Origin of the sequence: Marinobacter sp., from assembly GCF_041690455.1 — a bacterium.
Taxonomy (GTDB): domain Bacteria; phylum Pseudomonadota; class Gammaproteobacteria; order Pseudomonadales; family Oleiphilaceae; genus Marinobacter.
The window spans coordinates 1-50452 of record NZ_JAWLHI010000029.1 but is presented as its reverse complement, the minus strand read 5'-3'; the positions used below and the strand labels follow the sequence as shown (position 1 = coordinate 50452).

Genomic DNA, 50452 nt, shown 5'->3' with positions numbered 1-50452 from the left:
TTCGGAGAAGGTGATCTGATCCATGGTGGCAACGATCCTATGCGGTTGACGATAGCCGTATTATCGCTGATTTCGGAGACTTATTCAGAGTCTCCCTAGGATATCGGGGGCTTGCCACGGATCAGCTGCGCATAATCTGGAGTTATGGTGAACGGGGTAACTTGGGATAGGGAGCCAGGCCTCTCCCTGGCGCGTCACACCACTGGGCAGGTGTCGCGTTCGCCTGGCATCCCTGCCGGCCGGTGAGCGCAATCAAAGTGTTGGCTCAGAAGCAAAGCTAACCTAATTCGTGTTGATATTCAGGGCTTCGATCACAGAATAGCGTGGTTGGGGCCGCCTTCTTGTGGCCTTAGCGATGGTACTGAAGACATTTCCTTGGGTATTCATCAAGAACTCCGTCAAGTTGGCATCATTCAGGGTTTCCTAGATTCAAGGTAAGACTTTTCTTTCAGGCTATAAGGGGCAGCTATGGCACTGTGAGAGTATCCCGCTGGTATGGCCCAACACGCTGAGAGATGCCGTGGAAACCCGAATCACGCTGGTGCCAGTACAGGTCAACCGCTCACCCAGAAGTGTATCTGAAAGCGGCCCCTGGGCCCTGTTTCGGTTGTTGGGCAGAGCAGACATTACCGGGGTGAGCAGGAATGCGGTCGATGTGAGGTTCCGTGTCGACGATGGGGAAATGAAATACCGCCTGCATGCCGGCAGTAATACCAACCCCTTCACTCAACAGCTGCTGGCGGGGTATCGGATACCCCGAAGCCTGTATTGATCAGGCGGGGATGGACCAAGCCTTTGGCGTTACCGTTAAAGTCGGGGTCAGAAGAAGGCTTTCTTCAGACCCCAGGCTCAGCTCATCCCCAAGCTCGCGGCCAAAGCCGGGGTCTGATGAAAGCCTTCATCTGACCCCATCTTCACGCCCGTTCTCCGTCCCCTGACACCCGGAACAGGCAATAGCTCACCTGCCCGGCGGTTTTCTGCCGGTGCAGTTGCCAGCCTGCCGGCACCGCCGGCGTTGGCAGTTCGCTTTCGTGCTCGACATACACCCAGCCTCCGGGTTTTAGCCATTGCTGCGATTCCAGCAGCGGAAACAGTCGTTCCAGCCAGCCCTGGCGGAAGGGCGGGTCCATGAAAATGATGTCGAAGGGCGGGCGCTGGCGGTGGGCCAGGTAGGTTTCCACGCCCTGGCAGACAACGTCCCCCTTGTCCGATTTCAGCAGGCGCAGGTTGTCCCGCAGGGCCCGGGCCAGGGCCGGCGTGTGATCGACGAGCGTGGCGGCACCCGCGCCGCGGGAGAGGGCTTCCAGGCCGAGGGCGCCGGAGCCGGCGAACAGGTCCAGGCAGTCCGCGCCCGCAATGTGGTAGTTCAGCCAGTTGAACAGGGTTTCCCGGGTGCGGGCCGGGGTGGGGCGCACGCCGCCGGCATCGGGGAAGCGGAGTTTCCGGCTGCGCCAGTCGCCGCCGATGATTCGCAGCTCGCCGCTACCGCCCGGGGCGTCCGTTTTCCGGGGCTGTGGGCCGGATTTGTGACGGGCTGTTCTGCGTTGGGCCATGGGGCGCTCCGGGGTACTGGGCAAGATAAGTCGATGCGTCGTTATGGTACCGGAAAGCGGTGCCCCTTTGGATAATCCGGCGGCCCCTCACTTAACCCTGGCAGTCTGCTAGAATGTCGGCTTTGTTTTCGCCCGCCCATTTCCAGACAGATGGTAGAACTATGACGGCAGAGTGGATTTCAATCGGCCTTTTGGCCCTTCTTGTGCTCTTCTTTGTGGTGGATATTGCCGGTAACCGCAAGCGGGTACCCCGGCCGAAACCCGTTCCCCAGCGCAAGCCGGAGGTGGCCAGAGGGCCGGCCCCGGCCGAAGAGCCCGAGGCGAAAGAAACCCCCGAAGCCGAAGCACCGGCTGCACCGGAAGCCCCTGCCGAAGCACCTGCGGAAGAGAAGCCCGTCGAAGCGCCCGCTCCGGAAGCAGTGCCCGAGCCTGCGCCGGAACCCGAGCCCCAGGTCAGTGTGTTCGAGCGGATCAAACAGGGCCTTGGCAAGACCCGCGCCAGCCTGACCGGTGGCCTTTCGGACCTGTTCTCTGTCGGCAAGAAGATTGATGAAGATCTGCTCGAGGAAATCGAGACCACGCTGCTGATGGCCGATGTCGGTGTGACTGCCACCTCCGAAATCATCGATTCGCTGACCGACAAGCTCGAGCGCAACCAGCTCAAAGACGGCGAGGCCCTGCGCAAGGCATTGCGGGATGAGTTGCACGGCCTGCTGAAGGATGTCACCAGGCCCCTGGAGATCGATGCGGGCAAGAAGCCCTATGTGATTCTCATGGTCGGTGTGAACGGCGTGGGCAAAACCACCACCATCGGCAAGCTCACCAAGAAATTCCAGGCCGATGGCAAGTCGGTCATGCTGGCCGCCGGCGATACTTTCCGGGCGGCGGCTGTCGAGCAGCTGCAGGTCTGGGGCGAGCGCAATAACGTGCCGGTTGTGGCCCAGGAGACAGGTTCCGACAGCGCCTCGGTGATCTTCGATGCGATCCAGTCCGCCCAGTCCCGGGGCACGGATGTGGTCATTGCCGATACCGCCGGTCGTCTCCAGAACAAGGAAAACCTGATGAACGAGCTGGCCAAGGTCGTTCGGGTCATGAAGAAGCTGGACGAGTCCGCGCCCCACGAAGTGATGCTGGTGCTCGACGCCGGCACCGGCCAGAATGCCCTCAGCCAGGCCCAGGTGTTCCAGCAGGCGGTGGGTGTGTCCGGCATTACCCTGACGAAACTGGACGGCACCGCAAAAGGCGGTATCGTATTCGCCATTGCCCGTCAGCTGCAGCTGCCGATTCGCTTTATTGGCGTGGGCGAGCAGGCCGAAGACCTGCGCAGTTTCGATGCCGAGACCTTTGTCGACGCGCTGTTTGACTGAGGCCGCGTTCTACCCGGAGCAGTAGTCACCGATGATCGAGTTTCGCCAGGTCACCAAACGCTATGACAGCGACCACACGGCGCTGGCGCAGGTCAATTTCAGCCTGAACCGGGGTGAGCTGGCCTTTCTGACCGGCCACTCCGGGGCCGGCAAGAGTACCCTGCTCAAGCTGATCATGGTGATGGAACGCCCCAGTGCCGGGGAAGTGGTGGTCGGTGGCCAGCTGCTCAACCGTCTGCCGCGCCGGCAGATTCCCTACATACGTCGCCACATCGGCGTGGTGTTCCAGAATCATCAGTTACTGTTCGATCGCACCGTCTTTGACAACGTGGCCATGCCCCTTGAGGTGATGGGCGCATCGCCCCGGGATATCGGCCGGCGGGTGCGGGCCGCGCTGGACAAGGTGGGCCTGCTCAACAAGGAAAAGATGAACCCGATGCAGCTGTCCGGCGGTGAACAGCAACGGGTCGGCATTGCCCGGGCAGTGGTGAACAAACCGCCGGTGCTGCTGGCGGACGAGCCCACCGGTAACCTGGATCCGGAGCTTTCTGCCGATATCATGAATCTGTTTACCCGGTTCAGCCAGGTGGGCGTGACCGTGCTGATCGCCACCCACGACATCGGCCTGGTGAATGAAATGGACCGCCGGACCCTCACGCTTGACCACGGCCGCCTGATTGCCGGCGGCAGCTCGCCCCTGCAGGGTGCCCCGGGAGGTGTCAGTGGCCACTGACTCACGCCGGAAAGTCGATACTGCCCGTGGTGCCAACACGGGGCGTTCCCCCTGGAAGGAGCAGGTCCGGAGTTACTTCGATCACCACCGCAAGGTGGCCAGGGACAGTGCGCACCGTTTGTGGACGACACCGGTGGGGACCGGGATGACCTGGACGGTCATGGGGGTCGCCCTGGCGTTGCCGGTGGCATTGCTGCTGTTGCTGACCAGTTTGCAGGGCGTGAGTGCCGGCTGGGAGAGCAGTGCCCGGGTAACCGCCTATCTCCAGCTGGGCATACCGCTCGAGGACGCCCGGGGCCTGGTGGATGAGATCCGCACCGACAGCCGCATTTCAGACATTGAGCTGGTGGACCGGGAGCAGGCGCTGGCGGAATTCCGCGCCAACTCGGGCCTGGAAGATGCCCTGGACTATCTTGAAGAAAACCCCCTGCCGCACACCCTGCTGATCACCCCGGACGAACGAAGCCGCTCGGCCACCGGGGTGGAGGCACTGGTCACGTTTGTCCGGGGTCTGGAAGGGGTAGAGCGGGTTCAGGTTGACCTGGGCTGGTTGCAACGGCTCAATGCCATGACGGACCTGCTCGCCCGTGCGGTCTGGGCGCTGGCGATCCTGCTGGCAGCGGCAGTGATCCTGGTCATCGGTAACACGGTGAGGCTGGCGATCGAGAGCCGCCGGGATGAAATCCTGGTGGCCAAGCTGGTCGGCGGCACCGACGCCTTTGTTCGCCGGCCGTTTCTCTATACCGGTGCCTGGTATGGTCTGGGTGGGGGAGTTGTCGCCTGGATTTTGCTGCAGCTGTCCCTGTGGTGGCTCAGCGGTCCGATCGAGCGGCTGGCCGGCCTGTACCGGAGTGACTTTACCCTGGTCGGTCTTGGTCTTGATGGGATACTGGCGTTGATTATTGTGGCAATGCTGCTAGGCTGGCTTGGCGCATGGGTTGCGGTGAAGCGTCATCTGGATGACATAGAACCCGGCGATATTGCCGGTGGGTGATCCGGGTCGCGGGAATACCGTATTGAAAACACGGCTTGCGCTGGCGTAGCTTGAGGATCAGCGAAAGCAACAGTGAATTTTCCAGGTAGTTGATTTAGAACGTTTTACTGGATAATTCGGGAACTTATCAAGTTCTTGGCGGTCTAAGTTTTAGTTGTTATATTTAACGGTCGTCAGGTTCGGAGGTAACTGAATGGGTACGAGTTTACAACTGGTTGACAGACTGGTTCCGGGTGCCAATCTCGAGTCTTATATTCAGGCTGCGAGTCGCATCCCAGTGCTCTCAGCGGACGAGGAAAAGGAGCTGGCGGAACGGCTCCATTATGAAGGCGACGTGGAAGCCGCCCGTCAGCTTGTACTCTCTCATCTTCGTTTTGTGATTCACATTGCCCGCAGCTATTCCGGCTATGGGCTGGCCCAGGCCGACCTGATCCAGGAAGGCAATGTCGGGCTGATGAAGGCCGTCAAGCGCTTCAACCCGGAATACGGGGTGCGCCTGGTTTCCTTCGCGGTGCACTGGATCAAGGCCGAGATTCACGAGTTCATTCTGCGTAACTGGCGGATCGTGAAGGTGGCCACCACCAAGGCCCAGCGCAAGCTGTTCTTCAATCTGCGTAGCCAGAAGAAGAAGCTGGCGTGGCTTAGCCATGATGAGCTTCAGGCGGTGGCGGAAGACCTGGGTGTGGAACCGCGGGTTGTCCGTGAAATGGAGGGCCGGCTGGCTTCCCATGACACGGCATTTGATGGTCCGATGGACGATGATGATGACAACGCCTATCAGGCGCCGGCGTACTACCTGGAAGATCGCCGCAGTGATCCGGCCACCCAGCTGGAGAATGCGGACTGGTCCGAGGATTCCAATGGCCGCCTGATGCAGGCGCTGGAAAGCCTGGATGAGCGTAGTCAGGATATCTTGCGGGAACGCTGGTTGTCCGAGAGCAAGTCTACGCTGCATGAGTTGGCGGACAAGTATGGGGTTTCTGCGGAGCGGATCCGTCAGCTTGAGAAGAACGCCATGAAGAAGATCAAAGTGAAGATGGCTGAAGCGGCCTGATCGGGTTCCGCCAAGCGATTGAGAAAACGCCACCACCGTTCGCGGTTGGTGGCGTTTTTGTTTGTATAATGGCTGGCATTGGCGGGCTGCAAAAGTCATTTGGGAGGGGCTTTCCAGAACACGCTGTGAATACGTCCCTGTACGCTCGGCTCCGCCATCCATGGCTCCGCACGGTTCTGGAAAGCCCCTCCCAAATGCCTTTCGCGACATAGCTGTGAGTACAAGAAATGACAAATCAACATCCTCGAATTGCTTTCCTCGGCATCGGCCTGATGGGTGCCCCTATGACGCGGAACCTGCTGGATGCAGGTTTCCCAATGACCCTGTGGAACCGGACCGCCAGTAAGTGTGAGCCATTCGCCGGGGAGGCGACGATTGCGGAAACGCCGGCCGACGCGGTTCGCGAGGCGGACATTGTGATCACTATGCTGGAGAACGGTGACGTAGTTGAGGACGTGCTGGTCGTGCAGGGGGCGATGGAGGCCCTGAAGCCAGGTGTGCTGGTGATTGACATGAGTTCGGTCCAGCCCTCTCTGGCTCGTCGTCATGCGGAGCTGGCGCGGGAGCAGGGCGCCGGTTACGTGGATGCGCCGGTTTCCGGTGGTACCGTGGGGGCGGCCGAGGCGCGGTTGAGTATCATGGCTGGCGGGTCTGAGGCGGATATTGATCGGGCGCGGCCGGTGTTTGAGGCCATGGGCAAGTGCACCCGTATCGGCCCGGTCGGTGCCGGGCAACTGGCCAAGCTGGCGAATCAGGCGATTGTGGGGATCACCATCGGAGCGGTGTCCGAGGCGCTGTTGCTGGCGGCGAAGGGTGGGGCTGATCCGGCGGCGGTTCGGGAGGCGCTGATGGGTGGCTTTGCCGGTAGCCGGATTCTGGAGCTGCATGGGCAGCGGATGATTGATCGGGATTTTGCGCCGGGTGCGCCGTCGAGGATTCAGCTCAAGGATCTGCGCATGATTCTGGATGAGGCGCGGGCGGAAGGGTTGACGCTGCCGCTGTCCCAGCAGGTGCATAATGAGTATCTGTCCCTGGTGGCCAATGGCCACAGTGATGTTGACCACAGCGGCCTACTGCTGGAACTGGAACACCTGAACGGAACCCTGATGGGTTCTCTTGGCCGAGGCCCCAAGGAGTAATTGCTATGCCCCGTTTTTCTGCGAATCTGTCGATGCTGTTTAACGAAGTGGATTTCATGGAGCGTTTTGCCAGGGCCCGGGAGGCTGGTTTTGAGGGTGTGGAGTATCTGTTTCCCTATGCCTGGCCGGCGCAGGACATTGCCCGGGAACTGGAGGTCAACAACCTGACCCAGGTGTTGTTCAATCTGCCGCCGGGAGACTGGGATGCCGGTGAGCGGGGCATTGCCTGCCTGCCGGACCGGGTGGATGAATTCCGGGTAGGTGTCGACCGGGCGATCGAATATGCCCGGGAGCTGGGTTGCCGACAGGTGAATTGCCTGGCGGGGCTCAAGCCGGCGGATCTCGACGAAGAAGCGGCGTGGAAGACCCTGGTTGCCAATGTCCGCTACTCGGCTGAACGGCTGGATGCCGAGGGGATCACGTTGTGTCTGGAGGCCATCAATTCCCGGGTGGATATGCCCGGGTTCTTCCTGGACACCTCGGGCAAGGTGCTGGCCCTGATCGAGGAAGTGGAGATGGACAACGTGCGCCTTCAGTACGATCTTTACCATATGCAGATCATGGAGGGTGACCTGATCCGGACCATGGAGTGCCTGTTGCCCTGGATTGGCCACATCCAGTTCGCCGACAATCCGGGGCGAAACGAGCCTGGCACCGGAGAGATTAACTTTTCGAATGTTTTCGCGGCCATTGATCGGCTGGACTACGATGGCTGGGTAGGTGCGGAGTACCGGCCTTCCGGTAACACGGAGGCGTCGCTGGCGTGGTTCTCGGGGCAGTCGTGACCGTCGCCTTAGGCGACACCCTCTTACAAGATCGTAACTGGCCGGCTTTCGGACTTCTCCGTAACCTTACAGTTAATGTTATCCGCTATCAGGAGGGGAACCGGTGAAAGCACTGGTAATCGAAGACGATAAGGACGTAGCCAATTACCTGGTAAAGGGACTGAAAGAATCCGATTTCGTTGTGGATCATGCCGCTGACGGTAAGGAAGGCATGATGATGGCGGCCAGTGAAGATTACGACATCATGATCGTCGACCGGATGCTGCCGGGGATGGACGGGCTGTCCATCATCAAGACCGTCCGTGCCACTGGCAACCAGACTCCGGTGCTCATTCTCAGCGCCCTGGGGGATGTGGACGACCGCGTTGAAGGTTTGCGTGGAGGTGGCGATGACTACCTGACCAAGCCGTTCTCGTTTACCGAACTGCTGGCCCGGATCGAGTCCCTGATCCGTCGGCATCGCCAGGCTGCGGAGACCGAGACGGTACTTCGGGTCGCGGATCTGGAAATGGATCTGCTCGCCCGCACCGTCAAACGTGCCGGCAAGAATATTGACGTGCAGCCGCGGGAATTCCGGTTGCTGGAATACCTGATGCGTAATGCCGGGCAGGTGGTGACCCGGACCATGCTGCTCGAGAAAGTCTGGGACTATCATTTCGACCCCCAGACCAACGTGATCGACGTTCACATCAGCCGCCTGCGCGCCAAGATCGACAAGGAATTCGATACACCCTTGCTGCAAACCATCCGGGGTGCAGGATACATGCTGCGTGAAACTGCTTAGTCAGCTAAGAACCTCTACTTTCCAGCTCGCCCTGCTGTACATGGTGGTTTTTGCCACCTCGGTATTTCTGTTACTGGCCTTCATCTACTGGCGTACAGCGGGCTTCATGACTGCCCAGACCGACCAGACCATTGAGGCGGAAATCGCCGGTCTGGCGGAGCAGTACCGGGGCCGGGGTGTGAATGGCCTGATCACCATCATCCGGGAGCGGGTTGCCCGGGACCCCAACGCCAAATCCATCTATCTGCTGACTACCGACGACTTCCTCAAGCTGGCCGGCAACATTGAGGCCTGGCCGGAAGGCAGCCGTTCGGAAAGCGGCTGGATCAATTTCACCCTGAACGAATCCGTCGGCTGGACTGGACCGGAGCGGCTTGCCCGCGCCCGGATTTTCGAGGTCCAGGGCGGGTTGCGCCTGCTGGTCGGCCGGGATGTTGATGAACTCACCAACCTCAAGCGGGTGATCGAAACCGCCATCAACTGGGGCATGGGCATCACCCTGGCTCTGGCCCTGCTCGGCGGTTTCCTGATGAGTCGCAGCACCACCCGGCGGATCGAGGTGATCAATAATACCTCCCGGCGGATCATGAACGGCCACCTGTCCCTGCGCATACCCACCCGGGGTACTGACGACGACTTTGACCAGCTGGCGGAAAACCTCAACCAGATGCTGGACCGGATCGTGTACCTGATGGAAGGCATCCGTCACGTCTCCGACAGCATTGCCCATGACCTTCGGACGCCACTCACGCGGCTTCGTAACCAGCTGGAAAACACCCTGATCACTGTGAATGACGACGAGGCGAGGGAGCATGTCGGCCAGGCGGTTGCCGAGGCGGACCAGCTGCTGGCTACCTTCAACGCCCTGCTACGGATTGCCCGTCTGGAAACCCGGGGCAATGCTGCGGACATGAAAGCGGTCTCCCTGGACGAACTGGTGTCCGATGCCTGCGAACTCTACGAAGCGCTGGCGGAAGACAAGGAGCAGAACTTCGAGCAGTCCCTTGCCAAGGGCGTGATGATCGAAGGGGATCGGGACCTGCTGTTCCAGATGGTCAGTAACCTGATTGATAACGCCATCAAGTACACGCCAGAGAAAGGCCGGATCGGTATTGTGGTGAGACTTGAAGGCAATGAGGCTATCTTCGAGGTCCAGGACAGCGGTATCGGTATTCCCGATGATGAAAAGGATCAGGTTTTCCAGCGGTTCTACCGGGTCGGCAAGAGCCGGTCACTGCCCGGTAACGGTCTGGGCCTGAGCCTGGTCAGCGCGGTGGCAGAAATCCACCAGGGGCGGATTGTTCTGAGTGATACCTACCCGGGAGAGGAATCACCGGGGCTGACCGTAACGGTTCGGATGCCGGCGTTCACCGCCGCCCGGAAACGGATCAAGGCGACCCAGGCAGAATCGGGGGAAGCTGCCGGTGCCGAAACCAAGACACCGGCAGAAACGTCAGGCCACTGATTACTGGCTGGCGCGGAACCGGTTGAAACGGTCACGGACCGGGCCGATCACTGTATCCGCCCGGCTCTCAACGTTATGCGCCAGGTGCTCGAACTGGGAGCGCCGGCGGTCCACCTTCGCCTGAATGCTGTCCCACTCGCCTTCCCAGTGCTTCTGTTCGGCGAACAGGAAAGCGGCCAGGTTGTGGCGATTGATCTTGCTGGTCACGCCCAGCTGGTCGAGCCGGTAACCCAGCGTGTCGACGCCATTGAGCGCCAGCTGCATGAGTCTTTGTGTGTTCATGGTCGGATCTCCGTCAGTATCCAATCGATCGAAAATGCTATTACCCGAACGCTAACGCCGTTGCTCTAGGCTGTGCAACCTAATTTCGATCCGGTCAAAGCCTGTCAAAAAGGTAATTCGCTGGCCACAGCGGGGTAATGTGATCTATGGAGAATGGGTATTGTAGACAGGAAGGAGCGGTAGCAACCGCTTGCTTCTCCCTCCAGCACAGCGCTAGCCTTAACCCCGTTCTTACGGGGTTTTTTTATGGCCGCTTCCCGGGCCAGTGCAACACAGGAATCACACCCAAATGAATCAGGCATCCGGTAACGGCGGTGCCCGGCCGCGTTATATCACGCCAGAGGGCGAGCAGGCGCTCCGCAAAGAGCTGCAATACCTGTGGAAGGAGAAGCGCCCGCAGGTGACCCAGGCCGTGCGCGAGGCCGCTGCCCTCGGCGATCGTTCGGAAAACGCCGAGTATATCTATGGCAAGAAGCAGTTGCGGGAAATCGACCGGCGGGTCCGTTTTCTCAGCAAGCGCCTGGAGGAAGTCACGGTTGTGGATCGGCTTCCGGAGCAGCGGGACAAGGTCTTCTTCGGCGCCTGGGTGACCATCGAGGATGAGGATGGCAAGGAGCAGACCTTCCGGCTGGTGGGGGCCGACGAGTTCGATCTCAACAAGGGCTATCTCAGCATCAACTCGCCCATGGCCCGTGCGTTGATTGGTAAATGTCTTGATGACGAGGTCATCGTCAGGACTCCGGAGGGTGAAACCTCATGGTTTATCACACAGATACGCTATAACTTGACCCCTTAAGTTTTATCGACTCCTTACCGGTGATACTCTTCGCTTCAAGACTTGTCCTCGAACCTTGAGACTCGGGCGTGCAGGAATAACCATTAAGAATGAGAAGGAGAGCCCCGGGAGTGCTCAGGGTAGTTATCTTCGCTTTGTTGCTTGCTGCTCACGACGTCCTTGCGCAGGCAGAGGTCAGTTCAGAAGCTGAAATCAAGGCGGCGTATCTATACAACTTCACTCGCTTTGTCGAGTGGAAGACGCCACCTGAAACGTCGAACCTTTCCCTTTGTGTACTTGATGACAAAGAGGTTTGGGACGCTATTCAGCCAATTCGTGGTCGCAGTGCGCAGGGACGCACCATTTCCCTCTCTTTAATTGATCAGATCGAGCAGTCTGATGCCTGCCAGGTTATGTTCGTAAACTCTTCGGCTCCTCGTGAACTGTCTGAAATTGCGGAACGCGCTATCAGCAAGGGCATCCTGACCGTCAGCGACATGAAGGGGTTTATTGATAGCGGTGGTGTCATTGGTTACGTCAAGCAGGGCAACGTCATCAAATTCGAGATCAATCTAAAGGCTGCCAAGGATGCCGGGCTGCTGATAAATTCCCGCTTGCTTGAACTTGCCGTGAGGGTGCTCCGATGACCACTTTGAATTACTGGCGGTCTCTGCCTCTCAAGGCCAAGCTGTTACTTCTGACTCTGTCCGTTAGCTGCCTTGGAATCTTTCTTGTATGTGTAAGTCTGGTAGTCGTCGAACATCAGGTATACAAGAAGCAGCTCGAATCTGAACTCAACACAGTCGCAAGTATTCTGGCGGAGCAGTCGGCGGCGGCGGTGCTCTTTAGGGATCGCAACCAACTGAGCAGTATCATTGCCAGCCTCGACCAGATCGGAACCATTGAGCAGGTGTGCATCTATGATGCCGACGGAGGTGTGTTAAGTGCCTTTGAGGACGAAGCAGAAGAGGTCTGTCCGTCCCTGTCTGCTGCGCCGGCTGACGGATTTTCTGAAGATTATTACTCCATGATGCGGCCGATTCTCATCGAAGGGGAGGCTGTCGGTTTTTTCTTTCTGAAATCCCGGCTCGAAGTTCTGCGTCAACATATCCGCACATTCATTTTCTTTGTGCTGGTTATTTCAATAACGATTATTTCCATTCTTGTGATGATCGCGTTCAGACTGCAGCGTCTGGTTTCACAACCGATTCAGGAGCTTTCTGACGCAGTTGAAACCATCGGCCGGGAAGAGGATTACTCTGTCCGGGTCAGGGTCTCGGGCGATGATGAGCTGGGCCGGCTGGGCATGGCTTTCAATGACATGATCAGTACAATTCAGCAACAGAATCAGCGCATTACCCGTAGCAAGTATGAGTTGGAGCGTGTTGTTGAAACCCGCACATCGCAATTACGCCTTGCAAACAGCGAGCTGGAGGCCTTCAGTTATTCCGTGTCCCATGACTTGAGGCAACCGCTGCGTGCAATTGAGGGATTTGGTCTGGCGCTGGAAGAAGACTGCGCCGATCAGTTGGACGCTACCGGCAAGGATTACCTGCAACGGATACGAGCGGCCACGACGCGGATGGGAAGTCTGATCGACGGTTTGTTGATACTTTCCCGTGTAAGCCGGAAACAGCTCGATGTTGATGTTATCGATCTTTCGACAATGCTCAAGGAGATTGTTGAAGAGCTGAAGGGAGTTGACGAAACAAAGCGCTCGCTTGTCGAGATCGAGGACGGTATCTACGTGGCTGGTGATGAGAGGTTACTTCGTGTGGCTTTCCAGAACCTGCTCCAGAACGCCTGGAAATATTCCTCGCGGCAGCCAGAGCGTCAAATCCGAGTCTCCGCTGAGCGCCAATCCGACACAGTTACCATCCAGATCGATGACAATGGTGTAGGCTTTGATATGAAATACTCGGATAAACTGTTTGTTTCCTTCAATCGCTTGCATTCACCGAGCGATTTCCCCGGGTCCGGTCTTGGGCTTGCAACGGTTTACCGTATCGTCAATCGCCATGCAGGAAGCGTTCGCGCGCAATCTGAAGTAAATAAAGGCGCCTCTTTTTTCGTAGAATTGCCGAGAAGTACAAGCAATCCAGGGCTCCAGTCGAAGCATTGATGGACGGCAAGGAAGGATGCGCAAGAGCCGTCACACTTGTCTTCAATGGGTTAAGAAAGCGGATTTATATTGAATGGATAGAAGATCGATCGTGTTGGTGGAGGATAACCCGGATGATCAGTTTCTTGCGGTGAGAGCACTCTCAGGAATTGTAAATAAAACCGCGATTCACGTGTTGCACGATGGACAGGAAGCATTGGATTGTTTGCTTGGTTCTGACAGCGGCCCCCCCACAATTGATCTCGACTCGATTGCAGTCATCCTCCTGGATATCAAGCTGCCCAAAATCAATGGCCTGGAAGTGCTCAAGGCGCTACGGTCATCAACCAATGCCCGGTGGATACCAGTCGTCATGATAACGTCGACAGATGAACCACATGAACTTGCCGACGCATACCGCTTCGGGGCAAGCAGCTACCTTACCAAACCGATCAATTACGGAGAGTTCAAGGAGCACATGGAAGTGTTGGCAAACTATTGGTTGAACGTCAATTCACTTCCCTCAGTCGAGTCAGGTGAATGCCATGAGTGAGACGATGTTGAAAGCAGTAACGAACCCGTCGCTTCGGATCCTCCTGGTGGAGGATAGCGAGGACGATGCAGTGCTCCTGATGCGAGCATTACGCATAGGGGGCCTTGAGGCGGAATACCGGGTGGTGGATAGCGAGGCCTCGATACAGGAGGCTCTTCAGGAAAGTATCTGGGACATCGTTATTACAGACCACGTGTTACCCGGGTTTACTTCGTTTTCCGTTCTTCAGCTTGCAAGGCAGGCCTGCCCTGACTTGCCCGTTATTATCGTCTCCGGCCTGATTGGCGAAGAGGAGGCAGTGCGGGCAATGAAGGGCGGCGCCCAGGATTACATCATGAAAGGGAACACCGCCCGGTTGATCCCCGCAATCCAGAGAGAATTGCAGGAAGCCCAGGTCCGCAGGGAGAAACATAGTGCCGAGTCGACACTCGAGCATCTGGCGTATCACGACAGTCTCACCGGACTGGTAAACCGGCGGGAGTTCGAGCGCCGGCTGTCACTAACAATTGATGAGACGCGCAATACCGGGGAAAACCATATCCTGCTCTTTCTTGATCTCGACCAGTTCAAAGTGGTGAACGATACTTGCGGGCACTTTGCTGGCGATGAGCTGCTGAAACAGCTTTCAGCCCGTATGAAACGGATCGTCCGGGTGGATGACATCTTTGCCAGGCTTGGAGGCGATGAGTTTGGCATTCTGCTGCGCGGTTGTGATGTTTTTCATGCCAGAGAGATTGCTGAAAAACTCTGCGAGGAGGTGCGGGAATACCGGTTTATCTGGGAGAAAAAAATCTTTTCGATTTCACTCAGCATCGGCATGGCCCAGATAAGCCCCCAAACCCGGTCGTCAGGCGAGGCACTGAGTCAGGCTGATCTCGCCTGTTATACGGCCAAGGACCGGGGGCGTGACAATGTCCAGCTTTTCCAGGCCAGCGATCAGGACATGCGCCGCAGACAAAGCGACATGGATTGGTTCGGGCGTTTGCAGGAGGCGCTTCGGTCAGACGTAAACCATTTCGTTCTGTATTACCAGCAAATGCAGGCTCTTTCCGGGAGTAGCAGCGGCAGTTTCCACACAGAATTTCTGGTGCGCCTGAAGTACGATGGCGATCTGGTACCACCGGGTGCATTCATCCCGGGCGCCGAGCGCTTCGGTCTGATGCCCAGGATTGATCGGCGCGTGATTGAGCTGGCCTTTGGTGCCGTCAGAGCCAGTAACTTCAGTCAGGAAAATGGTAATACGTATTTTATTAACCTTTCGGGCAGCTCCCTGAGCGATGCAGGGCTCTATCGTTATATCCGCGACAAGGCCCTGGAGTATGGCATCATGCCGTCCAGTATCTGTTTCGAGATCACGGAAACCACAGCCATCTCCAACCTCAACGAGACTATCGGTTTTATCGATAAACTGCGCGCCGATGGATTCAAGTTCGCCCTGGATGATTTTGGCTCGGGAATGAGCTCCTTTTCCTATCTGAAGGCATTGCCCATCGATTACCTGAAAATCGACGGTGGTTTTGTCCGAAACATGCTGGAAGATCCGGTTGACCACGGGATTGTTGATGCCTGTAACCGGATTGCCCACGCAGCCGGCTTGCAGACGATCGCCGAGTTTGTGGAAAACGACGCTATCAAGGATGCCCTGACAGACCTGGGCATCGATTATGCTCAAGGTTATGGCATCAGGAAGCCTATGCCGCTGCCACTTGTTGAACGCTGACTAAAGCCGTCGAATAAGGAACCTGTAGCAGTGGTATTCAAATGCGGTGATCTAATCCTTGAGTATCTGGAGAAGTTGGAAGTCGAATACGTTTTCGGTGTTCCGGGGGGAAGTATAGAGCCATTCTATAACGCCCTGGCGAGAAGCCGCCGACGAGGGGCTATTCGTCCGGTGACTGCCCGGCACGAGACAGGCGCGGCCTTTATGGCGGATGGTTATGCCCGCGCTTCCGGAAGACTTGGGGTAGTATGTTCCACAGCAGGCCCGGGGGCCACCAACCTGATCACGGGCGTCGCTGCGGCTTATGCCGACAACGTGCCGGTACTGGTAATCACTGCACAAACTGCCTTGAAGCGCTTTGGCCAGGGATCGCTACAGGAGAGCTCCTGTACAAGTATCGACACTCTGCGCATGCTGGCTGAGTGCACCCGGTACAACTCGCTCGTCTCTCACCCCGATCAGCTCGAACCGAAACTCCTTCAGGCGATCAGCCTCGCATTCGGACCGCGGCCGGGCCCGGTGCACCTGTCAATTCCCAACGATGTGATGAGACATCCTTTGACCCGGGAAGGGACGCCCTGCACGATGAATCCTGTGATTGCACAGGTAGGGGCGCCGCCTGAAACGGCGCTGCGGGAAGCCCTCACGTTGGTCCGTGACGCCCGGAATGTGACCGTAGTGCTTGGTGAGAGGGCGCAAGCGTCTGTGAAGGATTGGGTGAGGTTGGCTGAATACAGAGGTTGGAATCTGGTGACCACTCCCCGTGCCAAAGGGTTGATCAACAGTTACCACCCACTGAACAAGGGGGTCTTCGGTTTCGCTGGTCATGAAAGCGCGACCCGGGTGTTGAGCGCTGAGTGCGCCGAACGGGTTGTGCTGGTCGGCAGTGGCTTGGATGAAGTGACGACAGCAGGCTGGAATCCCGATGGCGTGATGAACGATAGACTCATTCACGTTTCCGATCATCCTGATCATTTGTACCGCTCGGCATTCGCAGCCTCTACCTTGCTGGGGGATCCGGGAGTCGTCGCAAGACGTTTGCTGGAATCCATGAAAGAGGAAGCGCAATGCCGTCAGAGCGTTTCCGTTAGCGCTGAGGAACTCCCTGCATTTATTGAGCCCGAGCTTCGTACTGGTTGTTTGACCCGGCAGGGGTGTGTGAAACCCCAAGCGCTGATGACGCACTTGTCTGATATTTGTCCGGACAATGCTCATGTTCTGTTTGATAGTGGAAACAGTTATCTCTGGGGCATACATCACTGGAACACCGGTGCACGGGATAACACCAGGGTTCATGGGCAACCCTTTTATATCGGCATCGGTTTTTCCTCCATGGGATGGGCCATTGGCGCTTCCATAGGCGTAGCGGAGGCGGTCCGAGGCGCGCCGGTGATCTGCTTCACAGGCGATGGCAGTTACCTGATGGCGGGGCAGGAGCTGACCACCGCGTTGCAGGAGAATCTCAATGTGCTGATGGTTGTGCTCAATGATTCGGCCCTGGGTATGGTTCGACACGGCCAGGCACTCGGGGGAGGAGAAGCAATCGCGAATGAGTTGCCCGTCATCGACTATGCTGCAATGGTCACGGCAATGGGGATTGAGTCCTATCGCATTGCGTCAATGGAGTCGCTGTTGGAACTGGATATCAAGAGCATCCTGGGGCGCCCGGGGCCATGTTTGCTGGATATAGCGATTGATCCAGACGAGATTCCGCCAATGGGGTCACGCATCAAAGTGCTCACGGGCGCAAACTGATACAGGTGATTGATGAGTTCTGAATATAAATATCACTCGAAATTCTGGCTGGAGGAGCCTGAGCCAGATAATCCGTTTGCAGCGAAGTCCTGCTACTGCCAGGGCTACGATGTATATGGTCAGATCCTGAAAAACGCAGGATGGTTCGAGTACCTTCTGGTGATGTTTCGCGGTGAAAGACCCTCGACTTCGTGTACCCGGCTTCTGGAAACGCTCGCCATTGCGTTGGCCAATCCTGGTCCGCGTGAAGCCAGTGTCCGCGCGGCGATGAACGCAGGAGTAGCGGGAACCAATCACAGTTCTGCGCTGATGGCCGCACTGGCGGTCGGTGCAGGCCAGTATGGTGGTGCACAGGAGGTGGTTGAGTGTGTGAACGCCTGGAAGTCGTGCGGGACGGATTTTGATAGCTGGGTGCGAGCGCTTACCGATCCTGAAAAACGGGAACACGCGGACATCTGGCTTCCGATGGAGCATGCGCCGGGATTCGATCCGAACGGAGATGTCACTCCCACTCCGGTCAGACAGGTCTTGAATCAGCTTTCGGAGCTAGGTCCGGGCGACGGGGCACTCCGTTGGCTCAAAGAACACCGGGAAGATCTCGAGCGCCTTGTCGGATATCCCCTGGCAATGAGTGGTGTCGCTGCCGCCGCCTTAGTGGACCTCAGGCTCAATGCCGATCAGGCAAGTATGCTGTACCTCATTCTGCGCCTGCCCGGAGCCGCCGCCCACGCGATAGAGCAGGGCGAGATGGGCTGGAAAAAGTTCCCGTATTACGGCCCCGGTGTCGAGTTGGAACCTTCCGCTGATAGCCGGCCCGATGCGAGTTCAGAGGCTGGAGGTTGTCGTGACGCATAAACGTTTGCTTGAAACTGAAACCCGTTGGCTTACCCGGGTGGGTAAAGCGTTTCTTTCCGATCGCGTCGTTCTCCATGGTGAGGATCTGCACCGCGATCTAGGTGATCGGGACTGGATACGGCTATATCTGCACGCAATACTGGGGCGGGATCCCGGAGCTGACATTGCGGGCCTATTGGGCTCGTACTGGGTCTCAACCGCTTATCCGGATCCATCAATCTGGCCCAATCATGTTGCAGCACTGGCAGGGAGTGCCCGTTCGACAGCGTCATTGTCACTGATGGCCGGGTTAAGCGTCTCTGAGGCTTCGATATATGGACGGAGGCCAGAGGTGCGGGCACTGGATTTTTTCTATCGTGCGGGACAATTCTGCGATAGTGGGGGCCTGCTTGAGGACTTCGTTGAGCGTGAGAAAGCCTCAGGACGCAATCTTTACGGGTATGGACGACCCTTGGCGAAAACTGATGAGCGCATCCCGTTCATGATGGAAAAAGCCCGGGAGTATGGTTTTTCAGACGGGCGCTATCTGCGAATGTCTTTTGATGTGCACGCGTACCTCAATGACCGCTACGGCTTCTCAATGAACGTTGCTGCGTTACACGCCGGTCTGGCGGCCGATATCGGGCTTACCTGTCAGCAGTACCAGCTGTTTCTGACGCCCTGTTTCGTGACAGGTATGGTGCCGTGTTACCAGGATGCGGTATCGCGGCCTGAGGGAAGTTTTTTCCCGGTCAGATGCGAGAATGTGGTTTATGAGGGGCCGGCGAAGCGTGATTGGGGCAATGGGGACGAGAGCCTGGGCTAGAATTGGTAACGAGCCTCGCCGATGATCTGCCGCCCGGCCAACGGGAAGTCGCCGGGGACGGCGGGGCTGGGGTCAGCAAAAGGACTTGGGGAGCGCGCGTCCTCGTCTAGCAGATTCCTTACCGTCAGTGAGATATCAAGCCCCCGCCAGAGGTGATCCCCCAGAATAGTGACGTCGACGGAAGTGTAATCGTCGACCGGATCACGGTCGTCACCTTCCTGGCGATATTGCTCGCCAACCCAATTGACTTGTGTGTTGACCTGCCAGTCTTCGGTGGCATCCCATTCAATTCGGGCATACACCTGATGTTCAGGCGCATCGCCGATCCGATTGTCGGTGCGACGTTCTTCAGAATGCTGGTATGCATAATTACTGACCACGGAAAGATCTTTGGTAATGATCTTTCTCAGCTCAAACTCCCCGCCATATCCACGGCGTTCTCCGGAATTCTCATAGCGCGTAGCCACAGGGCCCTCGGTCGGTTGGGCGTTAATCAGATCCTTAATCCGGTAATAGAACAGGTTAACCCCATAGGAAAAATCTGAGTCCACAGCATGAGACAGCCCTATTTCATAGGTGTCGATGGATTCTGGTTCCAGGTCTGGATTGCCTTCGGTGACGGGGTTATTGGACACATACAGCTCGTTCAGTGATGGCGCTCTGAAAGCGCGACCATAAAGGAACTTGGTCGTGATCTTGTCGCTGGTTGCCCATATGAGCGCCGCACGAGGGTTTATCGTGTTGCCAAAGTCAGTGAAGTGGTCAAAGCGAAATCCGCTTACCAGTTGCCAGTTCTGTCTGAATTGCCATTCGTCCTGAATGAAAGCGTAGTAGTTACGTCTGCTTTCCTTTGGCATCCAGACCTGGTCGGGATCTGAGGACACATCGACCACGGAATCCTTGGGTGTGAAGTCGTCATTGTAATTTTTACGTTCAGTCACTTCCTCGAGGCTGGCCCATAAGGCGCCAATTCCCGAGAGAATGCGGTGGTTCCCGGTGGGGTTATAGGTGGAGTTGATCTCAGCACGCCATTGCCGCTCATCGTATCCGGGATTGCCAATGAGTCCGGAGGGGAAAGCGCCGTCAAAGGCGCCGGGTGGAAACAGGTAAATATCCCCTTCCGGCTCCTGGGTTACGTTGAAATAGCTGAGTCTGGCCGCGATGTCGAGCCCGTCAGCCACGTCGAGCCAGTTGTAGGTGAAGTCGCTGTTGATGCGCTGGGAGGCGAAACGACCACGTGGATCCAGCGCCTGAGCGACACCGGGCCCCGTGCCGATGTTTGATCGGTCCTGCAGTCCCGCACGGAATGTCCATTGTTCTGCGTTGGCTTCAACCCGGGCCTCAATCTGATCTACGGAAGTGTTCACCGGACCGGGAGCAAGGGAAGCTGAGGTGCCGAACTGTTGGTCAAACTGTGTTTGGGCGTCTTCCTCAATGGTTCTATCCCAGCCGTCCGTTGCCTGGTATTCCAGTGAGAGGCTCAGATCAACTTCGTTAAGTTGCCCAGCTGTCTCGACCCATCCACCTGCGGTATCAAACTCTCCGGCGCGAATGCCCATCTCGGTTGCATCGATGTCACCAGCGTTTTTGGTGATGATATTGATTACGCCAGCGTAGGCATCTGCACCATACAAGGCTGACCCGGGGCCCCGAATCACCTCGATACGACGGATAGCCTTGACCGGCATGCCTCCCCAAGCATTCCCCCGATTGCCGAACATCGCTGTTGTTACGGGTATCCCGTTAACAAGCATAAGAGCCTGTGGGTTAAAACTGGAAGTGATGCCACGGAAGATGTATTTCGGCGAATAAGCCTGGTCCGAATAGTTAACGTGCAACCCCGGAACGGTCTCGAGCACCTGGTCGAGATCGTTTGCTCCCATGGCCCGGATCTCCTCCTCACTGATAACAGAGGTGATGGCGGCCGCTTTGTCCAGAGGCGTTTCCGTGCCCGAGGCAATGGAAACAACGCGGATTTGGCTTAGCTGTTCGAGTGAGAGGTCCCAAAGATCATTAGCCGGAGACGGCGATTCCGCATGCACAGGTGCCACCGCAAAAGGCATCAGAATGGGCCAGACCTTTCGAGCGAAATTACGTGCAAACCGGAATTGAATGAGGTCTCTCATTAATGCGCCCCATCGAGGGGGATTTGTGTTTTTGCTGCGCCTGGATGCAATTGGTTAAGGTCCTTACCGAAGCCTGAAATCTCGTCTAGTTTACGATTTTCCCTTATAAAAATGCAGTCTAGTTTGGGAAAGTCGTTGGACAAGAACTGAAATAAGGTTTATTTCTTGAGCTTTGTAAGCGCGTCACAAAAATGACACCTGAGCGGCGGTTAACATGATGGTTGTGAGAGTTGACTGGAAATTGTCATCAAGGACTTGGGCAGGGACAATCAGATGAAATGGATTAGCGGCCTGATGATCTTGGGTTGGTTGGCTTTCGGCACCCAATGGGCATTAGCGGAATCGGACGGGGCCGAAGGTTTTCAATATGAAGAACGTTCCACTATTGAAACCATCGCTCTGCGTTCAATCGAGGAGGACGCCCTGGCCAACACGGTTGTCGAAGGGGGATTGGCGGCGCCTGCCGAGGGTGTGGCAGTCAAGCCCCGGTCCGACGATGACTTCTATCTGGACCCGCTGTCCCTTCAGCCCCGGGATGAACGGACCGATCTGGGGCGCTCGGAAATTCCGGTGGATATCCGGTTCAGTAACCCCAAGTCCGTACCGGGCCAGACCCACAGCAATAACTACGTGATCCGGCCACCGGCAAATCGAACCTACGATACCCTCAACACCAACCTGATTGGCCGCTGAGGTGCGATTGATCAGGCGGCGGCGACACCGCTCAGTTCGGACTTGCCGAGCACCTTCTCATAGAAGAATGCCAGTGCCTGCCTGGCCTGGTTGAGACGCGCCCGGGACACCCGCATGCCCTCGCTGAGATAGCTCAGAAACTGTTGTTGATCCTCGCTTTCCAGGGCCTCGGGGTCCTTGGAATCGTGGAACAGCACGAAACGGGTAATCCAGTGCAGGTAGGTTTGTTCTGCGCGTTGGTTGAGCTGTTGCTCCCGGATGGCAGCGGTCAGACGACGGACGAGGTCCGGCTGGGATTGCTCCAGTGCCTGGGTGATTGTCATGGGTAAAACTCTTCCGCTTGGGATCGTTGTTGTTATGTTGGACGCATCTTATGACAATCTTTTGAACGTCGCAAAATTTTCCTTTTACGGTTTGTAAGCACCTTGTGACGGCCTGGAATGCAGACAGCCCGGACCGTTTTTCCTCAGATCACGTACATGGCGAGGTTGTCAGCCACGCAGGCGGGTTTGTCCTCACCGCGGATTTCGATGGTGGTATGGTAGGTCGCCAGCACTCGTCTGTCGTCAACCCGCGTCAGCTCCTTCAGTTCCACCTTGCTGCGGATTTCCGCCCCCGCCTTAACCGCCGCCGGGAACCTCAGCTTGTCCAGGCCATAGTTGATCGTGGCGGAGGTGCCGGCGACCTTCAGGGTCTGGCTGTTGAGCATGGGGATCAGGGACGCGGTGAGGTAGCCGTGAGCCACCGGGCTTTTCCAGGGCGACTCACGCTTCGCCCGTTCGACATCCACGTGGATCCACTGGTGATCGCCGGTGGCATCGGCAAACGCATTGATCATGTCCTGGCTGATGGTGGTCCAGGGGCTATGGCCGATAACCACGCCTTTGTAGTTCTCCAGGTCGTTGATCGCGATTGAAACCATGGGGTTCTCCTGACAGTCAGTTGGCGAAGGGATCACACGCCGTAGCCGGGGTTCTTGCTGTCCAGCAGGCGCACCAGTGCCGGCCAGGTCAGCTTGGCAGCCATTCCCAGGGACTGGGACTGTTCCGCGGTGGTCCGGATTGCCTGGTCCGAGGGCAGATGGACCGGACCGCAGCTTTGGGCCTTGACCTGGATCTCGCAGGCCTTCATCAGGAAATACAGGTAGGTGAAGGTCTCGGGGACATCCTTGCCGGCGGTCAGTACGCCGTGGTTGCGCAGGAGCATCATCGATTTGTCGCCCAGGTCCCGGATCAGGCGCTCCCGTTCATCCAGGTTCAGGGCAACACCCTCGTATTCGTGATAACTCAGGTGCTCCAGGCACAGCATGGCGGTCTGGCTCAACGGCAGCAGTCCGTCCCGGTGGGCCGAGACGGCGACGCCATCGGCGGCGTGCAGGTGCATGACGGCCCCGGCATCCTCCCGCCCCATGTGGACGGCGCTGTGAATGGTGAACCCCGCCGGATTGACGCGGCTGATACTGCCGGACTCCACCACCTCGCCATTCTGATCGACTTTCACCAGTGAGGAGGCAGTGATTTCGTGGAACAGCAGGCCGTAAGGGTTGATCAGGAAATGGTGTTCGGGGCCGGGTACCCTTGCGGACAGGTGGGTAAAGACCAGGTCATCCCAGCCAAACAGGGCAACCAGCCGATAGGCGGCCGCCAGCTCCGTTCTTACCTTCCATTCGGCTTTTTTCAGATCTGCGGTGTCCTGGGGTGCGGTGTCTGTTGTCATGGTTATCACCTCTGCAAGAGGACAGGAGCCACGCAGGCCGCTGCCCGGAAACAAAAAAGGGGATGGCTGTTGGGCCACCCCCGAAAAGGCCTCCGACTGGAAGAGAGAGGCCCCAGGCTCACTGAAGAAGGGGGTTAGCTGGCCTGTAACAGGGTGGCGTAACGCTCCAGATGGAAATCGTCATCGCCGAGCTGGTGGTTGATCATGATCAGGCGTTTGGCGTAATGGGCGAAGTTGTATTCCCAGGTCATGCCGATACCACCGTGGGACTGGATGCCCTGCTCGGAAATGAACTGGCCACTGCGACCGATCACGTTCTTGGCTGCGGCCAGAATCCGGCGCCGCTCGTCGCTCTGGGATTCATCGGCCACGCTGGCAGCCAGGATGGCCATGGAGCGGGCCTGTTCCAGTTCCGACATCATGTCCACCATGCGGTGCTGCAGAACCTGAAACCGGCCAATGGGCACACCGAACTGCTTGCGCTGCTTCAGGTACTCCAGGGTCAAATCACAGGCCACTTCCATCACGCCTACAGCCTCGCCACACAGGGCAGCGATAGCGCGACCGGCCTGGTACTCGATAACACCGGCGGCCTGGCCTTCCTCCCCCAACAGCGCGTCCGCGCCAACAGTGACACTGTTCAGGAACAGGTCGCATCCCTTGGCGCCATCGATGGTCGGGTAGGTGCGTCGTTCGAGGCCTTCGGCATCTGCTGGGACCAGGAACAGGCTGATTCCGTCGGCATCCCGGCTGTCACCGGATGTGCGGGCGGAGACCACCAGTACATCCGCGCAGTGCCCTCCGATAACCACCGCCTTGCGACCGTTCAGGACATAGCCGTCACCGGATTGTTCGGCACGGGTTTCCACATCGTTCAGGTCATAGAAGCTCTGGGGCTCCTGCAAACCCACGGCCGCCCGGGTTTCGCCGCTGGCGATACCGCCCAGCCACTGCTCTTTCTGCTGGTCATTGCCGGCCTGGCTGATCAGCCCGCCGCCCAGAACGACTGATTGCAGGTAGGGTTCGATGCACAGGCCACGACCCAGTTCGGTCATCACACTCTGTACTTCCACGCCGCTGCCGCCAAAGCCGCCCAGCTCCTCGGGGAAGGGCACGGCGGTGAGGCCCAGCTCACCCAGCTGCTTCCAGAAATCCTCACTGAAGCCCAGTTCGGATTCGCTGTACTCCAGGCGTTTTTCAAAACTGTACTCACCGCGTACCAGGCGGGCCACGGTGTCCTGCAACATCTGCTGCTCTTCGTTGAGTCGGAAATCCATGGTCGCCTCCTTAAAGCCCGAGAATCATTTTCGACACGATGTTCTTCTGGATCTCGTTGGATCCGCCGAAAATCGACAGCTTGCGGTTGTTGAAGTACTGGGCGGCCAACGGAGCGGCATTCTTGTCCGAGAGGAAGTCGCCGTTGTAGTCCAGGTCCAGTTCTTCTTCCACGAACGGGATCGCGTAGGGGCCGATGGCCCGGCGGGCCAGATCATTGATGGCCTGACGGATCTCGGTACCGCGCACCTTGAGCATGGAGCTCTCCGCCCCGGGCATACCGCCGCCCTCGACCGAGGCAACGATACGCAGGTTGCTGATTGCCGCTGCCATCAGGTCAATTTCCACCTGGGCAATGCGTTGGCTGAAGGCGGTATCCTCGATCAGAGGCTTGCCGTTCTTCAGGCGGCGGGAGGCCAGCTCCTTGAGGTGCTGAAGGGCCGCCTTGGACAGACCGATACCGGCAAGACCGGTACGCTCGTAGGTGAGCAGATACTTGGCGTAGGTCCAGCCCTTGTCTTCCTCTCCCACCAGGTTTTCCGCCGGCACTTTCACGTCCTCGAAGAAAACCTCGTTCACTTCGTGCTCGCCATCGAGGGTAATGATCGGCCGCACGGTGATGCCCGGCGTGTTCATGTCGATCAGCAGGAAGGAAATACCCTCCTGGGCTTTTACCTCGGTATTGGTGCGCACCAGACAGAAAATCATGTTGGCGTGCTGACCGAGGGTGGTCCAGGTCTTCTGGCCGTTGACGATGTAATGGTCACCCTCGCGTACGGCGCGTGTTTTCAGGGACGCCAGGTCAGAGCCGGCGCCGGGCTCGGAGTAACCCTGGCACCACCAGTCCTCACCGCTGAGGATGCGGGGCAGATACTTCTGTTTCTGCTCTTCGGTGCCGAACTTGATGATCACCGGCGCCACCATGTTGACGCCGAAGGGAATGGAGCGAGGTACCCCATACCGGCAGGATTCTTCATCCCAGATGTGCTTCTGAACCGGGGTCCATTTCACACCGCCGTATTCTTCCGGCCAGTGAGTGGCGTACCAGCCCTGTTCGCTCAGGATTTTCTGCCAGCGCTGATGGTCCTCTTTGGACAGCCGCCGGAAACCTTTCACCTTGGCGGCGATATCCGCCGGCAACTTCTCATCCAGGAACGCGCGGACTTCGTCACGGAAGGCCAGTTCCTCGGCCGTGTAGTTCATGTTCATGGGATAGCCTCTTTTGCATTACAGCGAAAATATATACCGCATAGCAGAATTACTCAATGATCCTGCAATTTCCGGGGCTGTGTCAATGATAAGTGAAATACGAAAACACTCAGCGAAAGATTAATTTCATAAAAATCAGTTTCGCTCCTTGTTGATGTAGAGACGTTTGTCTATATTGTCTCACTCGGAAGCCGGTACTGCTAAGCGGAATAATAAAGCACAACAAGATCGCTCTGCGAAACTATGTTTGAGTTCTGCTGGTATGGCCCGGCACCGGAAAGACCAACAACAACGACATCAACCGATTCCGATACGAGGTCAAGAGATGACAACAACAACACGCTTCAACGCCCGTCCACTTGCCCGCGCCGTCGCCCTGGCCGGTGCCCCCCTGATGCTGTTGGGCGCAGCGACCGCAACCGCCCAGGACAACAGCGAGCTGCAGGAGCTGCGAGACCGTGTGCAGCAGCTGGAAGAAAAGCTCGCCGGTGCGGTATCAACGGCGCCGGAGTTGCAGGAGGACAACACCTATCTGCTGCGGGACGGTGACGGCATCAAGATCGGGGACACCACAATTTCCTTCGGCGGTTTTATCAAGGCGGACGCCATCTTCGGGTCCGATGGTGACGGCAGTCTCAACGGCTATTCCATTGGCCTGCCCCGGACCTTCGCCAAAGCCGCCGCCAACGGTAGCAGTGACTGGAAGACCGGCTTCAGCGCCCGGGAATCCCGGATCAGTATCGGGACCAGTACCGGAGACGTCTTCGGACACGACCTGACCACCTACATCGAGATGGACTTCAACCAGGACCTGAACGACGGGTTCAGCGAAACCGGCAATGAAATCGTCTCCAACAGTTACGCGCCGCGCCTGCGCCAGGCCTATGGTTCATGGAATGGTTGGGATTTCGGGCAGACCTACACCACCTTCACCGACCTGGCTGCCATGCCGGAAATACTGAACCAGGGTAAGCAGGCGGCTTTTATCTACGCGACCCAGCCCATGCTGCGTTACAACATGGCTGTGCCGGGCGGCAAGCTGATGGTGGCGCTGGAAAATCCGGAAGACGGTTACTACGGCAATTCCTATGATGATCAGTCCTATCCGGACCTGACGGCCCGTTACCAGATCCGTGGCAGATTCGGCTTCTATTCCATTGCCGGCATGGTTCGCAGCTTCGAGGACGACGCCGCGGACAAGACCGAGACCTCCGGCGCGGTGTCACTCAGCGCACGCATCCCCACCATCGGTCGTGACGATCTGCGCCTTCAATACAGTTATGGCGCCCTGGGGCGTTATATGGGACTGCTGACCTACCCGGATGTGGACCTGGGTGCCCTGGCGGCAGGTGAGGTAGAACCGCTGAAAACCTATGGCGCCACGGCGGCGTATCGTCATTTCTGGTCTTCGGACTGGCGTTCGTCCGTGACGGTCTCGCACACCGAGATCGTGGATGACCTGGAGTTCTCCCCTGCGGGTACGCTCAGTTACTTTGATTCCTCCACCTCCGTCCACGCCAACCTGTTGTGGTCTGCCCACAAGAACCTGACGCTCGGGCTGGAATACGCCTACTGGGACTTCGGCCAGATCGCCTCGGACAGCAGTGAGCACTACGAGCAGGTCATGGCCTCGGCCAAGCTGAGCTTCTGATCCCACAACGGACCTTTTTTGAGTTGTAGCCTGTCTCAGGTGCAGTGCTCTTCCTTAGCCCCGGCGGCTTCCCCGCACCGGGGCTTTTTTGTGCCGGGATCAGAGCAGGGCGGTAATGCCCAGGGTGACGGTATTGCGGTCGTATTCGTAGCGGGCGATGTTGCTTTCGTTGTGGACGCCCCGCCAGCCGGCTGCGATCGAGAAGGTGTCGTTGATCCGGTAGTCGGCATTCATGCTGAGCGACAGGCGCTGGTCCACACGGTTGATGATCCAGGTGCCTTCGGGCACCTGCAGGCGGTGGGCCTTGCGGTAAAAGTTGTAGCGGTAGCTGAGCACGCCGCCGATTTCCAGAGCCTGAACCGGGTAATAGCTGGTACTGATCTCCAGGGTTTGCCCCAGGGGAGATACACTGAAGTACTCCCGCTCTGTTGCCAGATTCCGGCGGTCATCGTAATCCAGGTAATACCGCAGCCCGCCGCCCCAGTCGCCGAGGCGCGCCCGGTAACGGGCATCCAGTCGGTAGTGCCGGCCGTCATAGGCATCGTAACGGGAAGCGGCCGATACCTGTTCCGCCCGGGCGGACAGCGAACACCGCGCTCGCTCTGCCCCGAGGGCGCAGGCTGACGTGGTCAGTCCGGTGGTGATTCTGCCTCTTTCTTCCCGGGACTTGTCACCGTACCAGAGCTTGTCGCCACCTAAACCGGCGTGCAGACGGTAGTCATCCAGCCGATACTCCCATTTGGCATCCAGGCGTAGCAGGTGGGAGTTGAAGTCATCCTCGGTATCGTATTCCCGGGTGTAGGCCTGACCCTGCAGCCTGAGACCCTGTTGGCCCTGCCGATAGACATAGCCGGATGCTGCGGCCACCGATTCCAGGAAACTGTCTTCGATGGCGCGGGATGCTTCGTCAGGAAACAGCCCGATGTTGTCTTCATAGCCAGCCGCCAGTGATACAAGAGCCTGCCAGGGGAGTGGGGGCGCGCGTTCGCCCAAGCGTTCCAGCTGGGCCGTCGCCAGGTGGGTCAGGTTGTTTGCATCTCCGGCGTCAACCACTTCCCGGAATGCTGCCCGGGCACCGGCTTCGTTTTCCCGGGCAAGGGCAATCAGGCCCAGGTTGTAAAACGCCAGAGTCCTCTGACGGGTTTCGGTCAGCTGCCGGAACATGCGCTCGGCGCTCTCGAAATCACCGGTCTTGTAATAAATGACGCCCAGGTTGTAGGTCAGGGCGCGGGAATTCATGCCGAGGTCGGCGGCGGATTCAAGGAGGGTTCGTGCTTGTTCGAGGTTGCCGGCCTTGAAGGCGACAATTCCGGCCCGCAACTGGTTGGCCGCTTCCCCATTGGCATCAGCCTTCAATGCCGGAGACAGCGTGATCGACCATGCAATAAACAGAAGGTTTGCGGAGCGAAGCAGCAAGCAGAGTATCCTTGAAGCTGGAACGGAAACCGGCGTATCAAGGACAAGCTTAACTCATGAAGGAGCAGAAAATCAGGTATTAGTTGGCCGTCCCGCTATCGAGCAGGTCGTTACCCTTGTCGAGTAGTTCGTCTCCGGTGTCCAGCAGATCCTCACCTGGCTTGAGCAGATCCAGGTCGGGATCAAGCAGGTCCGTCTCTGGCAGTTCTGTCTCGAGCAGGTCGGGTTCTTCTTCGCCGGGAAATTCGAGTTCAAGGGCATCCCGGGTTTCCCTCGACTCGGAGGCGAGTGTTTCTTCCAGGTCCCTGGTCTCATCCCTGATTTCGGTGATATCCAGCTCATCGACCGATTCGGGCAGTTCCATTTCCTGAACGAATGATGAATCGAGTGTGTCCTCGTCCTCGACCATTCTCATGGTGACTTCAAAGTCCGTTTCCGCGGCTGCCAATGCGGGTACGAGGGCGAGTCCCAGGGCCATGCCCATGGCCGCCACCAGCCGTGGCAATAATAATGCTGACCTCATGACGATGGCTCCAGTGTCGTGCCAATGTCGGTACGGAAGGTTTTGCGTTTGCGGCCATCATCCAGATGGGCTACCAGGGTGCCTGCACCAGGGAACAGAATGTTCAGGGGCAGGGCGAGCAGGTTATCCCCGGGCTTCAGGTTCACCTTCCAGCTTACGCGATGGCGACCGGGAAAGGGCGCCAGCTCCATGTTTGGGGGCAGTTCCAGGGTCAGAGTGACGTTGTCCACTGCCTCCGTGGAGGTGAATGCGAGCCGGACGGTCTTCTGATCTCCCGCAGCAGCAACCTCCTGCACGGTGGTTGTGCTCGTCTCTGCTATCGGCTTCGCCGGCTGTTGCGGCCCGGAAAATTCGCTGCCGATGAAGATCCCTACGACCAGGGCCGCCGCTACGGCCCCTCCCCAGACGGGTATTGTCCAGGAGCGTTTCGCCGATGGCTGTTCGCCTCGCTTCGCAGCCGCCAGCATTCGCGCCTCGAATCCCTGGTCCGGTTCGGGCGCCCGTTCCCGGGCCACTTCTTCCATCATCAGTGTGGCCGAAGACAGGGCCCTGGCACAGGCTCCGCAGCGATCGGCGTGCCGGCGCATCTCCAGCTCCACCGGCTCGGAGAGCTCGCCGGCCGCCATCGCATCCACGTCTTGCAGAAAATGTTTGCAGTTCATCGCATCTACCTCACTTGAGTCCACGGACTTGCTGCTCAAAAGGTTCCAGCTCTTCCTGCAATTTTGTGCGGAGCAGGGCGCGGGTCCGATGAAGCCGTGATTTGATGGTGCCGATGGGCACGTCGAGTACCTCTGCAATGTCTTCCTGACGCCAGCCATCGGCGTCATGGAGCAATAAAAGGGTTCGCTGGTCGGGATGAAGCTCTCCGAGCAGCCGTTTCAGGGTTTGGCTCCGGATATCGCCTTCCACCTTGGCCAGCGGGTCTGGCTCGCTACCGACCCGGGTCTCCAGAAACGGCGTTTGCTCGTCATGGAGATCCAGGGCGCTGGTGTTGATCTCCCGTCCCGCTGGTCGTTTACGGATTGTATCGACGAAATGCCGGTAAAGCACCCGGTGTAGCCAGGGTCGAAGGTGGTCGACGGATTCCAGCTCGTCCAACCGCGGATAGAGTTTGACCACCACGTCCTGGACCAGGTCCTCGGCATCGTGCTCACGGCCGGTTAACCGGTAGGCAAAGGTGAACATCGTCTTCAGGTGGGGCTGAACCAGACGATCGAAACGTTTCGATTTTGATTGGCGAAATGGAAGTAAGGCCAAGCGGGTACCCCTGAAAACACCCTGCACCTGTTCGGTGCTGCGTGAGTTTTATGGTTTTTGTCGCATTTTTTAATGGTACCAGCGCGCTTCCGGCTGGGGTATGTCCGTTTGTAAAAAATTGAATATAAATTTTCTTCTTAAATATCAGGTTTTTGTGATTATTTTTGACTGAAATGACAAAAAAGTGCTCCTGGTTTTGGAACCTTTGCAATTAGACCTCCGTCGAGGGCAGCTAAAGGCGAGGGACCGTCGAACTACAAAAAACCAGAGGTAACGAAACATGTTGATTCGCACCGTATGCCTTGCTGCGCTGTCGGCTACGACACTGGGTTTGTCCGGTTGTCTCGATGGAAGCAGCCAGACAAGCAAGAACGCCAATCCCGATTACAACATCACCAGCAATCTGATAGAACGTGGCGTTCACCCGTTATTCGATCCACTGGAAACCGAGTTCCCCATCCCGAGCGATGCCCTGTTTTATCTGAGTGAGGTGGATGACGGCACCATGCTCAATGGCACCGATCCCGCCAACCCGGTCACCACCGGCATCGGCTTCCTCGATGGCAGCTCAGTGCTGGCGCCCGTCGATATCAAGATCAGCGCCAGCCTCGATAGCCAGCAGATCCTGGATGCCCGGGACTTTGTCGAGGTGGACGGGGAAGTGGTTCCGAACCCGGATCAGAACGTGTTTTTCTTCCCGGTTGAATACGCCAGCGGCGACACCATCGAAGCCCTGGATATCGAAGTTGCCGGACTGACACCGGCCATCCGCTACCGCCAGGCACTCAGGCTCCGGGAGCAGGGCAATACCGCCGAAGCCGATGCTATCTTCAGCGATCTGCTACGGGAAAAGCTCCGGGTCGAGTTGCTGGACATTGATGGGGGGCAGAACAACCTGGTGCGGGTCCTGCCACTGGAGCCGCTGGCGGAAAAGACCCAGTACGTTCTGGCGCTTACCAACGATATTGTTGATGCTGAGGGTGAGGCTCTGGTTGGTTCACCCACTTTCCAGAGCGTTGCCGATCCCGAGCGCACACTGTCCAATGCGGCCTTCCAGCCGTTCCGCGATGCCATGCTGCCGGCGCGTCAGCTCGCCGCAGACTACTTTGACTTCAAGCGCGAGGTTGCTGCATCGGCGGGCTTTGCCCAGAGCTTTGCGGACGTCACCTACTCGACCACCATCACTACTACCGCAGTGGATGACGTTCTGCTCGCCAATGCGGCACCGATCACCTATTACCGGTCCGTTCTGTCGGTCGCCCAACGCCAGCAGGCCCTGAACAGGCTGCTGGACGGTTTCTATAACCTCAGTGACCAGGTGCTGGGCGAGGGTGCTACGTCCGAGGAGGAAGCACTCAACAGCCAGATCTACCAGACACTGACGGACCCCGGTTTCCGCCTTTACGATGAAGAGCTGGCCACGCTTCTGACCGAGGCCCGGGATAATGGCATGACTGTGCTCTTCACAGACCTGGTTTCGGATGACCTGGAGGATCGCCAGTTGGCCTATACGGCGCAGGCAGCGACAGCGCAGGCCACGGATATGAGCGTGGATGTGGAGCCGGATGCCCAGGCCCTTGCCTCGACGGCCGAAACCCTGGTTGATACGCCCAAGCCCCGGAATGTGCGGGTATTCAGTCAGCGAGATGGTGGCGATGTGAATCCGGCGCTGGCCCAGGAAATCCAGGGCACGCCTCTGAATGTCCATGTCTACGAGGGTGAAATCACTCTGCCGTATTTCCAGACTGTGCCCGAGGACGGTAATGGTTCAGTGCTGACCTCCGAAAGCTGGTTGCCGGCTGATTTTTCCGGTAATGACAGCCTTAACGATGCGCCCTCGGACCGGATCACCTATCGCTTCCCGTTTGCTGGCAAGAACGCGGATACGACAGTACCTATCGTGATCACTGCGCCGGACACCAACAATGCAACGTTCCTGACGTTGAGCGGTGGTGTTCCTGCAAATGGCTACCCGGTCATCATCTACCAGCATGCGGTGACCACGGACCGCTCTGCCACCCTGCCACTGGCAACGGCGGCGGGCCTGCTGTGCGCAGATCCCGGCAACAGCCATGACTGTTTTGTCACCATCGGTATCGATCAGCCACTGCACGGGATCTTTGGTGAAGGCTTCGTTGGCCTCAACCCGATCAGCGAGCAAGCCGGCGCGTCCCCCGAGGCTACCGAGCGTCACTTCGGCTTCGCGGCCGATGCAGATTTGAATCCGGTACCCGCCGATCAGCTGGAAGCGCCGGAATCCGGCAGCCTGTTCCTGAACTTCGCCAACTACGCGAATACCCGGGACAACATGCGCCAGGGCGCCCTGGACCTGCTTAACGTGAATGCATCGTTGCAGGCGATCGAAGATGCCATTGCCGCCTGCGACGCCTGTCCCCAGGGCCTCAACCTGGATCCGGATCGTGTCTATTTCCTGAGCCATTCCCTGAGTGGCATGGGTGGCGCAGCCTTCCCCCACGTCAATAACGCCGCCATCGAAGCAGGCAACGAAAATCTCAATCCGATCCTGGCCGCCAACCTGTTCAATACCGGTGGCAGCTTCGGGCGCCTGGTAGAGAACTCCCAATCGGTGGCTCCGCGAGTGCTGCCGGGACTTGATGCCGCCTCGGATGGTCTGCTCTCCCAGGGCCGTACGGAACTCAATATCTACTTCAATGTGTTCCAGGGGCTGCTCGACTCGGCGGATCCGGTCGCTTTCGCGCCGCTCTATAAGGAAGTGCCGATCCTGCTGACCGAGATTGCGGGCGTTCCGGATGACCCCGATCGCCCGACGGATAACACTGTGCCCAATGCGGCCGATGATGTGCTGTATCCGCTGGGACCATTGTCCACCACGATTCCCGAAACAGGCTTCGTGATCGACGGTGAAAACATGCCGCTGGCGGGGACCGATCCCCTGGCGGCGGCCATGGGTGCGGAATCCACGCCCCTGCAGACCGACGGTCTTCCGCTAATCACCCGCTATCTGGAAGGCTCCCATGGCAACCCGATTTCCGCGGGTCAGAAAGAGGCCGATCCCTTCTCCTCCCGGGCAGTCTTCGACGAAATGACGGCCCAGATGCTGCAGCTGTTCACCGACGGAACGGTGTCCGTGGTCAACCCCTGCGTGGTCCAGGATGCCGACACCAGTGGTACCGATTGTACCGCCAGCGGTGGCAACACCGACGCCGGTGACACCCCCAACAGTGGTGGTGGCGGTGGAGACGGAGGCGGTGATGGCGGCCTCCTCGATGGAGGGCTCGGGCTGTGACCTGATTCCATCAGCGGGCACCCCTCCGGGTGGTGCCCGGAATTCCCAAGGATATCGATAAAAACATGGCGTTAGCCTCGCCAGACGGGGAGGCTTTGCCTGAAACTTGCGGAGTAACACGCAATGAAAACAACAAAACCGACCCTGAATACGCCCCTGCGGCTCGCGCTGGCCGTCCAACTCGCTGGCCTCTCAATGACCGCGTCGGCGTTCGACTTCAGCATCTACGAAATTGATGCCTCGTTCAGCACGACGCTCACGGCGGGTATGGCCTACCGCCTGGAGGATCAGGACAAGGACCTGATCTCCCAGGGCAACCTCGGACCGGAATTTGCGTTCAGCAACATCGGTGCCTCCTCGAACAATTTTGATGACGGCAACCTCAATTTCGAAAAGGGCGAGCCGTACTCCCAGATCCTGCGGGGCCGCTCGGAGCTGTTCCTGGACTACGTGCCGGACAGCGATACCCTGACCAGGGTCGGCGCCCTCGTCCGTGGCACCTACTACTACGACTACGAGCTCAAGGACAACCCCCGGGCGGTGGATCCGGTCGGCCAGCGCCGGGAGCTCAATGAGGAGGCCCTGGATAACGCCGCCGGGGCCGACCTGTTGGATGCCTACGTGTTCACCGACTGGTATTTCGGGGATACCCCGGTGTCCGTCCGTTATGGTCGCCAGGTGGTGAACTGGGGCGAGAGCACCTTCATTCTCGGAGGCATTAACGCCGTCAATCCCATTGATGTCCCCGCGTTCCGAGCCCCGGGCGCCGAGCTGAAGGACGTGCTTCTGCCGGTGGAAATGCTCTACAGCTCGGTCGGCATTACGCCGGAGGTCACCCTGGAGGCGTTCGTGCAGACCGACTGGGAGCCGTTTCGCATTGATGATTGCGGTACTTTCTTCTCCACGGCGGATGTGGCGGCGGATGGTTGCGGCCCGGTGTTGCTGGCCGGCCAGGTGCCGGATTCACAGGCCTTTGAAGAAGGCTTTATCTCGCCGCGCATCGGTGACAAGGAGCCAGGAGACACCGACCAATATGGTATGGCTGCCCGTTGGTATATGACAGATCTGGGCGCCGAGTTGGGCCTGTTTTACACCCGTTACAACAGTCGGCTGCCCTACATCAGCGGTGTGGTGAATAACCCCGCTGATGCCGACGAAACCCAGATGCGGGATCCCACCCTTCCGGATGCACGTTTCCCCAGTTACTTCATCGAGTACCCGCAGGACATCGAGCTGTACGGGATCAGTGTCAACACCACGCTTCCCACCGGAACCTCGCTCGGGGCGGAGTACAGCTACCGGCCAAACATGCCGATCCAGTGGAACACTTTCGAGCTGATATACGGGGGGGTACAACAGCGCGGCCCGGACGGCCAGGTGATCAGCAAGCTTGAGCAGCGTGAGATCGACAAGGACTACAACTACGCGGGCAAACCCGTGGACGGTTACGACCGGTTCGGCGTGTCCCAAGCGCAGGCGACCTTTATCCACTTCATTGACCGTGTGATGGGCGCCGCCCGCTTCATCATCGTTGGCGAAGTCGGCGCGACTTACGTCCACGACCTTCCGGGCAAGTCCGAGGCCCGTTATGGCCGATCCGGTATCTGGGGGGTTGGTCCCGTACCTCTGGAAGGTGAGAGCTTCACTGGAGATTTCTGCAGCCAGGGCACCGATGACGTTCCGCGCCTGAACATCAATCCCACCAACTGCGGCGGTGACGGCTTCACCACCAGCTTCTCCTGGGGCTACCGGACCCTGTTTGTCTGGGATTATCCGAGTGCCTTTGCCGGGGTCAACCTGCGCCCGAAGCTGTTCCTGACCCACGATGTCAAAGGCTACGCGCCGGACCCGGGTGGCAACTTCAAGGAAGGCAACAAGTCCGTGGGCCTCGGCCTCGATGCCACCTATCAGAACTCCTACAAGGCATCCCTGAGTTACACCACCTACTTCGGCGGCGATTACAACGAGATCAATGACCGGGATTTCGTTGCCGCTTCCGTTTCCTATTCCTTCTGAATCAACACGTGACCTTAAAGGTGAGCACCATGAAGACTACAAGAACCCTGATCTACGGAGCTGTAACCGCAGCGATGATGGTCTCCGCCAACGCGGGGGCCGCAGAGGCCGCCAAACTGGGTGACACCCTGACCCCGATCGGTGCCGAAAAGGCCGGCAATGGCGACGAGATCCCTGCCTGGACGGGAGGGCTGACCGAAGCGCCGGCCGGCTACAAGGGCGATGGACGCTATGTTGACCCCTTCCCGGGCGACCAGGAGCTGTTCCGGATCGACCAGAGCAACGTGGATCAGTACAGCGATAACCTGACCCCGGGCCAGGTCGCCATGATCAGGAAGTACGACGACTACTTCATGCCGGTATACGAAACCCGGCGGACAGCGACCTATCCGGAATCCATCCAGCAGAAGAGCAAGGCAAACGCCACCACGGTGGAGCTGGTGGAGAGTGGCAATGGCCTTCAGAACTATCAGACCGCCATTCCGTTCCCGATTCCGGAAAACGGGCTTGAGGCGATCTTCAACCACATCACCCGGTATCGGGGTGGCTCGTTCACCCGCAACGTGGCCCAGGTGACGCCCCAGCCCAATGGCGATTTCAGCCCGGTGAAGTTCACCGAGTCCTTCACCGAACGGGTAGCGCTGGAAGACTATGATCCCGCGGAAGATCCCAACGTGATGTTCTACTTCAAGCAGACCATCACCGCGCCTTCACGCCTGGCTGGTAACGTGCTGCTGGTGCACGAGACCATCAACCAGGTCAAGGAGCCACGCCGGGCCTGGCTGTACAACTCCGGGCAGCGTCGCGTGCGCCGGGCGCCCAATGTGGCCTATGACGGTCCGGGTACGGCCGCCGATGGCCAGCGTACCTCGGATAACCTGGATCTCTACAACGGCGCTCCGGACAAGTACAACTGGGAGCTGGTGGGCAAGAAGGAGCTGTATATCCCGTACAACTCCTACCGGATGGCCAGCGCCGATCTGAGCTACACCGACATCATCAAGCCGGGCCATGTGGACCAGGGCCTGGCCCGCTATGAACTGCACCGGGTCTGGCATGTCCGCGCCACCCTCAAGGACGGCGAGCGTCATATCTATCAGGTCCGGGATTTCTACATCGACGAGGATACCTGGCAGGTCGCGGTGGTCGATCACTATGACGGCAAGGGCAATCTCTGGCGGGTGGCCGAAGCCCATGCCATGCAGATCTACGACGCGAAGATCCCGGCCTATGCCTTCGAAACCCTGTACGACCTGCTCTCTGGCCGGTACCTGGTGATGGGGCTGACGAACGAGGAAGACAATCCCTACGAGTACGGCACCGAACGCAGCTCCCGGGAATACACGCCGGCTGCGCTCCGGCGCGCGGGTGTCCGCTAAAAGCGGGCGATGGGATGAGACCCACCTCTCCGGCCAGGCGCCGGGGAGGTCTTATGGAGGCTTTTCAGGTGATTGATATTCTGACCCGGATAGGATTGCTCGAGATCGATAACCGCCTCGTGTACCGCAGTGGCAAATGGTACGTCCGGACCCGAGAGATCCCCGAGCGCGGACCCTATGATACCCGTCTCGAGGCTGTAGAAGGTCTGTATCGCCATGTGGCGATCTGTAGCGGCAGGCTGAGTCATTGCGACCATACCGAAGCCGCCGCGTTCATGGAGCACTCCGTCCAGAAGTGCTGCCAGCCGGCCTGCGACCTGTGCGCCGACCTGCTGGCAGTATTGCCGGTGGAGACCGCGATTCAGCTGAACGCCTGAATCCCGGTCTGGCCCCGGCCAAGAATCAGGGCGTGTACATCGTGGGTGCCCTCGTAGGTATTCACCGCCTCCAGGTTCATGACGTGGCGGATCACGTGGTACTCGTCGGCAATACCATTGCCGCCATGCATGTCCCGGGCAACCCGGGCGATGTCCAGGGCCTTGCCGCAGTTGTTGCGCTTGAGCAGTGACACCGCATCCGGAGTGGCAATGCCGGCGTCCATCATGCGACCCAGCTGAAGCACTGATTGCAGGCCGATGGTGATCTCGGTCTGCATATCCACCAGCTTTTTCTGGATCAGCTGGTTGGCGGCCAGGGGCTTGCCGAACTGCTTGCGCTCGAGGGTGTAGTTGCGGGCGGCGTGCCAGCAGAATTCCGCCGCGCCCAGGGCGCCCCAGCTGATCCCGAAGCGGGCCTTGTTCAGACAGCTCAGCGGTCCTTTCAGGCCTTCCACTTCCAGACGGTTTTCCTCGGGTACGAACACCTCATCCATGAAGATGGAGCCGGTGTCGGAAGCCCGCAGGGAGAACTTGCCCTGGATTTTCGGGGTGTCCAGTCCCTTGGCACCTTCCCGTTCGATGACAAAGCCGTTCACCTTGCCGTCCAGCTTGGCCCAGACCACGCAGATGTCGGCAATGGGTGAGTTGGTGATCCAGGTCTTGGAACCACTCAACAGATAACCGCCGTCGACTTTTTTCGCACGGGTTTCCATGCCACCGGGATCGGAACCATGGTTGGGTTCGGTCAGGCCGAAGCAGCCCACGTATTCCCCGGACGCCAGCTTGGGCAGGATGCGCTGCTTCAGTGCTTTCTTGCCGTAGGAGAAGATCGGGTACATGACCAGGGAAGACTGCACACTCAGGGCTGAACGGTAGGCGGAATCCACGCGCTCCACTTCCCGGGCGATCAGGCCGTAGCAGACATGGTTCAGGCCCGGACCGCCATACTCCTCCGGCAGGGTGGCGCCGAGCATGCCCAGTTCGCCCATCTGGTTGAAGATGTTGCGGTCGAATTTCTCGTGCCGGTTGGCTTCGATGATGCCCGGCATCAGCTGCTGGTCACAGAAACTGCGGATGCTGTCGCGGACCTGACGCTCGGTCTCGTCCAGTTGTGCGTCGAAATTCAGCAGGTCATTCCAGGGTGCGGAAGCCATACGTATTCTCCTGCAGGCAATGAGCGGGAAGCCCGATCATGAGATTTCCCGGCGTTGTGTGTTAATATAGTTTCGTTTAGCGAAACACAGTTTTGTAAATGAATGGCAAAAGACTAATCCGGGTATTATGGAAATGCAAGCAGTGATCAAGCGTCGCTGGTCGGGGCGGCTATGAACACGAATCTGCAATGGCTGGTATCGCTGGCGGTGCTGACCGAACTGGTCGCCATCTGCTTTGGCAACCGCGAGTTGAGCGCGTTTGCCGGTGGCATCTTTGTGGCTGCCTTCCTGATCGGAGCGGGGCGTCTTCAGGGCTATGCCCGCATGCTGCTGTTACTGTCTCTTGCGGTACTGGGAGGACTCGCCGGCTATGGTGCGCTGGGGACGGATCAGCTGATGAAAGCGGCGTCGGATGCGGCGTTCTATTCGGCGTTCCTCGGCAGCCTGGGCATGATGCAGTGTCTGGTGCGCCGATTCGAGGTATTGCGCCGGATCCACGATGTGCTGCTCGGCGGCCGGCCAGGCTGGCTGTATCCGAAATACGCCCTGGTCAGCTGCGGCATCGCCTCGGTGCTGAGTTTCGGCATGATGAGCCTGCTCTGTGGCACGCTCTCGGAGACCCTGCGTGAGCGCGGTATTACCGGTGAATCACGATTGCAGTGGTTGCGCAGCGTATTGATCAGCGCCCTCCGGGGTTTTGCCCTGGTGCCTTTGGTGGCGCCGACCAGTGTGGCGGTGGCCATTCTCACTCGCGAGTTGCCCCAGCTGAGCTGGTCGCTGTTGTTACCATTCGGAGTGATTGCCGCGCTGCTACTGGTGGCCGTTGGCTGGGTGCTGGAGCAGCGCCGGTTCCGCAGGGTCAGCAGTGAACGAATGGCCCTCGAGGGTTGGCCGGCGGGCACCGGGCGTTTGCTGGTGCTCATTCTGGTGGTGTTTGCGGTGATGGCGGCCCTGGTGGCGAGCACCGGGCTCAAGGTGTCGGTGGCGGCCATGCTGACGGTGCCTTCCGTGACCCTGCTTTACATGTTTGGGCAGGAGCGGAGGTTGGTGCCGGTTCTGCGGGAGGGAGCGGAGCAGGTATGGACCATGAATAATGAGATGGCCATATTTGCCGCCTCGGCCATTCTCGGGGTAGCCCTGTCAGGAGTGATTCCCGCCGATGCGCTTGCCGGCCTGCTTCAGAGCGGGAGTGGTGTTTTCCTGCTGGCGGTGCTGGGGATGCTGATGATGCCCATGTTTTCCATGATCGGGGTCATTCCGATCACGGTGCTGAGTGTTCAGGCCGGATTGCTGCCGGAACTGGTGGCTGGCGGGATGAATCCGTTGCCGGTTGCCGTGGCCCTGGTGATCGGCTTTTCCCTGGCCATGATGCTCTCGCCCTTTGGTCCCTCGGTGATGCTGCTTTCCCGGTTTGGCCAGGTATCCCGGTGGGTGGTGGCATTTCGCTGGAACGGGCGGTTCGTGTTGATCGCCATCCCCCTGCTGCTGGTGCTGACGGCCCTGGTGGCCTGGCTGGCACCGACCGTGGAATGATCGGTGCCAGCTGCCGGGTCAGTAACCTCGGCTGGTATCGACGATGCCGGTAATGGGCCGGCCCCGGGCGTGATCCCGGATCTTGCCGGTGATCTGTTCCAGGGTGGCATCCCGCAGTGTTCTGGCGGAGATGTGCGGGGTGATGGTGATTTCACTGCGTTGCCAGAACGGATGCCCCTCGGGCAGCGGCTCCTTGCGGAACACATCCAGTGAGGCCCGCAAAAGTTTGCCCTCGTCCAGGGCTTTCAGCAGGTCGTCCTCGACCAGGTGTTCGCCCCGGCCGACGTTGATCAGCACCGCGCTGGGCTGCAACTGGCTCATCAGTTCATAGTCGATGATGTCCCGGGTTTCATCGGTCAGGGGCAGGGTGTTGACCAGAACCCGGGTGGATTTCAGGAATTCGCCGAGTTGTTCTGGACCGGCATAGGTCCGCACACCATCAAGCGCGTGCTCGCTCCGGGCCCAGCCATTCACCCGGTAATCCAGATCCGCCAGGGTGCGCGCCACCCGCTTGCCGATATGCCCGAGCCCCATGACACCCACGGGCCACTCGCTGCGCTTGATCGGGCGATGAATCTTCCAGATGCCCTGGCGCTGCTGCTCCCGGTAGGTTTCCATCCCACGGCTCGCTTCCAGCAACTGGTGCAGCACGTATTCGGCCATCTGCACCGACATGCCGGCGTCTTCCAGGCGCACCACAGTCAGGTCTTCGGGCAGGTTGGGCACTTTCAGCAACCCGTCGATACCGGCACCGAGGTTGAACACTGCCTTGAGCTTCTTCTCCCGCTTGAACAGTCTCGCCGGTGGCTGCCAGACGATGGCGTAGTCGGCGTCGATCGCCGGACCGTCGGGATCCCAGACGTGAACCTCCGCCTCCGGCAACAGCTCCTTGATGGGAACTGTCCAGCGTTCCGGCGTGGGGTCACCTGCGACAAATAGAACCTTCATTTCGCCTCCGGGGTCGTAACTGGCAATTTACACTGCTATTTTGTTTTGCAATGCAGAATAAGATATCGAGAAAATCGGGTAAAGGCGGTATCTGGTATCGCCCTGCGATTTTTGTTTTGAAACATTACCTGAGAGTGTTTCATATTTGGCACGGGTTTTGAAAAGACTTTCTGGTACTTGATTTGCTCAGCGATTAAAATGGCGCATCTTTAGTCATTCATCAGATTGATACCCCGGACACCGGAGCAGGCGACGTGGTTGGAGGACGCCCCACTATGGCAAGAACAAAACAAAATTCACCGGAACTGAGAGTGGCATCCGGTGACGGTGAGCCGGTCAAGCCGGAAAAGGACCGCAAGTTTGTCGAGGCCCTGTCCCGGGGCCTGGATGTGCTCCGCGCGTTCAGCCAGGGTTCGGTCATCCTCGGCAACCAGGATATTGCCCGCATCACCGGACTGCCCAAGCCGACCGTGTCCCGGATGACGTACACCCTCACCAAGCTTGGTTACCTGAGCTACAACACCCAGCTGGAGAAATACCAGCTCAGCTCCGGGGTGTTGGCGCTGGGTTATGCCTACGTCTCGAATCTCAAGGTGCGCCAGCTGGCCAAGCCTTACATGGACGAGTTTGCCCGCCAGACCAACATGTCCGTGGGCCTGACCTGCCGCGACCGCCTGCACATGATCTACGTGGAAAACCGGCTGCCTCCGGAAGCGTCCCTGCTCCGCATGGAGATCGGCCTGAAACTGCCCATGGCCACCACCTCCGCAGGTCGCGCCTACTACTGCGCCATCAGCGACAAGGCCCGCACCATGATCGACGAGGCCATGGCTGACAAGTACGGCGATGCCTGGCCGGAGAAGAAAGAAGGCCTGGAGCAGGCCATGAAGGACTACAAGGAGCACGGCTTCTGCCTGTCCCTGGGAGAGTGGGACCGCAACATCAACTCCGCGGGCGTGCCCATCCACCTGCAGGATGGCACCATCATGGCCCTGACCTGTGCGGCGCCCTCCTACCTGGTATCTGCTGAAAAGCTCCGTGGCTCCATTGCCCACCAGCTGGCGATGCTGGCGGGTGATATCGAATCACTGGGCGTTTGATTACTGACTGCGAGGGCACGAAGGGAGGCGGCGAGTAGGTCCTTCCGAAACCTTGCGGAGCCAGGGATGGCGGAGCAGAGCGTACATGGACGTATTCACAGCGTGTTTCGGAAGGACCTACTCGTTGCCTCCCGACGAACTCCGAATCAAAGAACCGCAGAGGAAATTCTGCGGTTTTTTTGTGTCTGTAGTTTAATGGACGGTTGAAACCGTCCGGAAACTTGTATTAAATCGTACGCATGTTTCGCTAGTTAAAATATCATTTCAATTAAGGCGAGGAGAAATTATGTCTGAGGTCGTAAGCTATAACCGGGAAGGCAATATCGGCGTTATTACCGTGAACTATCCGCCGGTCAATGCCCTCGGCCACGCTGTTCGCTCGGGTCTGCTTGCAGCCCTGGAGCAAGGCCAGAAGGACACAGACGCCAAGGTACTGCTGTTGGTGTGCGAAGGGCGCACCTTTATTGCCGGCGCCGATATCCGGGAATTCGGCAAGCCGATGCAGGACCCGACACTTCCCACAGTCGTGAATACCTACGAGAACAGTGACAAGCCCCTGGTTGCCGCGATTCATGGCACTGCTCTGGGTGGCGGCCTGGAAACCGCGTTGAGCTGCCATTACCGGGTGGCCCTGAGCAGCGCCAAGGTGGGCCTGCCGGAAGTGAAGCTCGGCCTGCTGCCGGGTGCTGGCGGTACCCAGCGGCTGCCTCGTCTGACCGGTGCCCAGAAGGCTCTGGAAATGATTACCACCGGTGAGTTCGTCGGTGCCAGGGACGCTCTGGCGCTGGGTATTGTCGATGCCGTGGAGGATGGCGACGACATCCGTGCCGTGGGTCTGGCCTTTGCCCGGAAGATTGCGGATGAAGGCAAGCCGGTACGCCGGGTGCGTGACATCACCGACAAGATCGAGGCCGAGAAAGGCAGTGATGTCTTTGACCAGTTCCGGGAAGGCCTGAAGAAACGTGCGCGTGGTCTGTTCTCCCCGTTCAAGTGTGTCGATGCCGTGGAAGCCGCGTTCAACCTGCCGTTCGAGGAAGGCATGAAGCGCGAGCGGGAACTGTTTATGGAGTGTATGGAGTCGCCCCAGCGCGCGGGCCTGATCCATTCGTTCTTTGGTGAGCGTGAAGTTTCCAAGGTCAAGGGTCTGCCCAAGGACACCCCGGTCCATGATGTGAAGAGTGTAGGCATCATCGGCGCCGGCACCATGGGTGGCGGTATCGCCATGAACTTCGCCAACGTGGGCATTCCGGTCACCATCGTCGAGGTGAAGCAGGAAGCGCTGGACAAGGGCCTGGCCATCATCCGCCGCAACTACGAGAACTCCGCGAAGAAAGGCAAGCTCACCCAGGAGCAGGTGGAGCAGCGCATGGCGCTGATCACCCCGAGCCTGACCTACGACGATTTCCGGGATGTTGACCTGGTGATCGAGGCCGTGTTCGAGAACATGGCCATCAAGAAGGAAATCTTTGCCAAGCTGGATGAGGTCTGCAAGCCCGGCGCCATCCTGGCTTCCAACACCTCCACCCTGGACATCGACGAGATCGCTTCTGCCACCAAGCGTCCGGAAGACGTGGTGGGCATGCACTTCTTCAGCCCGGCCAACGTCATGAAGCTGCTGGAGAACGTGCGTGGCAGCAAGACCTCCGATGAAGTGAAGGCCACGGTCATGGCGGTCGCCAAGAAGATCAAGAAAGTGGGTGTCATGGTCGGCAACTGCTACGGCTTTGTCGGTAACCGGATGCTGCACAAGCGCGGTACCGAGGCCATGTCCCTGGTGGATGAGGGCGCCACGCCGCAGCAGGTGGACAAGGTTCTGACTGACCTGGGCTTCCCCATGGGGCAGTTCGCCATGTCCGATCTGGCGGGTATCGACGTGGGTTACCGCATCCGTGAAGAGCGCCGCAAGGCCGGCGAGGACATCCCGGCCAGCTGGATGGACAAGCTCGCCGAACAGGGCCGTCTTGGCCAGAAGACCCAGGCGGGTGTCTACAAATACGAGGAAGGCAGCCGCAAGCCGATTCCGGATCCCGAAGTGGAGCGGCTGATCGAGGAGTTCCGCAAGGAGCAGGGCATTACCCCGCGTGAAATCACCGACCAGGAAATCCTTGAGCGCTGCATGTACGTGATGATCAACGAAGGCGCCAAGATCCTGGAAGAGGGCATCGCCGACCGTCCCATCGACATCGACATTGTCTGGATCTACGGCTACGGCTTCCCGGCCTACCGCGGTGGCCCCATGTTCTGGGCCGACGAGGAAGGTCTGGACACCATCCTTGCTGCCGTCAAGAAGTACCAGGACACCGTTGGCGGTGAGCAGTGGCAGCCGTCGGCATTGCTGGAGAAGCTGGTCAGCGAAGGCAAGGCGTTCGGCGATCTTTGATCTGAGAGTGGGGTGGGCTCCAAGACAGGGTCAGAAGAAAGCTTTCTTCTGACCCCAGGCTCACGCTCACTCCCTAAAACGGGGTCAGATGAAAGCGTTCATCTGACCCCACCTTCACCATTTTCAACCCAAACTCCGGGGTCAGAAGAAGATTTTCTTCTGACCCCACCTTAACCGGAGCAGAATCATGTCCGAAGCAGTCATCGTTTCCACCGCCCGCACCGGCCTTGGTAAATCCTACCGGGGCTCCCTGAACAACACCCACAGCGTGGACATGGCCGGCCATGTCATCAAGCACGCGGTCGAGCGGGCCGGCATTGATCCGGCCATTGTTGAAGATGTCATCATGGGTGTCGCCTACCCGGAAGGTGCCCAAGGCCGGAATGTCGCCCGTCTGGCGGCTATTCGTGCCGGTCTTCCGGTCACCACCGCCGGTCTGACTATTAACCGGTTCTGTAGCTCCGGCCTGCAGTCCATCGCCATGGCAGCCCAAAGGGTAGTGTCCGAGAAAGTGCCCGCCATGGTGGCGGGGGGCGTCGAGTCCATTTCCCTGGTTCAAAACGAACATGTGAACAGCTTTCATGCCACCAATGACTGGCTCATGAAAAACAAGCCCGAGCTGTATCTGTCGATGATTGAAACGGCTGACATCGTGGCAAAGCGTTACAACGTGAGCCGGGAGTCCCAGGACGAATACTCCCTGATCTCCCAGCAGCGCACGGCGGCTGCCCAGCAGGCCGGCAAATTCGACGATGAAATCGTGCCTTTCGATACCACCATGCTGGTCAAGGACAAGGAAACCGGCGAGGTTAGCGAAAAGCAGGTCATTCTGAACCGCGACGAGTGCAACCGCCCGAACACCACTCTCGAGGGACTGGCAGGTCTGGAGCCGGTACGTGGCCCGGACCAGTTCATCACCGCCGGTAACGCCAGCCAGCTATCTGACGGCGCGTCAGTGTGTACCGTCATGAACAGCACTTACGCCGAGAAGCACAACATCGAGCCCATGGGGATCTTCCGTGGTTTCGCCGTGGCCGGTTGTGAGCCCGATGAAATGGGCATTGGTCCGGTTTTCGCCATTCCCCGCCTGCTCGAGCGTACTGGTCTGAAAATGGACGATATTGATCTTTGGGAACTCAATGAGGCCTTTGCGTCCCAGGTCGTGTATTGCCGTGACCGCCTGGGAATCCCCATGGAGAAGTTGAACGTCAATGGCGGTTCCATCTCCATTGGTCATCCCTTCGGCGTTACTGGCTCTCGCCAGACCGGCCACGCCCTGATCGAAGGTAAGCGTCGCGGCGCCAAGTACGTTGTAATCACCATGTGCATCGGTGGCGGCCAGGGCGCGGCCGGTCTGTTCGAAGTGGTATAAGCCCGGGAGAGCGTCGCCATGCAGCAGAAAATCATCAACACCCGGGATCTGGCGTTCCAGCTCTATGAGCTGCACGACGTGGAGCAGGTGCTGCGGTTCGAACGGTACTCGGAGCACAATCGCGAGACCCTGCAGGCGGCGCTGGACCTGGCCCTGAAAGTGGCGGCGGAGGAGTTTGCGCCGCACGCCCGCCTGGTGGACGAGGAAGAACCCACCTTTGAAAACGGCCGGGTAGAGATGCGACCGGAAGTCCGCAAGGCCCTGGACGTGCTCAAGGGTACCGGCCTGATGGCAGCCAGCCAGGATTACGAACGGGGCGGCATGCAGCTGCCGGCAGCGGTGGCGCAGATGTGCGTCGGCCTGCTCAAGGGCGCCAATGTTGGCACCCAGGGTTACGCCGGCCTGACCATCGCGGCCGCTAACCTGATCCTGGCCCATGGTAGTGAGGAGCAGAAGGCCCGTTATGCGGACCAGATGCTGGCGGGCCGGTTTTTCGGCACCATGTGCCTGACCGAACCCCATGCCGGCTCGTCCCTGGGGGATCTCCGTACCCGCGCCGAGCCCCAGGCGGATGGTAGCTACCGGTTGTTCGGAAACAAGATCTACATCTCCGGTGGTGATCACGAGCTGAGCGAAAACATCATTCATATGGTGCTCGCCCGATTACCGGACGCACCGCCGGGCGTGAAGGGTATTTCCCTGTTCCTGGTGCCGAAAATCCTGGTGAACGAGGACGGCTCCCTGGGCGAGCGTAATGATGTCGCCCTGGCCGGCCTCATTCACAAGATGGGCTATCGTGGCACCACCTCCACCATGCTCAACTTCGGTGAGCAGGATGGTGCCGTGGGTTACCTGGTCGGCAAGCCCCACCAGGGCCTCGCCGCCATGTTCCACATGATGAACGAGGCCCGGATCGGCGTGGGCCTGGGATCGGTGATGCTGGGTTACACCGGCTACCTGCATGCCCTGGAGTACGCCCGTGAGCGGCGGCAGGGTCGCCCGATTGGTGAGAAAGATCCGTCCAGCCCACAGGTACCGCTGATCCGCCACGCCGATATCCGGCGCATGCTGCTGGCTCAGAAGGCCTACGTGGAAGGTGGTCTGGCTCTTTGCCTGCAGGGCGCGGTGCTGGTGGACGAGAAGAAGTTTGCGGAAACCGGGGCGCAGCGTGAGCTGGCCGCCGGCTTGCTGGACCTGCTGACGCCGGTCATCAAGTCCTGGCCATCCCGCTATTGCCTGGAGGCCAACAGCCTGGCCATCCAGGTGCATGGCGGCTATGGCTACACCCGGGAGTATCCGGTGGAGCAGTTCTACCGGGATAACCGGCTCAACCCGATCCATGAGGGTACCCACGGGATCCAGGGCCTCGACCTGCTGGGCCGAAAGGTCTCCCTGGCCGATGGCCGGTTCTACCGGGAACTGATGCATCGAATCGAGGCTACCATTGGTGAGGCCCGAGCGTATTCACGACTCGCCGCGAGTGCCGAGCGTCTCGAGCAGGCTGCACGGGCGATGGCCGGCGCCACCGAAGCCATCAACGCAGTCAAGGCCAGTGGCGACAAGGAAAAAGCCCTGGCCAACGCCACCCTGTATCTGGATGCCTTCGGGCAGGTGGTGGTGGGCTGGCTGTGGCTGCGCCAGGGCCTGAAGGCCGTTGCGGGCCTGGAAAGCCCGGATGGGCAGGACAATGCGTTCTACGAGGGTAAGCTCAGGGCCTGTGAGTATTTTGCCCGTTATGAGTTGCCGGGTGTGGTGAGTACCGCCGAGCTTTTGAAAACGACCGACGAGACGGCTTTGAGCATGGCCGATGAGGCGTTCTAGGACTCTAAGACGGGGTCAGAAGAAAGCGTTCTTCTGACCCCAATTTCACCTTCACTTCCACCAACCCCCGGGGTCTGATGAAACCCTTCATCTGACCCCTCCATTAACAAAAAAGGGGAGTAAAAATGGATCGAAAAGCCAAAGCCGTGGTCTGCCGGGAATGGGGCCAGCCCGTCCAGGTCGAGACCATCACCGTGGAAGGCCCCAAACGGGGCGAGATTACCATCAAGATTGCGGCCTGTGGTGTGTGCCACAGCGATCTGTCCGCCACCACCGGCAAGATTCCCTATCCGCCGCCCCTGGTCCTGGGCCACGAGGCTGCGGGCGTTGTGGTGGAAGTCGGGGAGGGGGTGAACGAATTCCAGGAGGGGGACCACGTGGTCAGCTCCTTCATCTCCATGTGCGGCAAGTGCCGCCAGTGTGTCAGGGGTCGCCCGGTGTTGTGTGAGAACGCCCGCAAGGCCATGTTCACCCTGCCAGATGGCACCGTGCGCACCAAAGATGCCAATGGGGAATCGCTGAACGTATTCGGGGCCTGCGGCGTGATGGCGGAATACGCCACCATGCACGTGGACAATTGTGTAAAGGTGGACGACACCGTGCCCATGCAGAACGCCGCCCTGGTCGGGTGTGCGGTAATGACCGGCGTTGGCGCCGTGTTCAACACCGCGAAACTGGAACCAGGCTCCCGGGCCGCGGTGTTCGGGATCGGTGGCGTGGGTCTCAATGCCATCCAGGGCTGCGCCACTGCCGGTGCCGAGATGATCGTGGCGGTGGACAGCAACCCGAAGAAGCTGGAGATGGCCCGGGAATTCGGAGCGACCCATACGGTCAACATCAACGAGGTGGATGACGCCGCAAAGGCCGTGAAGAAACTGACCGGTGGCGTGGACTACGCCTTTGAATGCGTGGGCGCCGGCCCGGTGGTGGAGCAGGCCTACAAGTGTCTCGGCCGGGGTGGCACCGCCGTGGTAGTCGGGGTTGCCGATCCGAAGGACAAGACCTCACTGACCACCCTGACGCTGCCCGCCGATGAGCGCACCCTGAAAGGCAGCTGGCTGGGCTCTGCCCGCCCGCAGCACGATTTCCCCAGAATCCTGGGGCTTTACAAGGCCGGTAAACTCAAGCTGGATGAACTGATTACCCGGACCTACCCCATTGAAGAGGCTGCCCAGGCTTTCGATGATATGGTGGCAGGCAAGAACGCCCGTGGCGTGATCGTATTTGATTAAGGGGGAGAACATGAACGAATTGAGCAAGAACTACGTCAACGGTCAGTGGGTCGACTGGAGCGGCGAGCTGATCGATGTCCACGAGGCCGGCACCGGTGACGTCATTGCCCGCGTACCTGCCTCTGGTCGTGAGGAAATGGAGCAGGCTATCGCCGCAGCGGATGCCGCCTTCGAGAGTTGGTCTGAAAGCACCCTTGAGCAGCGCCTGAAAGTGCTGGAACAGCTGCACGCGGGATTGAAGGAGCGGGCGCCGGAGATTGCCGAGACCGTGAGCCGGGAAGTGGGCATGCCGATCAAACTGGCCACGCCCATCCAGGCGGGCATGCCGGCGGCTGTGACCAAAACCTACCTGAAACTGCTGCCGGAGTTCCCGTTCACCGAGCAGTCCGGCAACTCCGAGGTGCAATACGCGCCGGTGGGTGTGGTCGGCTGTATTACCCCCTGGAACTACCCGCTGCACCAGGTGATCCTGAAAATCGTGCCTGCCATTGCCGCCGGTTGTACCGTGGTGCTCAAACCTTCGGAAATTGCCCCCCAGACCGCTTACATCCTGGCAGAAATCCTGGACGGCACCGACCTGCCCAAGGGCGTGTTCAACATGGTGTGCGGTCTGGGCCAGACCGTGGGCGACACCCTGATCAAGCATCCTGATGTGCGCATGGTGTCCTTCACCGGTTCCACCCGCACCGGTCACCTGATTGCCCACGCTGCGGCCGATGATTTCAAGCGTATTGCCCTGGAGATGGGCGGCAAATCAGCTTCGATTATTCTCCCCGATGCCGACCTCGCCGGCGCAGTCAAGGGCACCGTGAACAACTGCCTGCTCAACTCGGGCCAGACCTGCACCGCCCTGACCCGCATGCTGGTCCCGGCGGACAAGCACGATGAGGCCTGTGAGCTGGCGGCAGCGGCCGTGGCCAAGATGACCCCGGGCAATCCGCTCGAGGAAACCACCCGCCTGGACCCGCTGTCGTCCGCCCAGCAGCGTGACCGGGTGATCGATTACATCAGGCTCGGTATCGAGGAAGGCGCTACCCTGGTGACTGGTGGTCCGGAAGCGCCGGAAGGCTGCGACAAGGGTTACTTCGTCAAGGCCACCGTCTTCGGCAATGTCCGGCCGGACAGCCGCATCGCCCAGGAAGAAATCTTCGGGCCGGTGCTGAGCATCATTCCCTATAACGATGAAGCCGAGGCGATCCGTATTGCCAATGGCACCCCCTACGGCCTGTCTGGCGCCGTCTGGTCCGCCGATGATGCTCGTGCCAAGCGGGTAGCTGGCAAGC

General features: G+C 59.0%; 43 protein-coding genes and 1 pseudogene. 30 read left to right on the top strand and 14 right to left on the bottom strand.

The annotated features are described in order from the left end of the window. Nucleotides 1-478 precede the first annotated feature (478 nt). A pseudogene (locus tag ACESMW_RS08960) lies at nt 479-772 on the top strand (type VI secretion IcmF C-terminal domain-containing protein); the annotation flags it as partial. A gap of 142 nt (nt 773-914) precedes the next feature. Here the strand turns inward: ACESMW_RS08960 and rsmD are convergent. Continuing rightward, the gene (gene rsmD, locus ACESMW_RS08955) at nt 915-1553 is read right to left on the bottom strand and encodes a 16S rRNA (guanine(966)-N(2))-methyltransferase RsmD (RefSeq protein ID WP_372986698.1); all 639 of its coding nucleotides are present in this window, start codon (nt 1551-1553) and stop codon (nt 915-917) included. Between the two features lie 161 nt (nt 1554-1714). On the opposite strand from rsmD, the gene ftsY reads away from it, so the two are divergent. From ftsY to ACESMW_RS08915, 8 genes are all read left to right on the top strand, one after another. After that, entirely contained in the window at nt 1715-2920 is a 1206-nt protein-coding gene (gene ftsY, locus ACESMW_RS08950) for a signal recognition particle-docking protein FtsY (protein WP_372986697.1), read from the top strand. A gap of 31 nt (nt 2921-2951) precedes the next feature. Further along, nucleotides 2952-3653: a cell division ATP-binding protein FtsE gene (ftsE, locus tag ACESMW_RS08945; RefSeq protein ID WP_372986696.1), complete on the top strand. Its 702-nt coding sequence runs from the start codon at nt 2952-2954 to the stop codon at nt 3651-3653. After that, nucleotides 3643-4647 carry a permease-like cell division protein FtsX gene (gene ftsX / locus ACESMW_RS08940; RefSeq protein ID WP_372986695.1) on the top strand — a complete coding sequence of 335 codons (1005 nt, stop codon included), beginning with the start codon at nt 3643-3645 and terminating at the stop codon, nt 4645-4647. The genes ftsE and ftsX overlap by 11 nt, the downstream gene beginning before the upstream one ends. A gap of 193 nt (nt 4648-4840) precedes the next feature. Next, nucleotides 4841-5701: an RNA polymerase sigma factor RpoH gene (gene rpoH, locus ACESMW_RS08935; protein WP_372986694.1), complete on the top strand. Its 861-nt coding sequence runs from the start codon at nt 4841-4843 to the stop codon at nt 5699-5701. A 227-nt stretch (nt 5702-5928) separates the two neighbouring features. Beyond that, nucleotides 5929-6840, top strand: a complete 912-nt coding sequence (locus ACESMW_RS08930) for an NAD(P)-dependent oxidoreductase (protein WP_372986693.1) — start codon at nt 5929-5931, stop codon at nt 6838-6840. Between the two features lie 5 nt (nt 6841-6845). Then, entirely contained in the window at nt 6846-7625 is a 780-nt protein-coding gene (hyi, locus tag ACESMW_RS08925) for a hydroxypyruvate isomerase (RefSeq protein WP_372986692.1), read from the top strand. A 103-nt stretch (nt 7626-7728) separates the two neighbouring features. Then, nucleotides 7729-8409 (top strand): response regulator transcription factor, encoded by a 681-nt coding sequence (locus ACESMW_RS08920; RefSeq protein WP_091998009.1) that lies wholly within the window; start codon nt 7729-7731, stop codon nt 8407-8409. Next, the gene (locus tag ACESMW_RS08915; protein ID WP_372986691.1) at nt 8396-9874 is read left to right on the top strand and encodes an ATP-binding protein; all 1479 of its coding nucleotides are present in this window, start codon (nt 8396-8398) and stop codon (nt 9872-9874) included. Before ACESMW_RS08920 ends, ACESMW_RS08915 begins: the two co-directional genes overlap by 14 nt. Here ACESMW_RS08915 and ACESMW_RS08910 read toward each other — a convergent pair whose 3' ends face one another. After that, nucleotides 9875-10156 carry a hypothetical protein gene (locus tag ACESMW_RS08910; RefSeq protein WP_372986690.1) on the bottom strand — a complete coding sequence of 94 codons (282 nt, stop codon included), beginning with the start codon at nt 10154-10156 and terminating at the stop codon, nt 9875-9877. A 289-nt stretch (nt 10157-10445) separates the two neighbouring features. Between ACESMW_RS08910 and greB the strand changes: the two genes are divergently transcribed. From greB to ACESMW_RS08870, 8 genes are all read left to right on the top strand, one after another. Continuing rightward, entirely contained in the window at nt 10446-10952 is a 507-nt protein-coding gene (gene greB / locus ACESMW_RS08905) for a transcription elongation factor GreB (RefSeq protein ID WP_372986689.1), read from the top strand. 110 nt (nt 10953-11062) lie between these two features. After that, a complete protein-coding gene (locus ACESMW_RS08900; protein WP_372986688.1) occupies nt 11063-11578 on the top strand; it encodes a YfiR family protein in 516 nt (171 codons plus the stop codon). Further along, nucleotides 11575-13053: a sensor histidine kinase gene (locus ACESMW_RS08895; protein WP_372986687.1), complete on the top strand. Its 1479-nt coding sequence runs from the start codon at nt 11575-11577 to the stop codon at nt 13051-13053. The genes ACESMW_RS08900 and ACESMW_RS08895 overlap by 4 nt, the downstream gene beginning before the upstream one ends. A gap of 73 nt (nt 13054-13126) precedes the next feature. Further along, a complete protein-coding gene (locus ACESMW_RS08890) occupies nt 13127-13585 on the top strand; it encodes a response regulator (protein ID WP_372986686.1) in 459 nt (152 codons plus the stop codon). Further along, on the top strand, nt 13578-15305 hold the full coding sequence (locus tag ACESMW_RS08885; protein ID WP_372986685.1) for a putative bifunctional diguanylate cyclase/phosphodiesterase: 1728 nt from the start codon (nt 13578-13580) through the stop codon (nt 15303-15305). Before ACESMW_RS08890 ends, ACESMW_RS08885 begins: the two co-directional genes overlap by 8 nt. Nucleotides 15306-15335: 30 nt before the next feature. Continuing rightward, a complete protein-coding gene (locus ACESMW_RS08880) occupies nt 15336-17060 on the top strand; it encodes a thiamine pyrophosphate-binding protein (RefSeq protein ID WP_372986684.1) in 1725 nt (574 codons plus the stop codon). A 12-nt stretch (nt 17061-17072) separates the two neighbouring features. Then, the gene (locus ACESMW_RS08875; protein ID WP_372986683.1) at nt 17073-17915 is read left to right on the top strand and encodes a citryl-CoA lyase; all 843 of its coding nucleotides are present in this window, start codon (nt 17073-17075) and stop codon (nt 17913-17915) included. Continuing rightward, nucleotides 17905-18720 carry a hypothetical protein gene (locus tag ACESMW_RS08870; RefSeq protein ID WP_372986682.1) on the top strand — a complete coding sequence of 272 codons (816 nt, stop codon included), beginning with the start codon at nt 17905-17907 and terminating at the stop codon, nt 18718-18720. Before ACESMW_RS08875 ends, ACESMW_RS08870 begins: the two co-directional genes overlap by 11 nt. Here ACESMW_RS08870 and ACESMW_RS08865 read toward each other — a convergent pair. Further along, the gene (locus tag ACESMW_RS08865) at nt 18717-20846 is read right to left on the bottom strand and encodes a TonB-dependent receptor plug domain-containing protein (RefSeq protein WP_372986681.1); all 2130 of its coding nucleotides are present in this window, start codon (nt 20844-20846) and stop codon (nt 18717-18719) included. The two genes, ACESMW_RS08870 and ACESMW_RS08865, sit on opposite strands and share 4 nt — an antisense overlap. A 273-nt stretch (nt 20847-21119) precedes the next feature. Between ACESMW_RS08865 and ACESMW_RS08860 the strand changes: the two genes are divergently transcribed. After that, the gene (locus ACESMW_RS08860) at nt 21120-21539 is read left to right on the top strand and encodes a hypothetical protein (RefSeq protein ID WP_372986680.1); all 420 of its coding nucleotides are present in this window, start codon (nt 21120-21122) and stop codon (nt 21537-21539) included. 11 nt (nt 21540-21550) lie between these two features. On the opposite strand, the gene ACESMW_RS08855 is transcribed toward ACESMW_RS08860, so the two are convergent. The 5 genes from ACESMW_RS08855 to ACESMW_RS08835 all read right to left on the bottom strand — a co-directional run bounded on the left by ACESMW_RS08855 (nt 21551) and on the right by ACESMW_RS08835 (nt 25739). Next, nucleotides 21551-21862, bottom strand: coding sequence for a site-specific integrase (locus ACESMW_RS08855; protein WP_372986679.1), 312 nt, complete (start codon nt 21860-21862; stop codon nt 21551-21553). Between the two features lie 143 nt (nt 21863-22005). After that, the gene (locus ACESMW_RS08850; RefSeq protein WP_372986678.1) at nt 22006-22461 is read right to left on the bottom strand and encodes a MaoC family dehydratase; all 456 of its coding nucleotides are present in this window, start codon (nt 22459-22461) and stop codon (nt 22006-22008) included. Nucleotides 22462-22493: 32 nt separating this feature from the next. Further along, nucleotides 22494-23255, bottom strand: a complete 762-nt coding sequence (locus ACESMW_RS08845) for a class II aldolase/adducin family protein (RefSeq protein ID WP_372986677.1) — start codon at nt 23253-23255, stop codon at nt 22494-22496. A gap of 134 nt (nt 23256-23389) precedes the next feature. After that, nucleotides 23390-24532, bottom strand: a complete 1143-nt coding sequence (locus ACESMW_RS08840; RefSeq protein ID WP_372986676.1) for an acyl-CoA dehydrogenase family protein — start codon at nt 24530-24532, stop codon at nt 23390-23392. 10 nt (nt 24533-24542) lie between these two features. Next, nucleotides 24543-25739, bottom strand: a complete 1197-nt coding sequence (locus ACESMW_RS08835; protein WP_372986675.1) for an acyl-CoA dehydrogenase family protein — start codon at nt 25737-25739, stop codon at nt 24543-24545. A 325-nt stretch (nt 25740-26064) separates the two neighbouring features. On the opposite strand from ACESMW_RS08835, the gene ACESMW_RS08830 reads away from it, so the two are divergent. Then, on the top strand, nt 26065-27390 hold the full coding sequence (locus ACESMW_RS08830; protein WP_372986674.1) for a DcaP family trimeric outer membrane transporter: 1326 nt from the start codon (nt 26065-26067) through the stop codon (nt 27388-27390). Nucleotides 27391-27489: 99 nt separating this feature from the next. On the opposite strand, the gene ACESMW_RS08825 is transcribed toward ACESMW_RS08830, so the two are convergent. The 4 genes from ACESMW_RS08825 to ACESMW_RS08810 all read right to left on the bottom strand — a co-directional run bounded on the left by ACESMW_RS08825 (nt 27490) and on the right by ACESMW_RS08810 (nt 30589). Beyond that, nucleotides 27490-28806: a tetratricopeptide repeat protein gene (locus ACESMW_RS08825; RefSeq protein WP_372986673.1), complete on the bottom strand. Its 1317-nt coding sequence runs from the start codon at nt 28804-28806 to the stop codon at nt 27490-27492. 79 nt (nt 28807-28885) lie between these two features. After that, the gene (locus ACESMW_RS08820; RefSeq protein WP_372986672.1) at nt 28886-29329 is read right to left on the bottom strand and encodes a hypothetical protein; all 444 of its coding nucleotides are present in this window, start codon (nt 29327-29329) and stop codon (nt 28886-28888) included. Next, nucleotides 29326-29991 carry an anti-sigma factor family protein gene (locus ACESMW_RS08815; protein WP_372986671.1) on the bottom strand — a complete coding sequence of 222 codons (666 nt, stop codon included), beginning with the start codon at nt 29989-29991 and terminating at the stop codon, nt 29326-29328. The genes ACESMW_RS08820 and ACESMW_RS08815 overlap by 4 nt, the downstream gene beginning before the upstream one ends. Before the next feature lie 10 nt (nt 29992-30001). Further along, nucleotides 30002-30589: an RNA polymerase sigma factor gene (locus ACESMW_RS08810; RefSeq protein ID WP_372986670.1), complete on the bottom strand. Its 588-nt coding sequence runs from the start codon at nt 30587-30589 to the stop codon at nt 30002-30004. A gap of 280 nt (nt 30590-30869) precedes the next feature. Between ACESMW_RS08810 and ACESMW_RS08805 the strand changes: the two genes are divergently transcribed. The 4 genes from ACESMW_RS08805 to ACESMW_RS08790 all read left to right on the top strand — a co-directional run bounded on the left by ACESMW_RS08805 (nt 30870) and on the right by ACESMW_RS08790 (nt 37629). Then, complete coding sequence (locus tag ACESMW_RS08805; protein ID WP_372986669.1) at nt 30870-33857, top strand: hypothetical protein; 2988 nt, start codon at nt 30870-30872, stop codon at nt 33855-33857. Nucleotides 33858-33980: 123 nt separating this feature from the next. Continuing rightward, the gene (locus tag ACESMW_RS08800) at nt 33981-35873 is read left to right on the top strand and encodes a DUF1302 domain-containing protein (RefSeq protein WP_372986668.1); all 1893 of its coding nucleotides are present in this window, start codon (nt 33981-33983) and stop codon (nt 35871-35873) included. Between the two features lie 29 nt (nt 35874-35902). Then, the gene (locus ACESMW_RS08795; RefSeq protein ID WP_372986667.1) at nt 35903-37252 is read left to right on the top strand and encodes a DUF1329 domain-containing protein; all 1350 of its coding nucleotides are present in this window, start codon (nt 35903-35905) and stop codon (nt 37250-37252) included. Between the two features lie 53 nt (nt 37253-37305). Then, nucleotides 37306-37629 carry a DUF6316 family protein gene (locus tag ACESMW_RS08790; RefSeq protein ID WP_343813700.1) on the top strand — a complete coding sequence of 108 codons (324 nt, stop codon included), beginning with the start codon at nt 37306-37308 and terminating at the stop codon, nt 37627-37629. On the opposite strand, the gene ACESMW_RS08785 is transcribed toward ACESMW_RS08790, so the two are convergent. After that, complete coding sequence (locus ACESMW_RS08785) at nt 37614-38783, bottom strand: acyl-CoA dehydrogenase (protein WP_372986666.1); 1170 nt, start codon at nt 38781-38783, stop codon at nt 37614-37616. The two genes, ACESMW_RS08790 and ACESMW_RS08785, sit on opposite strands and share 16 nt — an antisense overlap. A 171-nt stretch (nt 38784-38954) precedes the next feature. On the opposite strand from ACESMW_RS08785, the gene ACESMW_RS08780 reads away from it, so the two are divergent. After that, entirely contained in the window at nt 38955-40316 is a 1362-nt protein-coding gene (locus tag ACESMW_RS08780; protein ID WP_372986665.1) for a hypothetical protein, read from the top strand. An 18-nt stretch (nt 40317-40334) separates the two neighbouring features. On the opposite strand, the gene ACESMW_RS08775 is transcribed toward ACESMW_RS08780, so the two are convergent. Further along, on the bottom strand, nt 40335-41264 hold the full coding sequence (locus tag ACESMW_RS08775) for a 2-hydroxyacid dehydrogenase (RefSeq protein WP_372986664.1): 930 nt from the start codon (nt 41262-41264) through the stop codon (nt 40335-40337). Between the two features lie 275 nt (nt 41265-41539). Between ACESMW_RS08775 and ACESMW_RS08770 the strand changes: the two genes are divergently transcribed. From ACESMW_RS08770 to ACESMW_RS08745, 6 genes are all read left to right on the top strand, one after another. Beyond that, on the top strand, nt 41540-42364 hold the full coding sequence (locus ACESMW_RS08770; protein ID WP_372986663.1) for an IclR family transcriptional regulator: 825 nt from the start codon (nt 41540-41542) through the stop codon (nt 42362-42364). 286 nt (nt 42365-42650) lie between these two features. After that, nucleotides 42651-44744, top strand: a complete 2094-nt coding sequence (locus tag ACESMW_RS08765) for a 3-hydroxyacyl-CoA dehydrogenase NAD-binding domain-containing protein (RefSeq protein WP_372986662.1) — start codon at nt 42651-42653, stop codon at nt 44742-44744. 187 nt (nt 44745-44931) lie between these two features. Further along, nucleotides 44932-46116, top strand: coding sequence for an acetyl-CoA C-acyltransferase (locus ACESMW_RS08760; RefSeq protein ID WP_372986661.1), 1185 nt, complete (start codon nt 44932-44934; stop codon nt 46114-46116). An 18-nt stretch (nt 46117-46134) separates the two neighbouring features. Further along, a complete protein-coding gene (locus ACESMW_RS08755; RefSeq protein ID WP_372986660.1) occupies nt 46135-47937 on the top strand; it encodes an acyl-CoA dehydrogenase in 1803 nt (600 codons plus the stop codon). 125 nt (nt 47938-48062) lie between these two features. After that, complete coding sequence (locus ACESMW_RS08750; protein ID WP_372986659.1) at nt 48063-49169, top strand: zinc-binding dehydrogenase; 1107 nt, start codon at nt 48063-48065, stop codon at nt 49167-49169. Between the two features lie 10 nt (nt 49170-49179). Next, a partial coding sequence (locus ACESMW_RS08745) for an aldehyde dehydrogenase family protein (protein WP_372986658.1) occupies nt 49180-50452 on the top strand: 1273 nt, incomplete at its 3' end.

Excerpts from the sequence above, each read along its gene's own strand:
- rsmD (WP_372986698.1), bottom strand. The coding sequence starts at position 1,553 with ATGGCCCAACGCAGAACAGCCCGTCACAAATCCGGCCCACAGCCCCGG.
- ftsY (WP_372986697.1), top strand. The coding sequence starts at position 1,715 with ATGACGGCAGAGTGGATTTCAATCGGCCTTTTGGCCCTTCTTGTGCTC.
- ftsE (WP_372986696.1), top strand. The coding sequence starts at position 2,952 with ATGATCGAGTTTCGCCAGGTCACCAAACGCTATGACAGCGACCACACG.
- rpoH (WP_372986694.1), top strand. The coding sequence starts at position 4,841 with ATGGGTACGAGTTTACAACTGGTTGACAGACTGGTTCCGGGTGCCAAT.
- ACESMW_RS08930 (WP_372986693.1), top strand. The coding sequence starts at position 5,929 with ATGACAAATCAACATCCTCGAATTGCTTTCCTCGGCATCGGCCTGATG.
- hyi (WP_372986692.1), top strand. The coding sequence starts at position 6,846 with ATGCCCCGTTTTTCTGCGAATCTGTCGATGCTGTTTAACGAAGTGGAT.
- ACESMW_RS08910 (WP_372986690.1), bottom strand. The coding sequence starts at position 10,156 with ATGAACACACAAAGACTCATGCAGCTGGCGCTCAATGGCGTCGACACG.
- greB (WP_372986689.1), top strand. The coding sequence starts at position 10,446 with ATGAATCAGGCATCCGGTAACGGCGGTGCCCGGCCGCGTTATATCACG.
- ACESMW_RS08895 (WP_372986687.1), top strand. The coding sequence starts at position 11,575 with ATGACCACTTTGAATTACTGGCGGTCTCTGCCTCTCAAGGCCAAGCTG.
- ACESMW_RS08890 (WP_372986686.1), top strand. The coding sequence starts at position 13,127 with ATGGATAGAAGATCGATCGTGTTGGTGGAGGATAACCCGGATGATCAG.
- ACESMW_RS08885 (WP_372986685.1), top strand. The coding sequence starts at position 13,578 with ATGAGTGAGACGATGTTGAAAGCAGTAACGAACCCGTCGCTTCGGATC.
- ACESMW_RS08875 (WP_372986683.1), top strand. The coding sequence starts at position 17,073 with ATGAGTTCTGAATATAAATATCACTCGAAATTCTGGCTGGAGGAGCCT.
- ACESMW_RS08865 (WP_372986681.1), bottom strand. The coding sequence starts at position 20,846 with ATGAGAGACCTCATTCAATTCCGGTTTGCACGTAATTTCGCTCGAAAG.
- ACESMW_RS08860 (WP_372986680.1), top strand. The coding sequence starts at position 21,120 with ATGAAATGGATTAGCGGCCTGATGATCTTGGGTTGGTTGGCTTTCGGC.
- ACESMW_RS08855 (WP_372986679.1), bottom strand. The coding sequence starts at position 21,862 with ATGACAATCACCCAGGCACTGGAGCAATCCCAGCCGGACCTCGTCCGT.
- ACESMW_RS08850 (WP_372986678.1), bottom strand. The coding sequence starts at position 22,461 with ATGGTTTCAATCGCGATCAACGACCTGGAGAACTACAAAGGCGTGGTT.
- ACESMW_RS08845 (WP_372986677.1), bottom strand. The coding sequence starts at position 23,255 with ATGACAACAGACACCGCACCCCAGGACACCGCAGATCTGAAAAAAGCC.
- ACESMW_RS08840 (WP_372986676.1), bottom strand. The coding sequence starts at position 24,532 with ATGGATTTCCGACTCAACGAAGAGCAGCAGATGTTGCAGGACACCGTG.
- ACESMW_RS08835 (WP_372986675.1), bottom strand. The coding sequence starts at position 25,739 with ATGAACATGAACTACACGGCCGAGGAACTGGCCTTCCGTGACGAAGTC.
- ACESMW_RS08830 (WP_372986674.1), top strand. The coding sequence starts at position 26,065 with ATGACAACAACAACACGCTTCAACGCCCGTCCACTTGCCCGCGCCGTC.
- ACESMW_RS08820 (WP_372986672.1), bottom strand. The coding sequence starts at position 29,329 with ATGAGGTCAGCATTATTATTGCCACGGCTGGTGGCGGCCATGGGCATG.
- ACESMW_RS08815 (WP_372986671.1), bottom strand. The coding sequence starts at position 29,991 with ATGAACTGCAAACATTTTCTGCAAGACGTGGATGCGATGGCGGCCGGC.
- ACESMW_RS08805 (WP_372986669.1), top strand. The coding sequence starts at position 30,870 with ATGTTGATTCGCACCGTATGCCTTGCTGCGCTGTCGGCTACGACACTG.
- ACESMW_RS08800 (WP_372986668.1), top strand. The coding sequence starts at position 33,981 with ATGAAAACAACAAAACCGACCCTGAATACGCCCCTGCGGCTCGCGCTG.
- ACESMW_RS08795 (WP_372986667.1), top strand. The coding sequence starts at position 35,903 with ATGAAGACTACAAGAACCCTGATCTACGGAGCTGTAACCGCAGCGATG.
- ACESMW_RS08790 (WP_343813700.1), top strand. The coding sequence starts at position 37,306 with ATGGAGGCTTTTCAGGTGATTGATATTCTGACCCGGATAGGATTGCTC.
- ACESMW_RS08785 (WP_372986666.1), bottom strand. The coding sequence starts at position 38,783 with ATGGCTTCCGCACCCTGGAATGACCTGCTGAATTTCGACGCACAACTG.
- ACESMW_RS08780 (WP_372986665.1), top strand. The coding sequence starts at position 38,955 with ATGAACACGAATCTGCAATGGCTGGTATCGCTGGCGGTGCTGACCGAA.
- ACESMW_RS08775 (WP_372986664.1), bottom strand. The coding sequence starts at position 41,264 with ATGAAGGTTCTATTTGTCGCAGGTGACCCCACGCCGGAACGCTGGACA.
- ACESMW_RS08770 (WP_372986663.1), top strand. The coding sequence starts at position 41,540 with ATGGCAAGAACAAAACAAAATTCACCGGAACTGAGAGTGGCATCCGGT.
- ACESMW_RS08765 (WP_372986662.1), top strand. The coding sequence starts at position 42,651 with ATGTCTGAGGTCGTAAGCTATAACCGGGAAGGCAATATCGGCGTTATT.
- ACESMW_RS08760 (WP_372986661.1), top strand. The coding sequence starts at position 44,932 with ATGTCCGAAGCAGTCATCGTTTCCACCGCCCGCACCGGCCTTGGTAAA.
- ACESMW_RS08755 (WP_372986660.1), top strand. The coding sequence starts at position 46,135 with ATGCAGCAGAAAATCATCAACACCCGGGATCTGGCGTTCCAGCTCTAT.
- ACESMW_RS08750 (WP_372986659.1), top strand. The coding sequence starts at position 48,063 with ATGGATCGAAAAGCCAAAGCCGTGGTCTGCCGGGAATGGGGCCAGCCC.